We start from the raw sequence: 57671 nt of genomic DNA on the forward strand, positions 1-57671 counted from the left end.
AAGCGGGCCGCATCGTGTTCGTGACCGGCGAAGTGCAGGTGGCCAGCCGCGCCGCCGTGCTCGACAGCGCCGTGCAGGAGGGCGACGAGCTCAGTACCGGCGCCCAGGGCTACGTCTATATGAAGACCGTGGACGGCGGCTTCCTGATCCTGCGTCCGAACAGCAAGGCGCGCATCATCGCCTACAAGGTCGACGCCGCCAATCCGGCCAACACGCGCGTCAAGCTCGAGCTGCTCAGCGGCGTGGCGCGCAGCATTTCCGGCCAGGGCGTCAAGCTGTCGCGCCAGAACTACCGCTTCAATACGCCGGTGGCCGCCATCGGCGTGCGCGGCACCGATTTCATCGTCTCCACCGACCAGCAGACCTCGCGCATCGCCGTGGTCTCGGGCGGGGTGGTGGTGAGCGGCTTTGCCGGCGCCTGCCGCCCGGAAGGCGGGGGACCATGCGAAGGCACGGCCAGCCGCGAACTGTTTGCCGGCCAGCGCGGCATGCTGCTGCAGGTCGAGCGCGGGCAGAATATTCCCAAGCTGCTCAACAGCCCGGCCAGCAATCCGGACAAGGTCGTCCCGCCACGCCCGGACGAGCCGGCGGGCCAGGCCGCCGCCACCGTGCCGGCCACGCCGGGCTCCGGGGTCAGCCTCGATGCGCAGAAAGACAACAGCAAGCAGATCGCCAAGGCGGCGGTGGCCAACAGCGCCAACAATAACAACAATAACGGTGGCGCCGGCGTGTTGCCGAAGCCGACCGTGGTAGTGCCGGTACCGGTGCCGGACGTGCCGAAAGGTCCCGAAGTCATCTGGGGCCGCTGGGAACGCATCGCCAATACGCCACCCGACCCGGCCGTCATCGAACGCTTGAGCAATCCCGACTATAACCAGGGCTATGTGCTGGGCGCGTATGCGGTGCGCAGGCAGCTGACCAGCAACGTGGTACTGCCGACCGAAGGCACGGCGTCGTTCGCCCTGCAGAGCGGTGAAGCCACCCTGCAGCGCACCGGCGGCGATGCGCTGGGCGCCACCATCGGCGACGCCAGCCTCAAGGTCGATTTCGGCAAGAAAACCTTCGTCACCAGCATGACGGTCTACAGCCCGGAAACGCAGATGAAAGTGACCGGCGTGGGCGATGTGTTTTCCAAGGGCGACCTGTACAACCAGGCCGTCTCGAATTCGCTGATCCGCGGTTACCTCAGTGGCGACAAGGGCACCGCGGCGACTTTCATCTTCAAGTCGCGCAACGACCCGAACCTGACCGCCGAGGGCATCACCCAGTGGGCGCGCTGACGTCCCCGGGGGCCGCGGTCATTCCCGCCCCCGTATTATCCGGATCGCCCGTTTATTAACTGCGCGATTATCTGTTCCAAGGCCGCCGATAAGGCGGCCTTTTCTTTTGCTGTTTATTTCGCAGAAGCTCTTATAGAAACATGGGACCAAACATAATCGTTTCCAAAGGACAAGGGTAGTAATTGAACACGCCTTGGGGCGGGATCGCCGAATGCAAGGGCGCGCGCACGGCGCGGGCAGGCGTGCGGGGCGTGGCGCCTGTTTTGACGGCCCAAAAAGCGCATAGGGATATTCGCCTTATTAAGCCGGTCTTAAAACGGCGGGACTTAAGCCGGCGCGCCCCGCGTATTATCCCGCGCAAGCGGGCGGGCAATGAAACGCATAAAAATGCGGCAGCGCAGCGTTGGTTGCTCAATAAAGCAGCAAAATTTGTTCAAGAGCAAAATATAAAGCCAAAAAATCGGGAAAAAAGTGCGATTAGTCCGGGATTTGTGATGGCGGTCACAACCTGTGCCCCACGATGTGGCAATATACTCCCTGTTCTGCAAAAAAGGCGTCTGGCGGGGTACTTCTACCCCTCCCGAGCCGCAGAAATTTGGTTATATCTATTCATTTAAAGGATCAATCATGGCCGCAGCAACTGAGTACACAAAAGTAGCACAAGAACTTTACATTTCCTATTTCGGTCGTCCGGCTGACCCTGCTGGTCTGGCAGCCATGACTGCTGCGCTCGCGGCTGCGAATGCTCCTACGTCGACCGCTGGCCTGGAAAGCGCCTACAAAGCTGGCAATGTCGCTGTTAAAGATCTGATCGACAGCTTCGGCACCAGCGCCGAGTCCCAGGCTCTGTACGCTGGCGCGTCGACCAGCCAGTTCGTCACCGCGATTTTCCAGAACCTGTTCAACCGCGCTCCTCTGGAAGCCGGCCTGACCTTCTGGAAACAGCAGATCGACAGCGGCGCAATCACCAAGGCAGGTGCCGCTCACGCCATCCTGACCGGCGCAACCGACATCGTTGGCGGTGCCGACGCTGCGATCATCGCTCGTAAAGTTGCTGTTGCAGAAGGCTTCACCACCGCTGTCGACACCGACAACGAAGTGACCGCATACAAAGGCGCTGCCGCTGCTGCAGAAGCACGCAAGCTGCTGACCAACGTCAACGCAACCACCGACGTCGCCGTGTACCAGTCGACCGTCAACACGACCATCGCCAACCTGGTGCTGGGCACCGTTCCTGGTTCGAGCCTCGACCTGACCATCAACAAAGATGCGCTGGTTGGTACCGCTCTGAACGACAGCTTCATCGCTACGTTCACCAACAATGACAACACCCTGCAAGCTGGCGACCGTATCAACGGTGGCGGCGGCAACGACACCCTGCGTGCCGACCTGGGCGATTCGAACAACTTCGCAATGCTCGTCGAAACGGCCAGCGTTGAGACCGTTGTTCTGCGCGCACAAGCTATCTCGCGTGACAGCACCGACAACAACACCGAGCGCACCAGCAAGACGCAAATCGATGCCCAGGACATGGTAGGCGTTCTGCGTTGGGAAGACCGCGACAGCCGCGCTGATCTGCAAATCGAAGATGTCCGCATCCTCCCTTCGCAAATCACCCGCGACATCACGATCGCCATGGTCGGCACCGATCCAGGTAACGTCGATTTCGGCCTGTATTTCGACCAGCACTCCCTGCGCGCAGCTCCTGTTGCCCAGAGCGGCTCCACGATGCGCCTGCAACTGATGGACACCCGTGCGGCCGATGCTAACCTCGACCCACTGAAAAGCAATCCATACAACGGCTTCACGTTCAAACTGGACGGCAAGGCAGTTATCGTTCGCTCGCAAGAGATCGACCAGGCACAAACCTACGACCAGCTGTTCGCCGCAGTGAAAGCCGCTGTTGCCAACACCCCGGGCCTGCAAGGCTTTGAAGTGACCAAAGGTATTAACTTTACCGCTGTCGATACCCAGTCGGGCCGTCCACAGACCGGTGTTGAAATCAACATCAAGAACCCAGGCGCCGGCGTTATCGCCATCGACAGCGAATCGGGCTGGTTGGCTGAAGCCGCAGTGCCAGCAAACTCCGGTCTGCACACCGCGATCCTGACCGATACGCCTGCAACCCAGGCATTCAAAGTCACCAGCACCATCATCCTGGACGACGTGGGCCGTGGCTCGAACGGTGGCGATCTGGTCATCGGTGGTCTGTCGGTTGGCGACACCTCGAACTCGAAAGGCGTTGAGCGTTTCGAAATCACCGTTGAGCGTAACAGCAAGCTGCAAACGATCAACTCGACCAACAATGCCCTGGAAGAAGTTGTCCTGGTCAATGGCGTTACCAAAGGTAACCTGTCGGTCATCGGCAACCAGAACCTGATCAACTCGGCTCTGAACCCGAACGCACTGTTCCCACTGACCCCGCTGGTCGATGCAGTTCTGGGCACCATCGGTGGCCTGCCAACCGGCGGCACCCCAGTCGGCACCCGTAGCGACTTCCCAATGCCTGGTACCGTTTCCCAGCGCGGCGGCAGCCAGCACGGCGACATCTATGGTTTCCATGACGTGCGTCTGATCGATGGTTCGACCCTGAGCGGCGACCTGAGCTTCACCGCTGTCGTGACCGACCGTTCGATCGCCAAGTACGTCAACAAAGTCGACACCCAGACCGATGCTGCAGTTGACAACATCGCGTTCACCTACACCGGCGGTACGGGCAGCGACACCATGATCGTTGATCTGGACGCAGCCGTTGCTGGCAGCCGTGCACGTATCGAAAGCGGTCTGGAAGACTTCACGTTCGGCCTGAACGGCGGCGCTGGTAACGATGCACTGACTCTGCGCGTGGCTCCTGCTGTTGCTGGTGGCGGCGTTACCGCAACCACCAACTGGGCTAACAACCAGGATCTGAACAACAACATCAGCATCAGCGGCGGCGACGGCAACGACACCATCCGCAAACTGGGCGACGGCGACACCCGTATCGCCGGCGGCGCAGGCGACGACACCATCTACAGCGAAAACACCGGCCGTCAGCCTGTGAATGTCCTGGTGTACGGTTCGACCACGCCTGTTGCAACCTCGACCAACGCAGCATGGGTATTCAACACCGTTGACCAGGTTGCACTGACGCTGGATGCTGACCGTTTCGTCAGCGACACCCGTTCGGACTTCAACAACACCTACTTCCTGTACAACACGAAAGTGAACGTGACGTACAAAGGTATCGTGTCGACGATCACCCTGGCGAACAGCACCACGTACAAAGCAACCGACCTCGACATCAATCAGGCGATCAAAAAAGCGATCAACCTGGATCCAGTGCTGAGCAAGCTGCTGGTCGCGACCGATGCTGAATCGAACGCTCTGCACGTCACGGCGCTGACCGATGGCCTGCACGCTGTCACCGATCTGTCGATCGCTCTGGTTGCTCCAACCACCGGTCTGTCGACTGCCGACATCACCGCTGCCGCCAAGGCATACGGTATCGTTGCTGACGCTAACGGCGCCAATGTGTACGCTGCTATGCAGAACTCGATCAATGCACTGGGCATCAAAGGCGATTACAACTCGGCCTTCGCTACCGCGCTCGATCCAGTCCTGCCAGCAACCTTCGTTGCAATGACCGGCGCTGAAAGCGCTTCGATCAGCGACAACATCATCACCGGCGGCACGGGTAATGACGTTATCGTTCTGGGCAACAAAGAAGTTGTTGCAGTTGCTCCAGCAACGCCAACCTCGACCGAATTCGCTGTGTCGAACAACGAAACCGTTGTCTACGCTCCTGCATTCGGCAACGACACGATCGTCAACTTCGACGTGACCGGCGCTGGCATCGATCACCTGGACTTCACGGCACTGGGCGGCACCACGCTGACCAACACCCTGACGACCGACAAGTCGATCACCATCGGTACCGCGATCAATGTTGCACTGACCGAGACCGCAATCACGGCTCTGTACGCTGCTAACAACATCGCTGCCCAGACCCACGTGTACGTGGCTGTTGATTCGGTCACCTCGATCGGTACCGTGTACCAGATCGCCGATGCAATCGGTGCAAACACCGCGACCATCACCAAGGCTGGCACCATCGATCTGGCTCAAACGATCACCGCAGGCACCTCGCTGTGGAACTCGCTGACCCAGGCTAACTTCGTCAACTCCGAAGCAGCTAACTACTACCTGCTCGAAGGCGCAGCTGGTGGCGTACCTGCAGCGATCGTTCCACCGACCGCTGTTGCTTACACCATGACTGGTGCTACCGGCTATAACGCTGGTAACAACAACGATGTCACGATCACTGTCGCTAACAACGGTTCGTACTCGTCGACTGTCAGTAACTACGCTACGGGCGACAAGTTCATCTTCGCTGCAGGCACCACCGTGACCGTTACTGACGGCACCGCAAACGACAACGAAGTGACCCTGACCGCTGTCAACGGTGGCAACACCCAGACTATCGTGGTGCAAACCCCGATCGCTGACCTGATCACCTCGCCAGTCAACGACGTTGCCGCGTTCAACACGTTCTTCGGCGCTGGCTCGCTGGTTGTTTCGGGTGCTGCTACGACCCCAATCAACTCGGCAGTCGCTTCGATCGACGCGGGTGCTGGTAACGTGACGTTCAGCGTTGCTACCGGTACCTACACGACCAACGTGACCAACTACGCCGATTTCGACGTGTTCCAGTTCGTGACCGGCAGCGTCCTGTCGATCGTCAACACCAACCTGGCCGACGGCATCATCGATGTAGTCGCAACCAACGGTGGCACCACCACCACCCTGCACCTGACCGGTCTGGTTAATGCAGATGACACCGCTGTTGGTACCAGCGTTGCCAACTTCAACACCACCTACGGTGCTGGTTCGCTGGTTGTTATGTAATAATTAGTCCCTGTAGCAAGGAATCGCAGGCCTTCGGGTCTGCGTTTTCAAGCCACGCAAAAGGCCAGGCTTACCGCCTGGCCTTTTTTTATCCGCCTGCCGTTCGCGCACGGCGTCATTGCAGATTTGATACTGCACACAGTAAATCTTCTCTGGTGTTAAAACCTTGCTTGTGCTAAGCTTTTGAACTTGTGATCCACATCACATTTCCAAGCGGATTTTTTTGACATCCTGTCGCCCGGTTCCCTGTTGTTCGCCTCACCGGCCCCGTGCAGCCCGCATCAGGATCGGGAAGCAGCCGCTGTCCGCTCTGTCCCTCGTGAATTACTAATGAATTGTGCTGGTCTCAAATGAAAAAACTTCTCGATAAAAAGAACGAAATTGGGCAAGCGCTGCTCACGTTCAAGAGCACCTTCTATACCGTTGGCGTCTTCAGCGCCATCACCAACCTGCTGATGCTGGTGCCGTCCCTGTACATGCTGCAGGTGTACGACCGCGTGCTGGCCAGCCAGAACGAAATTACCCTGCTCATGCTGACCCTGCTGATGCTGGGCGCCTACGTGCTCATGAGCGCGCTGGAACTGATGCGCAGCCTGATCCTGGTGCGGGTCGGCGCCGCCTTCGACATGCAGATGAACAAGCGCGTGTACACGGCCGCGTTTGAAAAGAATCTGAAAAAAGCCGGCGGCAATGCCGGCCAGGCCTTGAGCGACCTGACCAATATCCGCCAGTTCCTGACCGGTAACGCCCTGTTCGCCTTCTTCGACGCGCCATGGTTCCCGATCTACCTGATCGTGATCTTCTTCTTCCAGCCGATACTCGGCTGGTTCGCGCTGGGCGGCACCGCCATCCTGGTGATCCTGGCCGTGGTCAACGAACGCGTGTCGCACAAGCCGCTGGCCGAAGCGAGCACCACCTCCATCATGGCCGGCAACATGGCCACGAATAATCTGCGCAATGCCGAAGTCATCGAAGCGATGGGCATGCTGCCGAACCTGCAGGCACGCTGGTACAAGCTGCACAGCAAGTTCCTGGAATTGCAGGCCGAAGCGAGCCAGAAGGCCGGTACCGTCGGCGCCATCACCAAGTTTGTCCAGGTGTCGCTGCAATCGCTGATCCTCGGCCTGGGCGCCTTGCTGGTTATCGAAGGCAAGCTGACCCCGGGCATGATGATCGCCGCCTCGATCCTGGTCGGCCGCGCCATGCAGCCGGTACAGCAAGTGATCGGCGTGTGGAAATCGTTTGCCGGCGTGCGCAGTTCGTATGAACGCCTGGAAACGCTGCTGGAAGAGAACGAAGAGCGTAAAGAAAACATGAGCCTGCCTAAGCCAACCGGCCACCTGCAGATCGATAACATTACCGCCGGCCCGCCGGGCGCCGCCACGCCAGTGCTGAAAAGCGTCAGTTTCGGCGTCGAGCCAGGCGATGTGCTGGCCGTGATCGGCCCCAGCGGATCGGGCAAGTCGACCCTGGCGCGCCTCCTGGTCGGCGTCTGGCCGGCCGTGATCGGCAAGGTACGCCTGGACGGTGCGGATATCTATCAGTGGAACAAGGATGAGCTGGGCCCGCACATGGGTTACCTGCCGCAGGATATCGAACTGTTCGGCGGTACCGTGAGCGAAAACATTGCCCGTTTCGGCAACATCGAACCGGAGCAGGTCGTGCTGGCCGCCCAGCGTGCCGGCGTGCATGAAATGATCCTCAAGATGTCGTCCGGCTACGACACCGTGCTCGGCGACGGCGGTGCCGGCCTGTCCGGCGGCCAGAAGCAGCGCCTTGGCCTGGCGCGCGCCATGTACGGCGACCCGTCGCTGCTGGTGCTCGACGAGCCGAACTCGAACCTGGACGAAGTGGGCGAGCAAGCCCTGATGATGGCCGTGCAGGAACTGCGCCAGCGCGGCAAGACCATCGTGCTGATCACGCACCGTCCGGCCGCCATCAACGCCTCGACCAAGATGCTGGTCTTGCGCGACGGCGCCGTGCAAATGTTCGGCCCGACCAACCAGGTCATGCAGGCGATCCACGAAGCCAACAAGAAAATTATTGAAGCGCAGCAAGCAGCGGCCCGCCAGCAGCAGGCACAACAAGGCGGCGCGCCGGGCCAGCCACCGCAGCCAGGCCAGCCGGCCCAGCCTCAGCTCAACGCTGGCAGCCCTGCGGTATCTACGGAAAAGGAATAAGCCATGACTATGAAAATCCTGAGCAGGACCAGAAACGCCACCGACGTGGTGGCACACGACGTGGTGCCGTTTAATGCCGACAGCGTCGACTCGCGCAAGTATGCCCGTTTCGGCTGGATCATCGTGGTGGTGGGAGTGGTCGGCTTCATCCTGTGGGCCTCGCTGGCCCCGCTCGACCGCGGCGTTCCGCTGTCGGGCACGGTAGCGACCGAAACCAGCCGCAAGGCGGTGCAGCATCCGGCCGGCGGCCTGGTCCAGGATATCCTGGTCAAGGATGGCGATGTGGTCAAGGCGGGCCAGGTACTGGTGCGCATGAACCCGACCGTGGCCCGTTCGTCGGCCGAGATCACCCGTTCCCAGTATTTCGGCTCCCTGGCGGCGGAAGCGCGCCTGCAGGCCGAGCGCGACGGCAAGGGCCAGCCGGTCTTTCCCAAGGAATTGACGGAGGCCAAGAGCGACTCGCGCGCCATCGAAGCCATGGAATCGCAGAAGCAGCTGCTGGCCTCGCGCCAGTCGGCCCTGAAAAACGAACTCGCCGCAATGGACGAGAACGCCGCCGGCCTGAAATCCCAGGTCAAGGGCTTGCAGGAAGGATTGGCCAGCAAGAAAAGCCAGGCCGTCATCATCAAGGAACAGCTCGACGGCATGCGCGAGCTGGCCAAGGATGGCTATGTGCCGCGCTCGCGCCTGCTGGAAATGGAACGCACCTACATGTCGCTGCAAGGCACGATTTCCGAGGATATCGGCAATATCGGCCGCGCCCAGACCCAGGTGATGGAAATTTCGCTGCGCCGCATCCAGCGCACCCAGGAATACCAGAAGGAAGTGACCGCCCAGCTGGCCGACGTGCAAAAGGAAAGCAGTTCCCTGGCCAGCCGCATCGTGGCCCAGGACTTTGAACTGGCCAGCACCGAAGTGACGGCGCCGGTCGACGGCACCGTGGTCGGCCTGCAAATCTTCACCAACGGCGGCGTGGTCGGTCCCGGCGCGCACATGATGAATATCGTGCCGAGCTCGGACGCCATGGTGGTCGAGGGCCAGCTGGCGGTCAACCTGATCGACAAGGTCCGTGTCGGCCTGCCGGTCGAGTTCATTTTCTCGGCCTTTAACACCAACAAGACTCCGCACATTCCCGGCATCGTGACGCAAGTCTCGGCCGACCGCACGGTGGAAGAACGCACCGGCATGCCTTACTACAAGATCAAGGCCCGGGTGACCCCGGAAGGCGCCAAGCTGATTGCCCAGAACAAACTCGACATCCAGTCGGGCATGCCTGCGGAAATGTTCATCAAGACCGGTGAACGCACCATGATGAATTACCTGTTCAAGCCGATCTTCGATCGCGCCGAGACAGCGTTGTCGGAGGATTAAATGACGTTTCACCTGATTGCCTTACGCCAGAGCCGGCGCCTGAAAACGGTGGCCGCCGCCGCCGCCATGCTGCTTGCCAGCAGCGGCGCCAGCGCCATCAATCTGCAGCAAGCCTACCAGCAGGCGCTGCAGAACGATCCGACTTACCGCGCCGCTTTCTATGAAAACCAGAGCGGCAAGGAAAATGCGATCCTGGGCCGTGCCGGCCTGCTGCCGAACGTGCAAGCCAATTACAACGCGAGCAAGAACCGCGCCGATATCCAGACGCCGACCTCGGTGACCGAGCCGGAATACATCAGCCGGGTGTCCACCATCCAGCTGCGCCAGGCCCTGTTCAACGTGGACGCCTATGCGCGCTTCAAGCAGGGCAAGGCCCAGGCAATGCTGAGCGACCAGATGTTCAGCGTGCGCGGCCAGGAATTGCTGCTGCGCGTGATCGGCGCCTATTTCGACGCCTTGTTCACCGATGAGCAGGTCGCCCTGATCCAGGCCCAGCGCGACGCCTACATGGAGCAGAGCGCCGTCAACGAGCGCCTGCTCAAGCACGGCGAAGGCACCCGCACCGACGTGCTCGAAGTGCAGGCGCGCCTGGAACTGGCCGAAGCCCAGCTGATCGAAGCGAAGGATAACCAGGCCACCGCCAGGAATGCCTTGAGCGGCATGGTCGGCGGCGACATCGGCACCCTGGTCGGCCTGAACGACACCTTCCGCATGCTGCCGCTGGCGCCGACCGGCGTGGAAGAGTGGAAGGCGCTGGCGCTCAAGCAAAATCCCGAGCTGGCAGCCCAGACCCTCGCGCTCGAAGTGGCCAAGCAGGAAATCCTCAAGGCCCGCGCCGGCCATGCGCCGCGCCTCGATTTTGTGGCTTCCTACAGCAAGAACACGTCCGAAACGATCAATACCTACAACCAGGAATCGACCGTGCGCGCGATCGGCATCCAGCTCAACGTGCCGCTGTATGCGGGCGGTGCGGTCAACGCCACGTCGCGCCAGGCCGTCGCCGGCCTGGAACGCGCCCGCGCCGACCTGCAGGCCAAGACCGACAAGGCCCTGATCGAAGTGAGCAAGCAGTTCAGCGCGGTGCAAAGCGGCACCGCCAAGGTCAACGCGCTCAACCGCGCGGTGGAGTCGAGCAATCTGCTGATCAAGGCGACCGAACAAAGCATCAAGGGCGGCGTGCGCATCAACCTCGATCTGCTCAACGCCCAGCAGCAATTGTTTACCGCCAAGCGCGACCTGGCCCAGGCCCGCTACGGCTACCTGCTGGCCTCGCTGCGCCTGCGCGCCGCGGCCGGCACCCTGGGCAGTGACGACGTCAACCGCCTGGCATCGTACTTCCGCTGACCTAACCCGCAACCCCCTGCCGGCGGCCACGTGGCGCCGGCTTTTTTATCATAAGAGGAATCATGAGCAATAACGAACTTGAAATCAGCACCGGCGGCGTCAGCTATAAAGTGTCCGAACTGTCCCAGGAAGCGCAACAGCAAGTTGCCAACCTGCGCTTCGTGGAATCCGAAATGGCGCGCCTGAACGCCCAGCTGGCCATCTACGAAACCGCACGCGGCACCTACAAGAGTGTGCTGAAAGATTTGTTGCCGAAAACCGCGCAATAAGACCAACCGGACCGTGCCGATGGCGCCGCCCTGGCGCCGCCGGCACGGTGCTGCGATTCCTCCGGTGCATCCAATGATGTAGAATGCGCAACGTTATTTGCGTTGACACATCAATCGCCGGATGATCCGGCATGCATGCACTAAAGGAACCGCAGTTGAAACTCATCCCTACCATTTTATGCGGCGGTGCCGGCTCGCGCCTGTGGCCCGTTTCGCGCGAACTCCATCCCAAGCCCTTCATCCGTCTCGCTGACGGCCACAGCCTGCTGCAAAAAGCCTGGCTGCGCGGCGCCGCCCTGCCCGAGGTGGCCGAGGTGCTGACCGTCACCAACCGCGAACTGTTTTTCAAGACCGAAGACGATTACCGCGCCGTCGCCGGCGGCCACCAGGGCCTGGCCAACAGCTACATCCTGGAACCGTTCGGCCGCAACACCGCCCCGGCGATCGCCGCCGCCGCCCTGCACGTGGCCGCCACGCATGGCCCCGACGCCCTGTTGCTGGTGCTGGCCGCCGACCATTTGATTTCCGACCAGGCCGCCTTTGCCGCCGCCGTGGCGCAAGCCATTCCGCTGGCCCAGTCCGGCCGCCTGGTGACCTTCGGCATCGAACCCCATGCGCCCGAGACCGGTTTCGGCTACATCGAGGCGCAGGGCAACACAGTGTTGCGCTTCGTCGAAAAGCCGAGCCTGGAAAAAGCCCGCGAGTATCTTGCCACCGGCCGTTACCTGTGGAATTCGGGCATGTTCTGCTTCAGCGCCGGCAGCATGATCGCCGAGATGGAATTGCACTGCCCGCAGATCCTGGCCGCCACCCGCGCCTGCCTGGCCGCCTCGCGCAGCGCGACCGGCAAGAACTTTACCCAGTGCGAACTGGACGCGGCCGCCTTCGAGCAGGTCGCCGACGATTCGATCGATTACGCGGTGATGGAAAAATCGGCCAGGGTGTCGGTGGTGCCGTGCAATATCGGCTGGAGCGACATCGGTTCCTGGAATGCGCTGGGCGAGCTGATCGCCCCGGACGCGGACGGCAACCGCATCGATGGCGACGTACGCCTGCACGATGTGAATGACTGCTTTATCCAGAGCAATGAGCGCCTGGTGGGCGCGGTCGGCGTGTCCAACCTGATCATCGTCGACACGCCGGACGCGCTGCTGGTGGCCGACCGCAGCCGCGTGCAGGACGTCAAGCATCTGTACGTGAGCCTCAAATCCGAAGGGCACGACGTGCACAAGCTGCACCGCACCGTGCACCGTCCGTGGGGTACCTACACCGTGCTGGAAGACAGCACCCGCTTCAAGATCAAGCGCATCGAAGTCAAGCCGGGCGCGAGCCTGAGCCTGCAGATGCACCACCACCGCAGCGAGCACTGGATCGTGGTCAGCGGCATGGCCAAGGTCGTTAACGGGGATCGCGAACTGTTCGTGTCCACCAACGAGTCGACCTATATTCCGGCCGGCCACAAGCACCGCCTGGAAAATCCGGGCGTGCTCGACCTGGTGATGATTGAAGTGCAGAGCGGCGATTACCTGGGCGAGGACGATATCGTCCGCTTCCAGGATAACTACGGCCGCGTTTGACGGGGAGGGTGGGCGGCCAGCCCACCCTGATTTACGCTGCGCCGGCGTTGCTGTCGGGGCAGCTGTCCGCAGCGGCCGGCGTGCGGTCGCGCTCGGGATGGCACCGCGGGCACGATTTTTCGTACACGTACAGCGGCGAGAGCTGGTCGCGCGGCGTCACCACCGCGCGGCAGGCGAAGCACTGCACGGTCGTCACGGTCGCTTCCAGCTGCGGATTGAGCGCGGTGCGGTAGTCGAACACGAAGCAGTCGCCCTTGTAGTGGGCGCCGCCGACTTCCTCGAAATACTTCAGAATGCCGCCATCGAGCTGGTACACGCTTTCGTAGCCGATATTTTTCATGTGGATCGCCGCCTTTTCGCAGCGGATGCCGCCGGTGCAGAAGGTCACCACGGTCTTGCCTTCGAGCTCTTCGCGGTGCTGCGCCACGACCTCGGGAAACTCGCTGAACTTGTCGATCCGGTAGTCCAGGGTATTCTCGAAGGTACCCACATCGACCTCGAAGGCATTGCGCGTTTCCATCATCACCACCGGACGGCCATCGTCGTCCACGCCCTCGTCGAGCCAGCGCTTGAGCGTGGCGGGACGAACGAAGGGTGCGCGGCCTTTTTCCGGCTGGATCAGCGGCATGCGCATGGTGATGATCTCTTTCTTGATCTTCACCAACATGCGCTTGTGCGACTGTTCCTCGGAATAGCTTTCCTTGACCTCGATATCGGCAAAGCGCGCATCCTGGCGTACCCAGGCCAGATACTCGTCGATGTGCAAGCGCGGACCGGACAGGAACATATTGATGCCTTCCGGCGTCAGCAGGATCGTGCCCTTCAGTGCCAGGCGCTGGCAGATGTCCTGGTACAGGGGACGCATTTCCTCAATGTTGTCGAAAGTGACAAATTTGTAGGCGGCGATATTGACGTGAGCGGCAGCTGCGGCGATGGCGGCATGCGCTTCAGCTTGTAAAGCAGTATTAGCTTGCATGGGGGCGAAGGATCGGTGAAGGATCGGAAAACGGGAAAGCCGATATTATAGAACAATGTCCACGTTGGCATCAGGGACATCCGGCCGGGCCGGGGTTGAGGCGGCGGGACCACCTGCCGGCGGCACGAGGTTTTGTCCGGCACGGCGCCAGCGCGGTAAAATAGCACTCTTTGCACAGCAGGCGAAACACACATGAGTACCGATGTCATCGAAGCCGGGAGCACCACGCTCGCCGCGCCAGCCAAGCCGGCCGCACCGGCTTTCGTTCACCTGCGTGTGCACTCCGAATACTCCATCGTCGACGGCCTGGTGCGCATCGACGACGTCGTCGCCGCCGCCGCCAGGGACAAGCAGCCGGCGCTGGCCATCACCGACCTGGCCAACCTGTTCGGCATGGTCAAGTTCTACAAATCGGCGCGCGGCAAGGGCATCAAGCCGGTCATCGGCGTGGACGCCTGGATCAGCAACGACGACAACCGCGACAAGCCTTCGCGCCTGCTGCTGCTGGCCAAAAACCGCATGGGCTACCTGCAGCTGTGCGAACTGCTGTCCAAGGCCTGGCTGACCAACCAGCACAAGGGGCGTGCCGAAATCCATCCCGACTGGCTCGATGCGCTGGCAACGAGCGAATCGTCCCTGTCCCCGGGCGAAAACCAGGCCAATGGCCTCATCGTGCTCTCGGGCGCCCATTTCGGCGACGTCGGCACCGCCATCGAAAACGGCAACCTGGCGCTGGCCGAACGCTGCGCCCAGCGCTGGGCCTCGGTCTTCCCCGGCCACTTCTACATCGAAGTGCAGCGCGCCGGCCAGCCCAACCAGGAAGCCCAGGTGCGCCACGCCGTCGCGCTGGCGGCCAAACTGGGCTTGCCGGTGGTCGCCACCCATCCGATCCAGTTCCTCTCGGCCGGAGAATTCATCGCCCACGAAGCGCGCACCTGCATCGCCGAAGGCGAAATGCTGGCCAACGCCAAGCGCGTCAAGCGCTTCAACGAAGAGATGCGCTTCAAGTCGCAGGCCGAGATGGCTGAGCTGTTCGCCGACATGCCGGCCGCGCTGGCCAACTCGGTCGAAATCGCCAAGCGCTGCAACGTCGTGCTCACCCTGGGCAAGCCGCAGCTGCCGAATTTCCCGACCCCGCCGGGCATGAGCATCGATGAATTCCTGGTCGCCGAATCCCAGGCCGGCCTGGAACAGCGCCTGCTGCACCTGTATCCGGACCCGGTCAAGCGCGAGGCCGCGCGCCCGCGCTACGACGCGCGCTTGAAATTCGAGACCGATACCATCTGCAACATGAAGTTCCCCGGCTACTTCCTGATCGTGGCCGAATTCATCAAGTGGGCCAAGGAAAACGGCGTGCCGGTCGGTCCGGGCCGCGGTTCGGGCGCCGGTTCCCTGGTCGCGTATTCGCTCTTGATCACCGACCTCGATCCCTTGCAATACAACCTGCTGTTCGAACGCTTCCTGAATCCCGAACGCGTCTCGATGCCCGACTTCGACATCGACTTTTGCCAGGAAGGGCGCGACCGCGTCATCCAGCACGTGAAGGATTTGTACGGCAAGGAAGCGGTCTCGCAGATCGCCACCTTCGGTACCATGGCGGCCAAGGGCGCGATCCGCGACGTCGGCCGCGTGCTCGATTTCGGCTACAACTTCTGCGACGGCATCTCCAAGCTGATCCCGTTCAAGCCGGGCAAACCGGTGACGATTGCCGACGCCATCGAAGAAGAACCGATGCTCAAGGAGCGCCTGGAGAACGAGGACGAGGTCAAGCAGCTGCTGGCGCTGGCGCAGCAGGTCGAAGGCATCGCCCGTAACATCGGCATGCACGCCGGCGGGGTGCTGATCGCCCCCGGAAAACTGACTGATTTCTGCCCGCTCTACACCCAGGGCGGCGACTCGGGCGTGGTCTCGCAGTACGACAAGGATGACGTGGAGGCCGTGGGCCTGGTCAAGTTCGACTTCTTGGGTCTGACCACGCTCACCATTCTCGACCGCGCGGTGCGCTACATCAAGCAGCTCGACCCGGCCAACGCCGACTTCGCGTTAGAGAAGCTGCCGCTCAACGACAAGGCTTCCTATGAGCTGCTGACCAAGGCCAAGACGGTCGCGGTATTCCAGCTCGAGTCGCGCGGCATGCAGGGCATGCTCAAAGACGCGCGGCCCGACCGCTTCGAGGACATCATCGCGCTCGTCGCGCTGTACCGTCCGGGCCCGATGGACCTGATTCCCGACTTCTGCAAGCGCAAGCACGGCGAACGTTTCGATTATCCCGACCCGCGCACCGAATCCATTTTGTCCGAAACCTACGGCATCATGGTGTATCAGGAGCAGGTCATGCAGATGGCGCAGATCGTCGGCGGCTATTCGCTCGGCGGCGCCGACATGCTGCGCCGCGCGATGGGTAAAAAGAAGGCCGAAGAAATGGCCGAGCACCGCGAGATCTTCCGCGCCGGCGCCGCCAAGGATGGCCTGACGGCCGAAAAGGCCGACGAAATTTTCGATTTGATGGAAAAGTTCGCGGGCTACGGCTTTAACAAGTCGCATGCCGCCGCCTACGCGCTGCTGTCCTACCACACAGCTTACCTCAAGGCGCACCACACCGCCGCCTTCATGGCGGCCAACTTGTCGCTGGCGATGGACGACACCGACAAGATCAAGATCCTGGTCGAGGATTCGCTCGACGTGTGCGGCCTGACCCTCCTGCCGCCCGATATCAACCATTCCGACTACCGCTTCATGCCGGAAGGCCCGCCGCCGTCGGTCACGGGCAAGCGCGTCACCAATATCCGCTACGGCCTGGGCGCGGTCAAGGGTTCGGGCCAGTCGGCGATCGAAGCGATCATCGCCGCGCGCACCAGCGGTGGACCGTTCACCGACCTGTTCGACTTTTGCAAACGCGTCGACCGCAAGCAGATTAACCGCCGCACCATCGAGTCCCTGATCCGCAGCGGCGCCTTTGACTGCTTCAAGGTCGACCGCGCGATTCTGCTGGCGTCGGTCCCCTTTGCGGTCGAAGTGGCCGACCAGGCCTCGGCCTCGGTCAACCAGGTCAGCCTGTTCGGCGGCGACGACAGCGACCTGGTGGCGCCGCCCGAGTACGTGAAGGCGACGCCGTGGACCGACCGCCAGAAGCTGTCCGAAGAAAAAATCGCGCTCGGCTTCTATTTGTCGGGCCACATGTTCGATTCGTTCGCGACCGAGGCGCGCCGCTTTGCGCGCACCAAGCTGACCGACCTGGAACCGTCGCGCGAGCCGCGCATGATGTGCGGCGTGATCACCGGCGTGCGCACCCAGATGACCCAGCGCGGCAAGATCCTGATCGTCTCGCTCGACGACAAGAGCGGCACGGTCGAAGTGACGGTCTACAGCGAAGTGGTCGAGTCGAACAAGAACATCTTCAAGGAAGATGAATTCCTGGCGGTGGTGGGCAAGGTATCGGAAGACCGCTTCAACGGCGGCCTGCGCATCACGGCCGAGAAGGTGTTCGATCTGACGTCCGCGCGCGTGCATTACGGGCGCCAGCTCGGGCTGTATTTGCCGACCCGGGTGGCGTCGTCGAAGATCGCCGAAGTGCTGCAGCCGCACCGCGCCATGACGGGCTTGCCGGTGGCAATGCGGGTCAAGCCGCAGGGGGTCGACTGCACCCTGCAGTTCGGGGACGACTGGCGCGTGGCGCCATCGGACGCCTTGACCCTGGCGCTGGAGCAGGTCCTCGGCGCGCGCGAAGTCGCGGTCGAATACTAGCGCACCGTCGTTCCCGCGCAGGCGGGAACCCAAGTTCGTCGAGTCGCCGCAAAGCTATGGTACGAACTTGGATTCCCGCCTGCGCGGGAAGTCGTTTCTGCCGATGGCAAGAACGACGGTGTCTGAGCTGACGCGATCAGAACCCGGCCGCCAGCTTCCGGTTCCTGCGCAAGCGCTTCCACACCTTGATCTTGCGGCTGGCCGTCTGCCGGAAGCGAAACACAAAACTGCCGGCCAGCGCGCGTTCCACCTGCCGGATCGTGCGCGCATCGTGACTGCGGTCGTACGACACCGTCTCAACTCCGCGCGCCGCTTCCAGCATGCTGGCGCAATCGCCATACAAACTCTCGACAAAGATCGGCTTGATGCGCGCGCGCACGCGGCGTCCGTCGGCGCGCGGCAGTTCATACGAATCCTTGACCACGCCGATATAAAAATACGCGGCCGCGATATCGAAGTGCGTCTTCACCGACTCGTCCACACCGCGCTGGTCCAGATGCTTGCGCGCCACCGACAGCGCGGCCGCCAGGTCCATGCACCACTTCTCCGAAATGAGCTTGGTGATGCTGGCCGCATGCTGGCGGTAGTCGATGATCGCATGCGGCACATACACCATGCTGGCGCACTGGCTGAGCAAGCGCGGCAGGGTCGACATGTCCTCGAACACGCGGCCGGGCGGAAAAACCGGTGCGTCCAGCTGCTGGTAAATGGCGCGCCTGAAGATATTGGCCCACACGTACATCTGGCGGTCGGCAAAGAAGGTATTCAAGATGGTGGCCTGGTCGCTCAGCAGGCCAGGCGGATAGCGCATGCCGACCCGGTGCGACTTCGCTTCCTGGTCCGGATACCACATCCGGAAATCGCAGGCGATGACGTCCGGATGATGTTCTGCGATGGCCTGTTCGAGTGCCGCCAGCGAGCCTGCCAGCAGGCGGTCGTCGCTGTCGACAAAGACAATGTATTCCCCGCGCGCGGCGGCAAGGCCGTGATTGCGCGCCACCGCGATGCCCTGGTTGTCCTGCGCCAGCACCTGCGCGGCGATGTCGGGACGCGTGGCCAGCAGCGCGCGGATGCGCGCCAGCGTGGCGTCGCTGGAGCCGTCATCGATGACGATCAGTTCATGGGCGCTGCCCATCTGGTCCAGCACCGAATCGAGGCACGGCCCGATGTAGTGCTGCACATTGTAGGCGGGGACGATGATGCTCAGCAGCGGCTGCGGCGCCGGGGCGTGCGTGGCCATAAGCGTTCGTGCTAGCGCGCCAGCCCGACCGGCGCGCGAATGATCTTGTTGACCTGGCTCTCGTGTACCAGCCGGTCGTGATGGTCCGACTGGTCGCGTTCGCGCTCCTTGTGCCACAGGTGGAACACTTCGGTCGCGAAAGCGCCATCCTTGCGCCGCACGCCCGCATTAAACAGGCGCACCACGAAATCGGCATCCTCGTGGCCCCAGCCGCAGAACGATTCGTCGAAGCCGTTCACGCGCTCGATATCGCTGCGCCAGGCGCTCAGGTTGCAGCCTTTGATGCGGCGCATCGTAAAGCCGCTGCGTACGCGTCCGAGGTCGGGCAGGCGGATCGCCAGCTGCAGGATCTTCTGGATGTTCCCGGCGCGCCAGGCACGCCACCATACGTCCAGGCCCATTTCGTGCAGGTCGCGCTGCTCGGCCAGGGTGGCGCGGGTGAAGTCGGGACACAGCAGCACGCGGCTGCCGGTGATCATGCAGCCCGGCTGCGCCAGGCGCCGGTGGCTCGCCACGAAATCCTTGCGCGGCACGCAGTCGCCATCGAGGAACACCACATAATCGCCCCGTGCGGCGAGCACGCCCTGGTTGCGCGCGCGCGCCAGGCGAAAACCGTCGTCCGGCTGCCACACGTGGACCAGGCGCCTGTGCGTGCCGGCCGCGATCCGCTCGATGCAGTGGCGCGTGGCCTCGGTCGAACCGTCGTCGGTGACGATAATTTCATAATCGTCATCTTGCTGCGCCAGGCAGGCGCGCAGCACCGCTTCCAGCGCATCCGGCCGGTTGTAGGTGCTGACGATCAGTGAAATGGTGGTAGGGCGTGGCACGATGATTTCCCGGTGAAGCGATGTTCACTGCCAGCGGCAGCAAGTGGTACATACGTATTATACGTGCCCGTCACGGCTAGTCCAGCGTATTGCGCGCCGCGCCGGCGATCCGTGGTCAGGCCAGCCCGCGCGTGGCGCGCACGGTGCGTTCGTCGGCGCGCCGGCGCACCAGCGCGCGGTTGCTCGACGCTTCGTCGCGCGCGTTTTCGCGGTGCCAGAGATGAAACACTTCCGTGGCAAAAGCGCCATCCTTGCGCTTGATCCCGGCGTTAAACAGGCGCACCACGAAGTCGGCATCCTCGTGTCCCCAGCCCTCGAAGCTCTCGTCGAAGCCGTTGACCGCCTCGATATCGGCGCGCCAGGCAGCCATGTTGCAGCCCTTGATGCGGCGCCAGGTAAAGCGCTTCTGCACCCGGCCCAGGTCCGGCAGTTTGAACAGCAGCTGCAGCACCTTGTTGATATGGCCACGCGCGCGCAGCGCCAGCTTCTCGCCCAGCCCGAGCGCGTGCAGGTCGCGCCGGTCGGCCAGCACGCGCTGCGTGAACGCCTCGTCGAGCAGGATGCGGCTGCCGGTGACCATGAAGCCCGGCTGCGCCAGCATGCGGTGGCGCGCAATGAAATCGTGCTGCGGAATGCAGTCGCCATCGAGCAGCAGGATGTACTCGCCGCGCGAGGCCAGGATGCCCTGGTTGCGCGCCATCGCCAGGCGAAAACCCTGGTCCGGCTGCCACGCGTGGCGCAGCGGTACGGGGGCGCGCTGTTGCAGGCGCGCGACGCAGTCCCGGGTCGGATCGCCCGAGCCATCGTCGGCGATGATGATCTCGAAGTGGCGGTCGCTCTGCGCGAAGCAGGCCTCGACCACCGCTTCGAGCGCGTCCGGCCGGTTGTAGGTGGCGATGATGACGGAAATGAGCGCGTCCTGCTGCATGGTCAGGTTCCTGTGGCCGGGGCCTGGACCGGCTGGCGGGAAAAGCGCGCGCTCGCATACAGGGAGCCGGCCAGCAGCAGGAACCAGTACGCTTCCGTCACATCCCATAACAGGCTGTTGAACGAGGAGCTGACCACGTAGATCGCCCACAGCAGCACCAGCGCATCGGCGTGGAAGGAGCGCACGGCCAGGGCCGGGCGCAGGAGGCTGCCCAGCATGGCGAAATACAGCAGCAGGCCGGGCAGGCCAAGCTGCGCCGCGATCAGCAAAAATTCGCTGTGCGGCTGGTGGCGCGTTTCGGCCAGTTTGTCCTCCGGCCAGTCCTGGCGCGCGGTCGGCGCATACACTTCGGCGAACGAGCCGGTTCCCAGCCCCGCCAGCGGATGGGCCACGATGATGCCGGTGCCGGCCCTCAGGTAACTCATGCGCAGGCCGTTGGGCGAGCGTTTCTGGTCGGTGCGTACTTCGGTGATCAGGTCATCGGTGCGCGCCTTGAAGTTGTTCGAGCTGGCGTAGAAGCCGACGAACAGCAACACGATGGCGCCCACCCCGAAAATCGTGCGCAGCACCGTGAAGCGCACGCGCAGCAGGAACAGCACCACCATGCCCACGAACAGGGTAACGTAACCGGTGCGGCCCTGGTTCAGGAAGATGATCGGCACGCTGAACAGCACTCCGGCCACCAGGCACGCCACGCGCGCCCGCGCGCCCTGCACGTAGGTCGCGCCCAGCATGCTGACCACGGTGGCAAAACTGAGCAGGATGCCGATCGTGATGTGATTTTTGAACGAGAACGCATCCTTGGCGTCGCCGATGCGCCACCAGCCAAGCCTGGAGGTCGGCATCAGGTCGTGCCAGACCAGGTAATTCGAGGTGGCCAGCACGGTGGCGCCGCCGAGGAACGCGGCCAGCGCGCGGGCCGGCATGGCGCGGTCGCGCACGCTGGTGGCCACGGCGATGGGCAGCACCAGCAGGCGCGCATATTTTTTCAGCGCCGAGACGATGTCGGCCTGCGGCCCGATCGACCAGCTCGCGCCGAGTACCAGCAGCGCCAGCAAACCGAGGGCCAGCAGCGCCGGCGGCGTGCGCACGGCGGCCCGCAGCGGGGCGCTGGTGGCCAGCGCGCCGGCGAAGCACAGCACGCACAAACCGGCAAAGACATTGGTCAGCCAGGTGGAGAACGGCACACAAAACAGCGCGAGCAGGAGCAGGTACTGAACCGCGCGCTCGAGCCGGGAAATCGGAAAAGCGGGAGAATCTTGCATTGTAGCAATAGCCTTGTTAAGCGACCTGGGTCGCGCATGCCGCGCCTGGGGCGTGGCCATACCGGGGGCAAGCCCTTGCGGCGCCGGCCCCCTGAAATTTGTTCGCCATTTTACAGTACCGCCTCTGGCGGGCGGCCCGCGCGCCGGTGCGAAGGTGGCGAATCTGCGCCTTGCTTGTATTTACAGTGTCTCCGCGATGTTGTTATGGCCGCACGCGGACCGCCTGTGCGAGAATGTCGGGCCTCCGGTACCGGCCGCGTCTTATGATGGCGGCATGCCGCAACCGCACATGGCTTGTAGCCTGAACGCGAAAGAAAACGATGGAAAATAGTGTCATAGTCCGGCGCCTGCTGGCTATCGTCAAACCTTACCGCGCGCGCGCGCTGATGTCGCTGCTGGCCATGGCCGGCACCGCCGTCACCGAGCCGGCGCTCGGCTATGCGCTGCAACTGCTGATCGACAAAGGCTTCGGCCCGAACCGGGTCGAATTCAGCCTGTGGCTGGTGCCGCTGGTGCTGCTGTCGATTTTCATCGGGCGCGGCATCTTCACCTTCTCCACCGCCTACCTGAACAACTGGGTGATCAGCCGCGTGCTCAACGACCTGCGGCGCATGGTGTTCGACCGCTTGCTGCGCCTGCCCGTGGCGCGCTTTCACGAAGAATCGACCGGCAAGATCATCAACGTCGTCATCGGCGACGTGCGCCAGGTGGTCGACATGATCAACTCCGTGTTCGTCGCCTACGTGCGCGACTCGCTCGTCATCGTCGGCCTGCTGCTGATGCTGATGTGGACCAACTGGAAGCTGACCCTGATCGCCCTGGTGGTCATGCCCGTCACCGCCGGCATCGTGCGCACCACGGCCAAGCGCATGCGCCGCCTTAGCCGCGACAACCAGCGCGTGACCGCCGAGATGACCCAGGTGGTCGAGGAGGCGGCGCGCGGGCACCAGGTGATCCGCGTGTTCGCCGGCGAGCGTTACGAGCGCGAACGCTTCGAACAGCGCAGCAGCGCGCTGCTCGGCTTCTCGCAGCGCATCACGGTCGCCAGTGCCGCCACCGTGCCGATCACCCAGAGCGCCACCGCGCTGGCGGTGTCGGTGGTGATCGTCATCGCCATGTCATCCGGGATGACGCAGGGAGAATTCATCAGCTTCATTACCATGATGCTGATGCTGCTCGCGCCCCTGAAGTCCCTGGTGGGCGTGAACGGCCCGCTGCAGCGCGGCATGGCCGCCGCCGAAACGGTATTCGCCATGATCGACACCCCGGTCGAAGCCGATCCGGGCAAGGTCGTCATCGAGCGCGCGCGCGGGCACCTGCAGCTTCACAACGTGCAGTTCCGCTACACCGACAACAACCCGCTGGCGCTTAACGGTGTCACGCTCGACGTGCTGCCGGGGCAGACCGTGGCCCTGGTGGGCATGTCGGGTGGCGGCAAATCGACGTTCGTGAACCTGGTCACGCGCTTTTATTCGCCGCAAGGCGGGCGCATTCTGCTCGACGGCGTGCCGTATGAAGACATCACCCTGCAAAGCCTGCGCGCGCAGCTGGCCATGGTCAGCCAGAACGTGGTGCTGTTCGACGACACCCTGGGCGCCAACATTGCCTACGGCGCCGAACGGGTCGACCCGGCGCGACTGGCCGCGGCCATCAAGGCGGCCCACCTGGACGACGTCGTCGCGGCCCTGCCGGAAGGCGTCAATACCCCGATCGGTGAAAACGGCATGCGCCTGTCGGGCGGCCAGCGCCAGCGCGTGGCCATTGCGCGCGCCATCTACAAGGACGCGCCGATCCTGATCCTGGACGAAGCCACTTCCGCCCTCGACAACGAATCGGAACGCGCGGTACAGGGCGCGCTCGACACCCTGATGGCCGGGCGCACCACGCTGGTCATCGCGCACCGCCTCTCGACCATCGAACGCGCCGACCGCATCGTGGTGCTCGACCAGGGACGGATTGTCGAAGCGGGCCGCCACGACGAGCTGCTGGCGCTGGACGGCATGTACGCCAACCTGTACCGCCTGCAGTTCGCCAACAAGGTGGAAGCATGAGCATTGGCCGCACCCTGATCATTTCGCCGAACTGGATCGGCGACGCGGTCATGGCCCAGCCGCTGCTGCAGCTGCTCAAGCAGCAGCATCCGGCGCGCCCGATCGACGTGCTGGCGCCGCCCTCGGTCGCGCCGGCCTGGCGCGCCATGGTGGAAGTCGACAGCGTGCTTGAAACTCCGTTCCGCCATGGCGCGCTGCAGCTGGGCGAGCGCTGGCGCTACGCCAAGGTGCTGCGCGCGCGCGGCTACGTCGACGCCTACGTGCTGCCCAATACGATCAAGTACGCGCTGATCCCGTGGCTGGCCGGGATTGCGCGCCGGGTCGGCTACAAGGGCGAAATGCGTTACGGGCTGCTCAACGTCGTGCATCACGACGACAAGCCGAAACGTCCGATGGTGCCGTTTTACGCCGCCCTGGCCGGCGCGCCGGGCGCCGCGCTGCGGGCCGACGTGCCGCGGCCGGCGATGCGTGTCAGCCAGGAGCAGATTCTTGAAGTGCGCGCGCGCCACGGCATGGGCGGAGCGGGGCGGCTGGTGGTGTTTGCCCCTGGCGCCGAATTCGGCGCCGCCAAGCGCTGGCCGGCGCGCCACTTCGCCGCGCTGGCGCAATCGGTGCGCGAACAGGATCCGTCCGCGCACATCGCTTTGCTCGGCTCCCCCAAGGACCGCGAGGCCTGCGCCGAAATCACGGCCCTGACCGGAACCGACGGCGTCCACAACGTGGCCGGCGCCACTTCGCTGGCTGAAGCCATTGCGCTCATTGCCGGCGCGGCCGCGGTGGTGGCCAACGATTCCGGGCTGCTGCACATTGCCTCGGCGCTGAACCGGCCGGTGATTGCGCTGTACGGCCCGACCGATCCGGACCACGCGCCGCCGTTTTCCGACATCGCGCGCTCGATCTCGCTGCGGCTGGCCTGTTCGCCCTGCCGCCAGCGCGAATGCCCACTGGGCCACCACGACTGCATGGAAAAGCTCGAACCCGCCATGGTCTGGCATGAGCTGCGCCAAATGTGAATCCGTGACCGCGCCGTGGGAGTAAAATCATGGCGCGATGCTGTTTTTGACAAGGTTAATTGATGAACCATCCCGTCATTCCGATCATGGCCCAGGGCAGCACCCGCCAGCGCAAGCGCCAGGCGCCCAAGGGCCGCCGCGTCGATCCGCAGGCGCTGCTGGAAGTGCAGGCATTGCTGGGCGCGCAATCGCGCCAGCGCGACCTGCTCATCGAGCATCTGCATAAAATCCAGGATGCCTTCGGCTGCCTGTCGCACGCCCATCTGGCGGCGCTGGCGCAGGAAATGAAGCTGGCCCAGACCGAGGTCTACGAGGTCGCCACCTTCTACCACCACTTCGATGTCGTGCGCGAAGGCGTCATGCGCGAAGGCGATAGCGCGCCGCCGGCGTTGACGGTGCGCGTGTGCGACGGCCTGTCGTGCGAGATGGCCGGCGCGCGCGACCTGATCGAGCGCCTGCCCGCCATCCTGGGCGCTGACGTGCGCGTGCTCGCCGCGCCCTGCGTCGGCCGCTGCGAACAAGCCCCGGCAGCCGTGGTCGGCCAGCACCCGCTGGCCCACGCCAGCTGCCATACGGTGGCGGCCGCCGTGGCGCACGGCCACACCAGGCACGCGCCCACCGGCTACATCGACTACGACAGCTACCGCGCCGCCGGCGGCTACGTCCTGGCGCGCGCATGCCACGACGGCCGGCGCGATGCCGAAGCGCTCATCACGACCATGGAAACATCGAGCCTGCGCGGCCTTGGCGGCGCCGGCTTCCCGACCGGGCGCAAATGGCGCATCGTGCGTAACGAGCCCGGTCCGCGCCTGATGGCGATCAATATCGACGAGGGCGAGCCGGGCACCTTCAAGGACCGCTACTACCTCGAACGCGACCCTCACCGCTTCCTCGAAGGCGCGCTGGTGGCAGCCTGGGTGGCCGGCGTCAATACCATCTATATCTACCTGCGCGACGAATACCATGGCTGCCGCGCCATGCTGGAAACCGAACTGGCGCGCCTGCGCGCCGATCCGCCGTTCCAGTCCATGCCCGAGTTGATCCTGCGCCGCGGTGCCGGCGCCTACATCTGCGGCGAAGAATCGGCGATGATCGAATCGATCGAGGGCAAACGCGGCATGCCGCGCCTGCGCCCCCCGTACGTGGCCCAGGTCGGCCTGTTCGGGCTGCCCACCCTGCAGCACAACTTCGAGACCCTGCACTGGGTGCGCGCCATCGTCGAGCAGGGCGCCGACTGGTTCAGCGCCCAGGGACGCCACGGCCGCAAGGGATTGCGTTCGTTTTCGGTCTCGGGCAGGGTACGCGAACCGGGTGTCAAGCTGGCCCCGGCCGGCATCACCGTGCAGGAACTGATTGATGAATACTGCGGCGGCATGGCGCCGGGCCACCAGTTTTACGGCTACTTGCCGGGCGGCGCATCGGGCGGCATCCTGCCCGCCGCGCTCAATGCGATCCCGCTCGACTTCGATACCTTGCAGCCGTACGGCTGCTTCATCGGTTCGGCCGCCGTGGTGGTGCTGTCGGACCAGGATTCGGCGGTGGCGGCCGCGCGCAACACGCTGCGCTTCTTCAAGGACGAATCGTGCGGGCAGTGCACGCCGTGCCGCGTGGGCACCGCCAAGGCGCTGGCGCTGATCGAACAACCGCAATGGGACACGCCGCTGCTGGCCGAGTTGTCGCAAGTGATGCGCGACGCCTCGATTTGCGGCCTTGGGCAGGCCGCGCCGAATCCGTTCGACTGCGTCGTCAAATACTTTTCACATGAACTGGTGAAGCCATGAATGCGATCAGCAGGACCAGGCAGGCCGCCTTGCAGGGCGCGCCCGTGGAGCTGGAAATCAACGGCCGACCGGTACGCGCCTTTGCCCACGAAACCCTGATCGAGGTGGCCGCGCGCGAAGGCATCGAGATCCCGCGCCTGTGCTACAAACCGGGCATGGACACGGCCGGGAACTGCCGCGCGTGCATGGTGGAGATCGACGGCGAACGGGTACTGGCGCCGTCCTGCTGCCGCCATCCGGCCGCCGGCATGAAGGTCAGCACGGACAGTGCGCGCGCCGTGGCCGCGCAAAAGATGGTGCTCGAACTGCTGCAGTCCGATATGCCCGAACAGGCCTACACGCGCCACAATGAAGTCGATTTCTGGGCGCGCAAGCTCGCCCTCGGCCAGCCGCGCTTTGCCGCGCGCAGCCAGCCGGCACGCGACGCCTCGCACGCCGCCATTACCGTCAATCTCGACGCCTGCATCCAGTGCACGCGCTGCGTGCGCGCCTGCCGCGACGAGCAGGTCAACGACGTGATCGGCCTGGCCTTACGCGGCGACCACGTCAAGATTGTGTTCGACATGGACGACCCGATGGGCGACTCCACCTGCGTCGGCTGCGGCGAATGCGTGCAGGCCTGCCCGACCGGCGCCCTGATGCCGGCGCGCGACGCCGCCCTGGCCGTACCGGACAAACAGGTCGATTCGGTCTGCCCGTACTGCGGCGTGGGCTGCCAGCTGACTTACAACATCAAGGACAACAAGATCCTGTTCGTGGAGGGGCGCGATGGCCCGGCCAACCGCGAACGCCTGTGCGTCAAGGGCCGTTATGGCTTCGATTATGCGCACCATCCGCACCGCCTGACGGTGCCGCTGATCCGCCGCGCCGACGCGCCCAAAAGCGGCGAATTCACCATGGATCCGGCGCGCGTGCTCGACGTGTTCCGCGAGGCCACCTGGGAAGAAGCGCTCGATGCGGCCGGCGGGGCGCTGGCGCGCATCCGCGACACCCATGGCAAGCGCGCGCTGGCCGGCTTCGGTTCGGCCAAGGGCAGCAACGAAGAAGCCTACCTGTTCCAGAAGCTGGTACGTACCGGATTCGGCAGCAACAACGTCGACCACTGTACGCGTCTCTGCCACGCATCGTCGGTGGCGGCCCTGCTGGAGGGCATCGGCTCGGGCGCGGTATCGAACCCGGTGATGGACGTGACCCTGGCCGAGGTGGTGATCGTCATCGGCGCCAACCCGACCGTCAACCATCCGGTGGCGGCGACCTGGATCAAGAACGCCATCAAGAACGGCACCAAACTGGTGGTGTGCGATCCGCGCCGCTCCGACCTGGCGCGCAGCGCGCACCGCTACCTGCAATTCAAGCCCGATACCGACGTGGCCTTGCTCAACGCGATGATGAACGTGATCGTCGCCGAAGGCCTGGTCGACCAGGACTTCATCGCCAGCCGCACCATCGGCTACGCGGAGCTGGAACAGAACGTGGCCGGTTACAGCCCCGAGCTAATGGCGCCGATCTGCGGCGTCGACGCCGACACCATCCGCTACGTGGCGCGCCTGTACGCCACCTCGAAGGCGTCGATGATCTTGTGGGGCATGGGCATTTCGCAGCATATCCACGGCACCGACAATGCGCGTTGCCTGATTGCGCTGGCGCTGATGACCGGCCAGATCGGCCGCCCGGGTACCGGCCTGCATCCGCTACGCGGCCAGAACAATGTGCAGGGCGCGTCCGACGCGGGGCTGATCCCGATGATGTTCCCCGACTACCAGCGGGTCGACAACCCGCTGGCGCTGGCGAAGTTCGAGCGGGCCTGGGGCATGCCGCTCGACTCCACGCCCGGCCTGACGGTGGTCGAGATCATGCACGCCATCCCGCGCGGCGAAATCCGCGGCATGTACATCATGGGCGAAAACCCCGCCATGTCCGATCCCGACGCCAACCACGCCCGCGCTTCGCTGGCCGCGCTCGATCACCTGGTGGTGCAGGATATTTTCCTCACCGAGACCGCCTACCTGGCCGACGTGATCCTGCCGGCCAGCGCCTTTCCCGAAAAGACGGGCAGCTTCACCAACACCGACCGCCTGGTGCAGATCGGGCGCCAGGCCATCGATCCGCCGGGCCAGGCGCGGCAGGATCTGTGGATTATCCAGCAGATGGCCGCGCGCCTGGGCCTGGACTGGCAGTACGGCCATGTGTCGGAGGTGTTCGACGAAATGCGCCGCATCATGCCGAGCATCGGCGGCATTACCTGGGACAGGCTGGAACGCGAGCACGCGGTCACCTATCCGTGCACGAAGGAGGGCGACCCGGGCCAGCCGGTGGTCTTCACCGAGCAGTTCCCGCGCGAGTCCGGCCGCGCGCGTTTCGTGCCGGCCGATATCATTCCCGCCGACGAGCGCCCCGACGCCGAGTATCCGATGGTGCTCATCACCGGCCGCCAGCTCGAACACTGGCATACCGGCAGCATGACGCGCCGCACGGCGGTGCTGGACGCGATCGAACCCGATCCGGTGGCGCTGGTCCACCCGCTCGACCTGGCGGCGCTGGGCGGCAAACCGGGCGACGTGGTGACCATCGCTTCGCGCCGCGGCGAAGTGGCCCTGTATGCGCGCGCCGACGACAGTTCGCCGCGCGGTGCGATTTTTGTGCCGTTCTGCTATTACGAAGCGGCCATCAACCGCCTGACCAACGCCGCGCTCGACCCGTTCGGCAAGATCCCCGAGTTCAAATACTGCGCCATCCGCGTGGCGCTCGGCGGCGTGGTGGAGCAGCAGGGCAGCTTTGGCGGCGGCCAGGTGCTGGCGGGGATGAGCATCACATGACAATGCCGCAGCTGAGCGACGCCCGCGCTGCCCTGACCCACGAGGTCGAGGTGCTCGATGAACGCGGCCGCCGTTCGACCATTTTCATCCCGGCCGAACGGCCGCTGACGGTGTATGTGGACAAGCGCGAGCTGGTCACGCTGATGACCCTGGGCGGCGCGCCGGAAGCGCTCACACTGGGCTACCTGCGCAACCAGCGCCTGGTGAAGTCGATCGCCGACATCGTCTCTGTGCAGGTCGACTGGTCGGTCGATGCGGTGGCGGTGGTCACGCGCGGAGGCATCGCCGATGTCGAAGCGCGCACCTCGAAGAAGGTGGTCACCACCGGTTGCGGCCAGGGCTCGGTATTCGGCGGCCTGATGGACGATATCGACCAGATCGTGCTGCCACCGGATGCGCGCATCGCGCAGTCCACCGTGTACCGCATCGTCGACACCATCCGCACGCAGCAATCGATCTACAAGCAGGCCGGTTCGGTGCACGGCTGCGCGCTGTTTTCGAACGCGGGCGAGCTGCTCTATTTCGTGGAGGACGTGGGCCGCCACAACGCGGTCGACGCCATCGCCGGGCGCATGTGGCTCGACGGCGTGGCCGGTAGCGACAAGGTGTTCTACACGACCGGCCGGCTGACGTCGGAGATGGTCATCAAGGGCGCGCAGATGGGCATTCCTTTCCTGCTGTCGCGCTCCGGCACCACCCAGATGGGCCATATGGTCGCCGGCAGGATCGGCATGGCCCTGCTGGCGCGCTGCACCGGCAAGCACTTCCTGCTGCTGACCGGCCACGCTCGTCTCGACTTCGAGCCGCTGCCGCCCTGATGTTGCTGCCCGAGGCCACGCACGCCGCATTCGCGCTGCTGCTGTCGGGCGACGCCGCGCTGTGGGGCATCGTCTGGATATCGCTCAAGACCAGCGTGCTTGGCCTGCTGCTGGCGGCGCCGCCGGCGGTACTGCTCGGCTATGCGATTGCCAGCTACCGCTTCCCGGGCCGCCGCATCGCCATCTGGCTGGTGCAGGCCACCTTGTCGCTGCCCACGGTCCTGATTGGCCTGCTGCTGTATTTGCTGCTGTCGCGCCACGGCCCGTGGGGTTCGCTGCACTGGCTGTTTTCGCAGCCGGGCATTGTGCTCGGCCAGTGCATCATCGCCACGCCGGTGCTGGTGGCTTTCACACTGGCGGCGGTGCAGGCGCTCGACCCGCGCTACGCCGACACCGCGATTGCCCTGGGCGCGTCGCGCTGGCGCACCATGCTCACGGTGCTGCACGAGGTGCGCTTCGGCGTCATGGCGGCGGTGATCAGCGGCTTCGGGCGCGTGATTTCGGAAGTCGGCTGCGCGCTCATGGTCGGCGGGAATATCGCCGGCGAAACGCGCACCATCACCACCGCCATCGCGCTCGAAACGAGCAAGGGCGAGTTCGCACAGGGTATCGCGCTGGGCATCGTGCTGGTGGTGCTGGCGCTTGCCATGAACGGCGCACTGATGCTGCTGCAGGGCGACACGCGCAGCGCGGGAGCCGGCGCATGAGTGCCTTGCTGCGTATCGCCCGGCTGCGCAAGGCGCACGGCACGCGCGTGCTGTTCGAGCTTGACGATGTGGTGCTCGACGCGGCGCGCGCCTATGTGCTCACCGGGATCAACGGCGCCGGCAAGAGCAGCCTGCTGCGCGTGCTGGCCGGACTGGAACCCGGCGAGGCGTCCGGCGTAACGTGGCAAGGGCAGCCGCTGGCCTTGTCGCCGTATCCGCCGCTGCTGCGCGAGGCAATCGTGTATGTGCACCAGCATCCGGTGATGTTCTCGACCAGCGTGGCGGCCAACATCGGCTACGGCCTGCGGGCGCGCGGCGTTGGAAAAGTGCAGGCGGCGCAGGCGGTTGCGCAGGCCATGGCATGGGCCGGCGTCGAACATCTGCAGGGCAGCGATCCGGCCCGCCTGTCGGGCGGCGAGGTGCAGCGCGTGGCGCTGGCGCGCGCCTGGGTGCTGCGGCCCGCGCTGCTGCTGCTCGACGAACCGACCGCCAACCTCGATGGCGCCGCGCGCGAGCAGGTGATCGCGCTCATCCCGGCGCTGGTGTCTCTTGGTGCCACGGTGGTGATGGCCTGCCACGACCGTGACCTGATCGGCATGCCCGGCGTGCAGCGCCTTAAACTACGTGATGGAAAGCTCGAATACAAATGATCAGATACACCGCATTGGCCCTCTGGCTCTGCATCGCCTCCCCGCTGGCCCTGGCCGCCGACCAGGTCCTGCGCTTGTCCACGACCACCAGTACAGATAATTCCGGCCTGCTGGCCTGGCTGCTGCCGCCGTTCGAGGCCAAGACAGGCCTGAAGGTGCACGTGATTGCCGTCGGCAGCGGCAAGGCGCTGGAGCTGGCGAAGAATGGCGATGTCGACGTCACCCTGGTGCACGCACGCGCAGCCGAGGATCGCTTCGTGGCCGACGGCCATGGCGTCGGCCGGCGCGACGTGATGTATAACGATTTTCTGCTGGCTTGCCCGCCGTCGGACCGGGCGGGGATCAAAGGCGGGTCAGATATCATCGCCGCCCTGCGCAAGCTGGCGGCCAGCGACGTGCGCTTCGTCTCGCGCGGCGACAATTCCGGCACCGACCAGATGGAAAAGAGTTACTGGAAGGTTGCCGGCGTGCTGCCGCCGCCGGCGCGCTACCTGTCAGCCGGCCTGGGCATGGGCGAAGTGCTGACCATGGCGGCCGAGCTGCAAGCCTGCACCCTGACCGACCGCGCCACCTTCGCCACCTACAAGGACAAAACCGGGCTGGCGATCCTGGTGCAGGGCGACCCCAGGATGTTCAATCCTTACGGGATCATCGCCGTCAATCCGGCGCGCCATCCTGGCGTCAACGAGCGCGGCGCGCGCCTGCTGATCGATTGGATCACGTCCGCCGAAGGGCAGGCCAGGATTGCCGGTTTCAGGCCGGGCGGCCAGCAGCTGTTTTTTCCGTCGGCGCAACGGTAGCGCAAGGATGTACCGGAAGGGCGTAAGATAGCGGCCTTGCGCGCGGCCAAGGGGCGGCAAGCAAGCCAGCGGCAAGGAGAAAGACGACGTGAGAGTTCTGTTATTTGGCGCCACCGGCATGGTCGGGCAAGGCGCGTTGCGTGAATGCCTGCAGGCCGCCGACGTGGAGCAGGTCGTGGCCATCGGACGCACGCCAACCGGGCAGCGCCACCCCAAGCTGCGCGATGTGGTGCATGCCGATCTGTTCGACTTCGCCAGCGTCGCGGCGCAGCTGGAAGACGTCGACGCCTGCTTCTTTTGCGTGGGCGTGACGTCCTCGCGCATGCGTGAGCCTGACTACACGCGCTTGACGTACGACATGACCCTGGCCGCTGCCAACGCGCTGGTCGCGCTCAATCCGCGCATGGTATTCGTGTACGTGTCGGGAGCGGGGGCCGACAGCAGCGAAACCAGCGCCACCATGTGGGAGCGCGTGCGCGGCCGCACCGAAAACGCGCTATTGGCGCTGCCGTTTCGCGGTGTGTACATCTTCCGCCCCGGGATGATCCAGCCGCTCGACGGCATCAAGTCCAAGACCACCGCTTACCGCATTTTCTATTCGCTGATGAAGCCCGTGCTGCCGCTGCTGCGCGCGGCCATGCCCAGGCACGTGCTGACCACGCGCCAGGTTGGGCAGGCCATGCTGGCCGTGGTGCGCAACGGCGCGCGCAAGCGGGTGCTCGAGAGTGCCGACATCGCAGCGCTGGGCCGCAACGCCATGGCGCCGTAAGCCGTCGATGGGCCGGCGCCACCACCACAGCGTGTACGTGATCGAGCTGTCGAAGGATGTGCTGTACGAACCGCGTTTCAAGAAGTCGAACCCGGATTACGTGACCGGAAAACCGTGCGTGTACGTGGGGATGACGGGATTGAGTCCCGACCTGCGCTTCGACAAGCACAAGGCGGGCATCCAGGCCAACAAATTCGTGCGGAAGTACGGCCTGCGCCTGCTGCCCGAGCTGTATGCGATCTACAACCCGATGCCCTACGCGGGCGCGGCCGACATGGAAGTCGAACTGGGCATCGGGTTGCGCGAGGCCGGCTACGGCGTGTGGCAGGCCTGAAGCGTCAGCGCACGCTCTGGATCAGGAAGCTGGCCTGGCCGCAGCTGCTCTTCGAGCGCTTGACCTGGCCCGGGCTGCAACTGCGCGAGCTGCCGTTCTTGTCGTAGCAGGCATGCACCTCGCGCAAAAAGCGCCCGCGGCTGGCGCGGAACGGGCAGCACGCCATCCTTGGCCAGGGCCGGATTGGCGGCGCTTTCCGGCCGGCTGATAAAATAGCCCGTTCTGGTCAACCTGAAGATTCAAAATGGAAAAAACCATCCCCTATTTCGGCGCCATCGATCTGGCCTTGCCGAATGAATATAACGAAGCGATCTATTCTGTGGACGGGCGGGAGATTGACCTGTCGCTCGCTTTTTTCAACGCATTCGAGGGCGAGGATGGGATCACCGAATTTTCCGCGGTGAAAGATCTCGATCCGGCCGTGCTCGACCGGGTCGCCCGCTTCATGGAAGAGCTCGACAGCAAGATCGCACTGGCCCAGGCGGCCTGCATCGCCGATTTCCATGCCAATGGCGAAGTGCGGGACACGTACATCGATCATCATCTGTCCGAGTTCTCGCCCGAAGAACTGGCGGCACTGATTGACGGTACCGATGCATCGCTGCCGGTTGAAGAGCGCATGCTGGCGAAGCTTCACCTGTGTCACATCGGTCTGCATCCCATGCCGGACGAATCGGACGGCTCGTTCGCCATGTTCGATTTCACCTTCGGCGAAGACCTGACCAACTATGTGGTCGCGGTCAAGTTCGCGGAAGACGGAACGATTCAGTCGGTCGACGTCGAAAGCTGACACGGCCCGGGACCGGGCCGCGCGTCAGGCAGCGCGGCGCCGCCGGCGCATGCGCGCCACGCCGATGGCGGCCGCGCCGAGCGCCATCAGCGCGAGCGAGACCGGTTCCGGCACCGCATTGACCTGGCTGATCGCGAAAGCGGTCTGGCCGGTCCAGATCAAGCCGCGCGTTTGCACGCCGCCCGCGCTGCGGTAGAGGTAGACGTATTCTTCGCCGGTGATGGTCGAACTGTTGATCTGGTACCCGACGTCCGAGATGGACCAGGTGGTGGAGAATTTCAGCGGGCCGCCGATCCGGTAGCCGAACCGTTCAATCGTGCATTTCCAGTAGTACTGGTCCCCCACGCCGCAACCGATGTAATCGTTGGAGCCGTTGTGCTTGAACGAAATCAGTTCGTTGGCCCCGAACAGCCCGTCCCGATTGACGTCGTCCGCGATAAAACTGCCGGCGATGACCGCTGCCGGATCGAAGCGGTCGGCTTCCTTGTCGAAAAAACCCGTATAGCTGAACTTGAACTCGATGGGCCCCGCCTGGGCTGCGGCGGTGCAGAATGCAAGTGCCGCCGCACTGATGAATCTACCGAACATGGCTACCTCCGCTGAGGAATGCTACGAATCGCCGGGGCGGACGATGCACCCGGCCGGCCACGTGAAGGCCACGTGGTCAGCGGATCGTAGCAGGCGTGCTCGTGCGCCCGGTAGCATATGCGCAACACATAATGGATTTACTGTAGAAAAAATTTATCATCGAAAATTTTAACTATGGGAATATTTTATTGGCCGTTTTCTTGGGCTGTGGCAAAAATTCTCTTGCGCAGCGCCATCACATCAGAATGACGTCGTACTGCTCCTGGTGATACGCCGTCTCCACCTGCAGCGAAATCTGCTTGCCGATGAAGTCGCCCAGCATCGCCAGGTGCTGCGATTCCTCTTCCAGGAACAGGTCGACCACCTCTTGCGAGGCGAGGATGCGGAACTCGCGCGGATTGAACTGCTTCGCTTCGCGCATCAGCTCGCGCAGGATTTCGTAGCAGATGGTGCGGCTGGTTTTCACCTGGCCCTTGCCGGCGCAGGCCGGGCAGGGTTCGCACAGGATATGCGCGAGCGACTCGCGCGTGCGCTTTCTCGTCATCTCCACCAGCCCCAGCGCCGAAAAGCCCGACACCGACACCTTGGTGCGGTCGCGCGAAAGCGTCTTTTTCAACTCCTGCAGCACCGCGTGGCGATGCTCGTTGTTGTCCATGTCGATGAAGTCGAGGATGATGATGCCGCCCAGGTTGCGCAGCCGCAGCTGGCGCGCGATCGCGTGCGCCGCTTCCAGGTTGGTCTTGAAGATGGTATCGGCAAAATTGCGCCCGCCCACGAAGCCGCCGGTGTTTACGTCGATCGTCGTCATCGCCTCGGTCTGGTCGACGATCAGGTAGCCGCCCGATTTCAGGTCCACGCGCCGTCCGAGCGCGCGCAGGATCTCTTCCTCCACGCCGTACAGGTCGAACAGCGGGCGCTCGCCCGTGTAGTGCTGCAAGCGCGTGAGCACCGTCGGCGTGTAGGCTTTCGCAAATTCGACCAGCATGGCGTGGTTCTCGCGCGAGTCGACCTGGATGGTCGCCGTCTCGTCGTGCACGAAGTCGCGCAGCACGCGCTGGGCCAGGCTCAGGTCCTGGTACAGCAGGCTGGTGGCGGGACGCGTGCGCGCGCCGTGGCAGATCGCGCCCCAGGTCTTGCGCAGGTAGTCCACGTCGGCCGCCAGGTCGCTGTCGGAGGCTTCCTCGGCCATGGTGCGCACGATGTAGCCGCCTTTTTCCTCGGGCGGCAGCAGGCTGTGAAGGCGTGTGCGCAGCAGTTCGCGCTCCGATTCCTTTTCGATTTTCTGCGAGATGCCGATATGGCTGTCCTGCGGCAGGTACACCAGCATGCGCCCGGCGATCGAAATCTGGGTCGACAGGCGCGCGCCCTTGGTGCCGATCGGATCCTTGATCACCTGTACCGTCAGCACCTGGCCGTCGAACAGGATCTTTTCGATCGGGGTCGGCGCCACGCTCGGGCCTTCATGGGTGCGCGCTTCCCAGATGTCGGCCACGTGCAGAAAAGCCGCGCGTTCCAGGCCGATGTCGATAAAGGCCGACTGCATCCCCGGCAGCACGCGCACCACCTTGCCCGAGTAGACGTTACCGGCCAGCCCGCGCGTGAGCGTGCGCTCGATGTGCAGCTCCTGCACGGCGCCTTGCAGGATCAGCGCCACGCGCGTCTCCTGCGGAGTGATGTTAATGAGGATGTCTTCGTTCATTGTTCAGGGCCGCCGTGCAGATGATGGTGTTAGGGACGAGGCCTGGGAGGCAGGGCCGCTGCGCGTGCGCAATCGCATCAGGCCAGCGGAATGCCCGCTTCGCGCAGCAGTTGCGCGGTCTCGAACAGCGGCAATCCGACGATGCCGGAGTGGCTGCCTTCGATATGTTCGACGAACAGCGCGGCCAGGCCCTGCAGACCGTAGCCGCCCGCCTTGTCGTACGGTTCGGGAGTGGAGCAGTAAGCCTTGATCGACGCTGGCGAGAGCTTGGCGAAGCGCACCTGGGACACCTGGGTGACCTGGCGCTGCATGTCGGTGTGATGGACCGCGATCGCGGTCAGTACCTGGTGCGTGCGTCCGGACAGGCGTTCGAGCATTTCCTTCGCCTCGATGGGCGAGCCGGGTTTGCCGAGGATCTGGCCATCGATGGTGACGGTGGTGTCGGCGGCCAGCACCGGACGCAGGGTCAGGCGGCGGTGCTGCACCATCTTCCAGCCGAAGGCCGCTTTTTCGTTGGCCACGCGCGCCACATAGTCGATGGCCGCTTCGCCCGGGTTCACCAGTTCGGTCACGTCCGGACCGCGCGGCGTATCGTTGCGCAGCGTGAGCAGCTCGAACTCCACGCCGATCTGGCGCAGCAATTCACGCCGGCGCGGGCTTTTGGAAGCAAGGTAGATTTTTCTGTCGATCGGTTTCATCGGATTCCCGTTTTCTCAGACGCGATGATAAGGGTGATTCTGCGTGATCGACCACGCCCTATACAACTGCTCGGCAAGCATAACACGCACGATGCCGTGCGGGAGCGTCATACTGGAAATACGAATCAGCCCCTCGGCGCGCGCCTTGAGTTCGGGATCGAGGCCGTCGGCCCCGCCGATCAGGAAGACGGTGTCGCGCCCGTCCTGCTGCCACTGCATCAGCTGCTGGGACAGGCCCACGCTGGTCAGGTCCTTGCCGCGTTCATCGAGCGCGATCAGGCGTGCGCTCTTGGGCAGGACTGCTTCGATACGCTCGCGTTCGAGCGCCATGGCGGTAGCCGCCGTTTTGCTGCCGGAGCGTTCGACCGGCTTGATTTCCTTGAGCACGATGCGCAATTCAGGCGGCATGCGCTTCGTGTACTCGGAAAAGCCGGTCTCGATCCAACCGGGCATCTTGTGGCCGACCGCAGCGATAATGAGCTGCATCGACGCTTACTCTGCGTCTTTTTTGGCGACGCGCTTGATGACTTTTTTGACCGGCACGGCGTCCGCTGGTGCTTTTGGCGCCTTGACGGCGGCTGCGCGTTTCGGCGGCAGTGCCTTGAGGGCCTTGACGGCTGCTTCTTCGGTCTTGGTCGCGGCGACCTTGACCACTTTGCCGACAGCTTTCGACGCTGCTTTTTTGGCAGGCGCCTTTTTGGCGGCGGCCGGGGTCTTGGCGGCAGCGGCTTTTTTGGCTGCTGGTTTGCGTTCGTTGACCGGCTTGACTTCAGGCGCTTCCTGGGTCGAGGCGAGGTGCTTCGACTTCGGCTTCGCTTCGGCCGCTTCGGCTGCTTCCACGGTGCCTTTGCGCTTGGCCGCGCCGAGCTTCACAGGCTTGTCGCCCCAGATTTCTTCGAGACGGTAGTACTGGCGGATCGCCGGCTGCATGATGTGGACGATCATGTCGCCCAGATCGACCAGGACCCATTCGCCGGTGTCTTCGCCTTCGATGCCGATCACGTCGCCGCCGGCTGCCTTGACCTTGTCGCGCACGGAGGCGGCAAGCGCCTTGGTCTGACGGTTGGAGGTGCCGGAAACGACGGCGATGCGGTCAAAAAGGCTGGTCAGGTGAACGGTATCGAACACGGTAATGTCCTGGCCCTTCACATCTTCGAGGGCGTCGACGACGAGGGTCTGCAGTTTTTTAATATCCATTAGATTTCGTATAAATTATGTTGTTGAATATAGTCTAGCACTACCGGGGAGATAAGCGAGTTTGCCTTCTCGCCCCGTTGTAATGCCGCACGAATCTGGGTGGCGGAGATGTCCACGTCCAGCGTCTCGGCCAGGTAAGCCCTGCCGGACGGGGTGTTACGCAATTGCGCCAGGCTGCCCCGGCGCATGGTGAGTTCTTCGGCGACGGCCGCCGGCAATGCCGCATCGGCCATCGAAAATCCCGGGCGCGCAGCCACGCCGATATGGGCCAGCTCGAACAGCGCGCGCCATTCGCGCCAGCTGTCGAGCTGCTGCAGCTGGTCCGATCCCATCAGGAATACGATCGATGCCTGCGGCCCGAGTTCGGCGCGCACGCTGCGCAATGTGTCGATGGTGTAGGTCGGCGTGCCGCGTTCGATTTCCTGCAGGTCCAGCGCGACCGGGCGAGCAGCGCCGGCAAAGGCCAGGCGCAGCATGGCGACGCGGTCGGCGTCGCCGGCCTGCAAGCGGCTCTTCTGCCACGGACTGCCGGCCGGCAGGATGCGCAGCTGGTCCGGTTCGAGCAGGGTGGCAAACAAGGTGGCCAGCGCCACATGACCATTATGAACCGGATCGAAACTGCCTCCCAGCAGTGCGACGCACAAGGTCACGTAAGGAGCCAGTCGCGATGGACCAGAAAGTCGCTGTACAGCGCCGCTTCGGCGCTGCCGGCTTCCGGATGCCAGTCGTAGCGCCACTTGACGATCGGCGGCATCGACATCAGGATCGCTTCCGTGCGTCCGCCCGACTGCAGGCCGAACAGGGTGCCGCGGTCCCACACCAGATTGAATTCCACATAGCGGCCGCGCCGGTAGGCCTGGAAATCGCGTTCGCGTTCGCCGTACGGCGTGTCCTTGCGGGCCATCAGGATCGGCAGGTAGGCCTTGACGAAGGAATCGCCCACGCTTTGCGTCATCGCGTACGACAGGTCGAAACCGGCTTCGTTGAAGTCGTCGAAGAAGATCCCGCCCACGCCGCGCGGCTCCTTGCGGTGTTTCAGGTAAAAGTAATCGTCGCACCAGCGCTTGAAGCGCGCGTGCAGCGTGCTGCCGAAGGGCGCGAGCGCATCGTGGCAGCTCTGGTGGAAGTGGCGCGTATCGCCTTCGTCGCCGTAATAGGGCGTCAGGTCCATGCCGCCGCCGAACCACCATACCGGCTCTTCGCCGGGTGCGGTGGCGGTGAAGAAGCGCACGTTCATGTGGACCGTCGGCGCGTACGGATTGCGCGGATGGACCACCAGCGACACGCCCATCGCTTCCCAGGCGCGGCCGGCCAGTTCGGGACGTGACGCCGCGGCCGATGGCGGCAGGTTGGCGCCCATCACGTGCGAGAAATTGACGCCGCCGCGTTCCAGGACATTGCCTTCCTCGATCAGGCGCGAAATGCCGCCGCCGCCTTCGGGACGTTCCCATTCTTCACGCAGGAACGGCTTGCCGTCGGCGTCTTCGAGCGCTTGCACGATGCGCGCTTGCAGGTCGAGTAGCCAGGCCTTGACGGCCGCAGGGGAAGGGGATGACATCGGGGAGCGGGATCGGGGAATAAAAATTGAGGACGAATTGTACACCGTACAGGTGTTTTATGATATGTGCTGGATCGTTAAACTAAAAACCGTCGTTCCCGCGCAGGCGGGAACCCAAGTTTATTTGCTTAGCCTGTGGCTTCGGCGCGAACTTGGGTTCCCGCCTGCGCGGGAACGACGGGGGGGGGGCGACATTAACGACGGCGGGATGCCTAGTGCTTCAACCCACGCCACCCGATATCACGGCGGAACTGCGCGCCGTTGAAGTGGATCTTGTCGACCGTCTCGTAAGCCTGCTTCTGCGCCATCTTCACGCTGTCGCCCAGGCCGACCACGCACAGCACGCGTCCACCGCTGGTCACCAGCTTGCCGCCGGCCTGCTGCGTACCCGCATGGAAGGTCACGCATTCCGGCGTTTCGGCGGGAATCCCGTCGATCACATCGCTCTTGCGCGGGTCGTCCGGATAGCCGGCGGCGGCCATCACCACGCCCACCGCCGTGCGGCGGTCCCATTCCAGTTCGACCGTGTCGAGCGTGCCGTTCACCGCATGCTCCATCACCGTCACCAGGTCGCTCTTGAGGCGCGCCATGATCGGCTGCGTCTCGGGGTCGCCCATGCGGCAGTTGAATTCCAGCGTCTTCGGGTTGCCTTTGTCGTCGATCATCAAGCCCGCATACAGGAAGCCGGTGAACGGAATGCCGTCCTTGGCCATGCCGTTGATGGTCGGGTTGATAATCTCGCGCATCACGCGCGCATGCATGGCCGGCGTGACGATCGGCGCCGGCGAATATGCGCCCATGCCGCCCGTGTTCGGACCTTCATCGGCATCCTTGAGGCGCTTGTGATCCTGGCTGGTGGCCAGCGCCAGGATGTTCTTCCCGTCGCACATGACGATGAAGCTCGCTTCCTCGCCCGCCAAAAACTCTTCGATCACGATGCGCGCGCCGGCGTCGCCGAAACGATTGTCGGCCAGCATATGGTCGACCGCCTGGTGCGCTTCTTCCAGTGTCATCGCGACAACCACGCCTTTGCCGGCCGCCAGGCCGTCGGCCTTGATGACGATCGGCGCGCCGTTGGCGTCGATGTAGGCGTGCGCCTGCGCCACGTCCGAAAACGTCTGGTAAGTCGCCGTCGGAATGCCGTGGCGCTGCATGAAGGCCTTGGCGAAGTCCTTCGAGCTTTCCAGCTGCGCCGCTTCTTTGGTGGGCCCGAAAATCTTCAGGCCGCGGCCGCGGAACAGGTTGACGATGCCGGCCGCCAGCGGCGTCTCGGGACCGACCACGGTCAGGGCGATGCCTTCGCGCTGGACGAATTCGGCCAGCTGCTCCGGATCGGTCAGGTCGACGTTGACGAGACGGATGTCGCGCGCCGTGCCGCCATTGCCCGGGGCAACGTACACCATCTGGATACGTTCGGATTGGGCCAGTTTCCAGGCCAGTGCATGTTCACGGCCGCCAGAGCCGACTACCAGGATTTTCATAGGAGCTTAATCTTCGATCAGGACGTTGGTATAGACTTCCTGCACATCGTCGAGGTTCTCGAGCGCGTCGAGAATTTTTTGCATCTTGATGCCGTCTTCGCCGCCGATCACGGTCTCGGTCGACGGTTTCATGATGATCTCGGCCACTTCGGCCTTGAAGCCGGCAGCTTCCAGTGCTTCCTTCACGGTGGCGAAGGAGAACGGATCGCACAGCACTTCGAAGCCGCCTTCCTCGTCGGCCACCACATCTTCGGCGCCCGCTTCAAGGGCCGCTTCCATCAACTTGTCTTCGTCCACGCCGGGCGCGAACAGGAACTGGCCGCAGTGCTTGAACATGAAGGCGACCGAACCTTCGGTGCCCATGTTGCCGCCGTGTTTATTGAAGGCGTGACGCACTTCGGCCACCGTGCGTACACGGTTGTCGGTCATGCAGTCGACGATGATGGCCGCGCCGCCGATGCCGTAGCCTTCGTAGCGCACTTCTTCGTAGTTCACGCCTTCGAGCCCGCCCGAGCCGCGCTGGATGGCGCGCGCGACGTTCTCTTTCGGCATATTGGCGTCAGCCGCCTTGTCCACCGCCAGGCGCAGGCGCGGATTGGTGGCGATGTCGGGGCCGCCCATGCGCGCGCCAACGGTGATTTCCTTGATCAATCGGGTCCAGATCTTGCCGCGCTTGGCGTCGGTAGCGGCCTTCTTGTGCTTGATATTGGCCCATTTGCTGTGTCCAGCCATGTCGAAATTTCCTTAGACGGTATGCATCAGTGGCCGATATTTTACCATAGCGGCCCTGCCAAAATCCGCCGGTCCCCAGCCAGTTTGCGCGATTCGTTCTACAATCGGTGCATGAACAAAAGCGCAACGGCTGTCGCCGCCCACTCGACCCCGCGCCCCGCCCTGCTGGCCGGCCTGACCCTCGCCATCTCGGGCGCGGTGCTGTTTTCGGCCAAGGCCGTCCTGGCCAAGCTGATGTACCGCTACCAGGTCGACGCCGTCACCGTGCTCGCTTTCCGCATGTTGTTCTCGCTGCCGGTGTTCGCCGCTGTCGCGTTCTGGAAGATGCGCACCGAAGCGCCGCTGTCGCCGGCCGACCGCTGGCGCCTGGTGTTCCTGGGCGTGATCGGCTACTACCTCTCCAGTTACCTCGATTTTCTCGGCCTGCAATTCATTTCGGTCGGGCTGGAACGCCTGATCCTGTTCCTCACGCCGACCTTCGTGCTGCTCATCACCTCAGTGTTCCTCAAGCGGCACATTAGCCGCATCGAGTGGCTGGCCCTCCTTGTATCCTACTGCGGCATCGTGCTGGTGTTCGTGCACGACTTGCACGGCGGCGCCGGCAGCACCGCCATCGGCGCGCTGCTGGTGCTCGGCTCGGCCCTGTCGTACGCGGTCTACCTGTTGATGTCGGGCGAGATGGTGCGCCGCATCGGCTCCCTGCGCCTGGTGGCCTATGCGATGTGCGTATCGAGCGTGGTCTGCATCGGCCAGTTCTTCGTGCTGCGGCCCGTGTCCATGCTGGTCCAGCCGGCGGCGGTGTACTGGTACTCGCTGGCCAACGGGATTTTCTGCACCGTGCTGCCGGTCTTCATGACCATGATCGCGGTGCAGCGCATCGGCGCCTCCACCGCGTCGCAGGCCGGCATGATCGGCCCCGTCTCGACTCTGTTCCTCGGCGCGCTGGTACTGGGCGAGCCGATCACCGCCGTGCAGGTCGGCGGCACGGCGATGGTCCTGGCGGGTATTTACATGCTGTCGAAGAAAAAATAGTCACCACACACCCGACCCACGAAAGCAGACCGAATGAGCCACCCCACCAAGCCCCGCATCGCCCTGATCGCCCACGACAAGAAGAAGGACGACATGATCGTGCTCGCCGCCGAGTACATCGATTTCCTGCGCGGCTGCCAGCTGATGGCGACCGGCACCACCGGCGCGCGCCTGATCAAGGAGCTCGGGCTGGCGGTCGAACGCAAGGAGTCCGGCCCGTTCGGCGGCGACCTGCAGATCGGCGCGGCCCTGGTCGAGGGCCAGATCGACGCGGTGGTGTTCCTGCGCGACCCGATGACGCCGCAGCCGCACGAGCCGGACATCAACGCGCTGGTGCGCGCCTGCGACGTGCACAATGTGGCCTGCGCCACCAATCTGTCGACCGCCCATTTGCTGCTCTCGCAGCTCAGGCTCGCGGCCGCATAACCAACCTTGGAATTAACTGGGAGTTCAGCATGATGGCAAAAGCAATCCGTATCAACCGCACCGGCGGCCCCGAAGTGATGGAATACGTCGATGTGGACGTGGGCGAACCCGGACCGGGCGAAGCGCGCGTGCGCCACGCCGCCTGCGGCGTCAATTTCATCGACGTGTACTTCCGCACCGGTTTGTATCCGCAGCCGCTGCCGGCGGGGCTGGGCATGGAAGGCGCCGGGGTGGTCGAGGCGGTGGGCGAGGGCGTGACCGAGGTGGCCGTGGGCGACCGCGTGGCCTACGCGGGCCGTCCGAACGGGGCCTATTCCGAAGTACGCAACCTGCCGTCCGCGCTGCTGCTGCGTCTTCCCGACGCGATCTCGTTCGAGACGGGCGCCGCCATGATGCTGCAGGGGCTGACCGTGCAGTACCTGTTCCGCCGCACCGTGCCGCTCAAGCGCGGCGACACCATCCTGTTCCACGCGGCGGCCGGTGGCGTGGGCCTGATCGCGTCGCAATGGGCGCGCGCGCTCGGCGTGAACATGATCGGCACCGTCGGTTCCGACGAAAAGGCGGCGCTGGCCAAGGCCAGCGGCTGCAGCCATGTCATCAACTACAACACCGAGGATTTCGTGGCGCGCGTGATGGAAATCACCGACGGCGAAAAAGTCTCGGTGGTGTACGACTCGATCGGCAAGGATACCTTCACCAAGTCGCTCGACTGCCTGCGCCCGCTCGGCATGATGGTCAGCTTCGGCAATGCATCCGGGCCGGTGCCCGATTTTTCGCTGGCCGAACTGTCCGCGCGCGGCTCGCTGTTCATCACCCGTCCGACCCTGTTCAGCTACGCCGCCAGGCGCGCCGACCTGGAAGCCATGGCCGCCGATCTGTTCGCGGTGGTTGCCAGCGGCGATGTGAAGATCGATATCAACCAGACCTACAAACTGGCCGATGCCGCGCAGGCGCACATTGACCTGGAAGCGCGCAAGACGACCGGCTCGTCGATCCTGGTGCCATGAGCGCGCCCGACGACGATGGCTCGCCCAAGTTCGGTCGCCTGTTGCTCGGGCTTGTGCTGGCGGTGCTGCTGATCGTGGGCATCACGTTCGGCTCGGAGGCGTGGCTCGGCCACCCATAGAAAGCCGGCCGCATAAAGAAAAACGCGCTCCGTGGAGCGCGTTTTTTCGTGGCGGGCAGGCCAATCAGCGTTCGCGTTTGAGTTCGACCCGCCTGGCCACACCGCTCACGCCCGGGAATTCGGCAAAGGCGCTTTGCACCAGTGCGGGCATGAGCGCCGGCGTGGACATTTCGCGGCTCATGTTATGCACGGTGACGTCGAACAGGCGCTTGCCGCCGGGGATAGCCTTGATCGCCACCTGCAGCTCGCGCCGGTATTGGTGATCGATGCGCTCGCGGTACATCGGCGCGCCGCTCCAGAACGGATCGTAGAAGGGGCTGTGCCAGCCGCCCCAGTAGCGCCGTGCGCCCCAGTAGCGGCCGCGGTAGCCGTAGCCATAGCCGCCGAATGCGAAGCGCGGGTGCGGGATGAAGAAGGGATCGACCACGTCGACCACGCGCACCGGCACGTCGGTGGTGGTGAATTTCATCGAGATTCTCAGGGTCGGCTTGCCGCTTTCGCCGGCGTCCTGAAAACCGAGGCGCGCCAGCTGGCCGCGCACCAGGTTCTGGTAGCTGCGCAGTTCGAGCGTGTCGTCCTGCACCGGCGGCGCCTCGAACACATAGGTTTTATCCTGCAGCTCGGCCGGCCACTGATGAAAGGTGGTCACATTGCTGCGAATCGTCGTCGCGCAGCCTCCCAGCAGCAAGGTCAATGCCGCCCCGGCAGCCATCAATAATCGTCTCATCGCACTACTCCCATACTCAAAACGGATTTCACCGAAGCTAACTTTATGGCTCACAGTCTATTTTCGCAGAATTTTTACAAGTTGTTACCCGGTGCACACTGCGATACAGGCAATGAGGAACGGCACAACGTTGCGGTATTGGTAAAATAGGCACCCGACTCACCGTCCTTCCCGAGATCCCATGCGCACAGACACTCCGCAAACCATCTATCGCAAAGATTACACCCCGCCCGGCTTTATGGTGGAAACGGTCGAACTTGGCTTTGATCTCGACCCGGAACGCACCATCGTCGCCAGCCGCCTGACCATGCGCCGCAACCCCGACAGCAAGGTACGCGAGATTGAGTTGCATGGGGAAAATATTGTTCTGGTCGCGCTGCGGATGAACGGCAAGACCCTGTCTAAGCGCGATTACCGCCTGGACGACAAGATGCTGGTCATTTCCAATGCGCCCGACGAGGTCACCTTGGAAATCGAAACCCTGACCGCACCCGTCAAGAACACGACCTTGAACGGGTTGTACGTGTCTAACGGCAACTTTTTTACGCAATGCGAGGCCGAAGGCTTCCGCAACATCACGTATTTCCCCGACCGTCCCGACGTGATGGCGAAATACACGGTGATGCTGCGCGCGGACAAGGCGACCTATCCGGTGCTGCTGTCGAACGGTAACCTGATCGAAGAGGGTGATCTGGGCGATGGCCGCCATTTCGCCAAGTGGGAAGACCCGTTCAAGAAGCCGTCTTACCTGTTCGCCCTGGTGGCGGCGCGCCTGGTGTGCCAGGAAGAAACCTTCAAGCTGGCCGACGGCCGCTCGGCGCTGCTGCAGGTGTGGGTGGAAGAGGGCAATCTCGACAAGACCGATTACGCCATGCAGTCGCTCAAGAACAGCATTCGCTGGGATGAAGAGCGCTTCGGGCTCGAACTCGACCTGGACCGTTTCATGATCGTGGCGGTGGGCGACTTCAATATGGGCGCGATGGAAAACAAGGGCCTGAACATCTTCAATACCAAGTTCGTGCTGGCTAATCCGCGCGTGGCCACCGACATCGACTACGCCGGCATCGAGGCCGTGGTCGGACACGAGTATTTTCACAACTGGACCGGCAACCGCATCACGTGCCGCGACTGGTTCCAGCTGTCGCTGAAAGAAGGGCTGACGGTATTTCGCGACCAGGAATTTTCGGCCGATATGATCGGCACCGAGAGCGGGCGCGCGGTCACCCGCATCGACCAGGTGCGCACCTTGCGCCAGGCCCAGTTCCCGGAAGACGCGGGGCCGATGGCGCATCCGGTGCGTCCCGACTCCTTCGTCGAAATTAATAACTTCTACACCGTCACCGTGTACGAAAAAGGCGCGGAAGTGGTGCGCATGTACCAGACCCTGCTCGGGCGCGAGCGCTTCCGCAAGGGCATGGACCTGTATTTCGAGCGGCACGACGGCCAGGCCGTGACCTGCGACGACTTCCGCGCCGCCATGGCCGACGCCGGCGATCGCGATCTGACCCAGTTCGAGCGCTGGTACAGCCAGGCCGGCACGCCGGTGGTGCGCGCCGAAGGCCGCTACGACGCCGACGCGCTCACCTACGAGCTGACCCTGACCCAACGCTGTCCGGCCACGCCCGGGCAGGAAAACAAGCTGCCGTTTCATATTCCGGTAGCCGTGGGCCTGCTGGGCGCCGACGGGCGCGACCTGCACCTGAACGTCGATGGCCTCGATGCCGTCACCGCGGTGCTGGAACTGACCGAAGAAACGCGCACCTTCCGCTTTTCCGGCGTGAAGGAAGCGCCGACGCCATCGATCCTGCGCGATTTTTCCGCGCCAGTGGTACTCGAATACGACTACACCGACGCCGAACTGCTGCACCTGTTCAGCCATGACAGCGACCCGGTCAACCGCTGGGAAGCCGGCCAGCGCCTGGCGATGTCGCGCCTGCTCAAGCTGACCGATGCCGTGGCCAAAGGCGACACCTTGACCCTCGACACCACCTTCATCGAGGCGCTGCGCAAGATCCTGGCCGACGAATCGCTCGATGCCGCCTTCCGCGAACAAGCCTTGCTGCTGCCGTCCGAAACCATGATGGCCGAGCAGATGCACGTGGTCAATCCGCAAGCCATCCACCAGGCGCGCCAGTTCGTGCGGCGCACCATCGGCCACGCGCTGCGGGTCGACTTGCGCGCCCAGTACGACGCCAACCAGACGCCGGGCGCGTACAGCCCCGACGCCCTGTCGGCGGGACGGCGCGGCCTGAAAAACCTGGCCCTGGCTTACCTCGCGTCCACCTCCAGCGAAGAGGGCACCGCCCTGGCGCAGGCGCAGTTCGACAACGCCGGCAATATGACCGACCGCGTAGCCGCGCTGGCGGCCCTGATCCATGCGGGCGCCGCCTCGGCGCAGGCCGCGCTGCAGTCGTTCTACGCCGATTTCGACAACGAGGCGCTGGTGATCGACAAGTGGTTCGCGATGCAGGCGTCGGCCCCGGCCACCGACGTCGCCGCAGTGCGCGAATTGATGCGCCATGCGGCCTTCAACATCAAGAACCCGAACCGTGCGCGCAGCCTGGTATTTACTTTCTGCGTCGGCAATCCGTCGCAGTTCCATGCGCCGGACGGCAGCGGCTACGCCTTTTGGGCCGAGCAGGTCATCGCGCTCGACGCATTGAATCCGCAGGTGGCCAGCCGCCTGGCGCGCTCCATGGACCGCTGGCGCAGGTACGCGCCGGCGCTGCAGGCGCAGATGAAGAAGGCCTTGCAGAAGGTCGCGGGCGTGAAAAAATTATCGAACGACGTGCGCGAGGTGGTGAGCAAGGCGCTTGCCAACTGATGCTGTCATCGGCAAAGAATGTAAACAAACCAAAGGGAAGTGAATGAAACGCGTCAGTCTCACGCAACACCTGGTCGAAGAACAACGGCTGCATAACTCCATCCCGGCCGAACTGCGCCTGCTGATCGAAGTGGTCGCACGCGCCTGCAAGACCATCAGCCATGCGGTCGGCAAGGGAGCGCTCGGCGATATCCTCGGCAGCGCCGACACCGAGAACATCCAGGGCGAAGTGCAGAAAAAGCTCGACGTGATCTCCAACGAGATCCTGCTCGAGGCCAACGAGTGGGGCGGCCACCTGGCGGCCATGGCGTCGGAAGAGATGGAATCGATCCATCCAATCCCGAACCGCTATCCCATGGGCGAGTACATGCTCTTGTTCGACCCGCTCGACGGCTCGTCGAACATCGACGTGAACGTCTCGATCGGCACCATCTTCTCGGTACTGAAGGCGCCGGAAGGCATGGGCACGCCGACCGAAGCGGACTTCATGCAGACTGGCAGCATGCAGGTGGCCGCCGGCTACGCCGTGTACGGCCCGCAGACCATGCTGGTGCTCACCACCGGCAATGGCGTGAACTGCTTCACCCTGGACCGCGAAATGGGCTCGTGGGTGCTGACCCAGCGCCACATGATGATTCCCGAGGCGACCAAGGAATTCGCGATCAATATGTCGAACTCGCGCCACTGGCATGCGCCGGTGCAGCGCTATGTCGACGAGCTGCTGGCCGGGTCGACCGGCGTGCGCGGCAAGGACTTCAACATGCGCTGGGTCGCCTCGATGGTGGCTGACGTGCACCGCATCCTGAACCGCGGCGGGATCTTCATGTACCCGGCCGATACGCGCGACACCTCGATGCCGGGCAAGCTGCGCCTGATGTACGAAGCGAACCCGATGGCGATGATCGTCGAGCAGGCCGGCGGCGCCGCGACCGACGGGCGCACCCGTATCCTCGATATCGCCCCGCACAAGCTGCACCAGCGGGTGCCGGTGTTCCTGGGATCGAAGAGCGAAGTCGAGCGCGTGAGCAGCTATCACGCCGAGTAAAAGTGGTCTTTTTCACAAAAAAGTAAAAGAACGCGCATTCGCACTAGCAATTTTGCAGCGTTCTTTGCTAGAATACGCGTCTTCGCCGATTTAGCTCAGTTGGTAGAGCAGCACATTCGTAATGTGAAGGTCGCCAGTTCGATTCCGGCAATCGGCACCAAGTACATGCATCAAAGTCAGAACCCGCACGCCTCACGGCGTAGCGGGTTTTTTCTTGTTCGTTTGCAGCGGCGGGCGATTCGCTGCCGTGTTTCAGCGGGTCGCGATGGCGTCAAGTGCCGGCGTAAGCGTGATCGCGCTACCGAAGGGAATCCGGAATAGCGTTTTCCCGCCTTGGGGGCGGGTGGCATTTTTCCCGGATTCAAAGCTGGTAATCATGCCCGACAGTAAGGTTGCATTAAAGGCGGCGACCCCGAAGACAGTGGCCAGGGTCGCGGTGATGGCGGTGATGATGACCGTCTTCTTGAGGTCTTTCATGTCGGCCTTGATCTCGGCCCCGGTTTGCTCGATGTTGGCGAACCGCATATCGAGGCGTTTTTCGAATTCCTCGCGTCGCTCCGCCTCAAGACGGTCGCGTTCAACTTGCTGTTGGTGGCGCTCAGCCTCCAGGCGCGCGCGCTCGGCGCGTCGCTCTTTATCCGCATTCGCGCGCTCGGCGTCAAGGCGTTCGCGCTCGGCACGTCGCTCTTGTTCCGCACGCTCGCGCTCCGCTCGTCGCTCTTGTTCCGCACTTGCGCGTTCGGCATCCTGGCGCGCGCGCTCCGCTCGTTGTTCAGCTCGCCATTCAGCTTCGAGTCGGTCGCGCTCCGCCCGCCGCTCCGCATCGAGACGGTCGCGTTCATCCATACGCATGACCAGCGTTTTTACGTCCATGGCGATTGCCGAGACGTGCGTTTGCGTCCAGCTTTTCTGGGCTGCCAGACGTGCTTCGATCTCTTCGCGTGATGGGCCATTCATCGGTCCATCATAGCTCTGCGCCGTTGTGCGTCAAGGTCGCGCGTTTGAGGTAACGCAAGAGCCCCGGGAGCGTCTGCCTCGTCCAGCCGAATGGCGCTACCCGGCGTGCGCGCCCTCGATCGGGCAGCCCAACCCTGTTGCCGCCCGTTGCGTCAACTGTTCGCCGAAGTTTGTGCCGGTGCACATTGCCGGCTTCATGCTCCAGTGTTTGGGTGACCTTCACTCAGCGCGTTCCTCGTTGCATTGTGGTGAGAAAAATATTGGTCGGCCTAATTATCGGCTTAAATAGTCAAACTGATATTTTCCGCCGCAATGTTGTTTCTCCAAGCGCAAAACAGAAACCCGCACGCGGCGGGCTATGGTCTTCTGGATGAGGCGGAGCGTTCCTGCCGGGCTTGTTTTGCCTCAGACGCGGTTCATCAGCTTGCGTGCTTCCTGACGCACGACACGGCCGACAATGATGCATTCGCCACCGCGACAGGCACGCCGGTGATAGGCCGGGTCCGGGTTCATGGATGTCAGATACCATTCGCGGCCTTCGCGCACCAAGCGCTTGACCACGGCTTCGCCATCGAAATTGACGGCGTAGAGCTCGTTGTTGATGGGTTTGGTGTCGGCGATATTGATGACCACCACATCGCCTTCAATCATCAGCGGCCACATGCTGTCGCCCTTGACGCTGATGGCCAGCAGGCATTGCGGCACCAGGTCGTTTTCCTCGATGAAGCGGCGCGGCAGGTCGATCGTGGTCTCGGACTGATCTTCCTGCGAAGCCTCGAATCCCATTACCCCGGCGCGCAGCGTCAGGCTGACCTTCTTGATGGGGATGTGCTCGTCCTGCTGGGCATCGATCGTGATGCGCCGGCCGACGATGCGCAAATCGTTGTCGCGCGCCCGCGCCATCGCCATCGCGTCCTTGGCGGCCGCATATTCGTCCGCCTGCGATGCCAGGGCGGCGCTGAACGCCGAGATGGGCACGCCCAGCAGTCTGGAAAATTTGATGGCGACGTCGATATTCAAGGGAATTTTCCCGTTGAGATACTGGTTCAACGCGCTTTGTCCGAACTCCATCTGGTTGGCGGCGGTTTCCTGGGACGCCGGCAACCCTTGGCTGCGGCGCGCGTGTTGCCACTCAATGAAGAGTTGCTTGAGCTTCGCCGCATCGGCGAGCTCGTGTTGATTCAAGGGGAGGGCTGGCATATACCGAACAATATAAGGAAAACTAATAAAATGCAATCAGTCTGACTGTTGACAAAATTGATTAGTAGGACTAATATAGTGGTTATGAGCACAACGACACCCTTCAAGCAATTCGCCAGTGTTAGCGATGTGGCGCTGGGGCCGGGGGCGACGCCCTCCGGCGCCCGGCGATGTCTGCCAGGGCCACCTGGTGCGGCGGTCCGGCTGGTCCGTTTTACAGCGCTGGCCACTTGTGCGGCCAGTTCCGGCGAGGCGCTGACGCAGCCCGGAGCCGGGCGGAGGAAAGCCCACCTGGGCTGACCCGGCAGTTTTATCGAGTGACACCATAAGCCCAGCACCATCGCCAGTAGCGATGGTGACTGCCCCGCCACGTCCGCGCCTGCGGCGCGGCATTCCATCAAGGAGAACAGATGACCATCCAACCAGAACTCAATCACGAGGCGCGCCAATTGCTCGCCATCGCATGTGCCTGGCGCGAGAGCCGCAACGCCGTCGTCGCCGCGCGCGGCATGATCGGGGAATTGACCGAGCTGCGCCATCGCCTCGACGGCGATGCCCTGGCTCAAGCCATCGACACCTACTGGAGGGCAGCATGAAACGCGTTTTGGTTGATCAGTTGCGCGCCCATATCCTGGCCGCTCTCACGCATGGCCCCACGCAAGTCGCTCCGCTGGCGCAACGCCTCGGGGTCGACGCCGAACAGGTGCGCCAGCAATGCCTGGAGTTGTTCCGCGAGGGGGCCGTCGAGCGCGATCCGCGTACCCGGCGCGCGCGCATGGTGTACCGGGCCGCCAACCTGCCGGACTCGTCTGAACCCGAGCGCGATCCGCACCCGATCCAGCGCCTTCTGGCGGCGGAATGGAAGGGGCATCCTTACCGCGATCCGCTGGTCGCCGCCCTGTTCGGGCCAACGGGACGGGGACACGGCGCTGGCCATGGCTTCTTGCAGCATGGCCAATAGGATGCCGCCTCCTCGTCACCCATAGGCAGCCGCTTGCACCAGGGCGCCCGCAAACGTTTGCGGGCGCCGCTATCCGATGAAAGTCGACCAGGGCAAGTCCATGCCATTCATTAGAATGTGTTCGATGGCATGTCAGACGGGCTGGCTGTCGGCTGCCCTCCCGGGAGAGCAGCCAGCGCTCGCGGCGCTGGTATCGATCCTGTGGATCGGGTCCCGGCTCGATCGCCCGGCACCGGTGCATGCGCGCCGCGCTGGTCGGGGCGCGCGCCTAATCCCCCTCGTCCATCGTACACGGCCTTCCGTTTCAGCCCGGGTCGAGGGACGCGTGCCGCACGCTTTCCTCGGCCCGCCACGACGATCCCTATTGGCATGCATGGCGACTCTGTTAGTCACCGCACAGTGAACAAAGAGTAATCGTTATATTTTTTGTATTCGGCGTCCCCAAGGCGTCACCACCGCGCTGGTATAAAACTTTTAGAGGAATGGATCATGGACAATCAGAAATCGAATGGCGGCAACGGCAGCAATATTGGTAACGAAGGTTCGGGCAGCAGCATGGGCAAGGATCTCGGTGCCGGCCGCAGCGATGGCAACAAGAGTAACGACAACAATAAAGGCAGCGATCTGAGCAAGAGCGCGACCGATATGCACAAAACCATCGACAAGGCAGCCGACGCTGCCCAGCCAGTGGTCGACCGCCTGGCCTCCAGCGCGCACGCCGGCGTCGATAAAGTCAGCGGTGCCCTGAACGGCGTCACCGGTCGGGTGGACGAAAAAGCCCGCCAGCTGACCGATGCCTATAAGAACTTCGCAGAAACCGGCCGCGACTACGTTCGCACCAGCCCGGCGACCTCGGTGCTGGTCGCCCTGGGCATCGGCTACACGCTGTCGAAACTGCTGGGCCGTCGTCACTGATCAGCGCGCTCATGCGCTGGCATGGCCCGGCCGGCTCAGGCCGTCCGGGTCAAGTCCGTACGTCTCCACACTCCCGTTTTGATCGTTTCGCTACCGTGCCCAGGCAGGTGGTGTCGCATTCCCGCGCCGGTCTCTCGTCAAACACATTCTAGTTGAGGTATTTAATGGTCACACGCAAGAAAACTGGCGCCACGGAAGATGGTGCCGGCTCCATCCTGAGCACCGTCTCCGGCCCCTCGAACGCCCAGCCTCCCGCCAGCCTGGGCAGCAGCGATCCGATCGCCGAGCAACTTCTGATCAAAACCGTTGCCGGTCAACAGCTCGCAGCCGCGATGCCGTTCAATCCGAACAAGCCAGCCGAGTACGGCGACGCGTCGCGCACGCCGCAGCCTGGCGCGACGGCCGAGCCATCGACGCCGGCCGCTACCGGCAGCACCAGTACCGAAACCATCGCGTCCAGCAAGCTCGGCGCCGGCGTGCCGCCGGTCGGCGAGAACCCGACCGTGGGCCCGCTCGACCGCGTGCGCGTCGACGGCGGCGGCCAGCGCCTGACCACCAACCAGGGCGTGCCGATCGCCGACAACCAGCATTCGCTCAAGATCGGCCTGCGCGGCCCGACCGCGATGGAAGACTTCATCCTGCGCGAAAAAATCACCCATTTCGACCACGAGCGCATTCCCGAGCGCGTGGTGCACGCGCGCGGCTCCGCTGCGCACGGCTATTTTGAAAGCTACCAGGACCTGAGCGCAGTGACCCGCGCCTCGCTGTTTGCCCAGCCCGGCAAGCGCACTCCCGTGTTCACCAGGTTTTCGACCGTCGCCGGCGAAAGAGGTTCCTCCGATACCGTGCGCGATGTGCGCGGCTTCGCCGTCAAGTTCTACACCGACGAAGGCAACTGGGATCTGGTGGGCAATAACATGCCCGTCTTCTTCATCCAGGATGCGATGAAGTTTCCCGACCTGGTGCACTCGGTCAAGCCGGAGCCGCACCACGCCATGCCGCAAGCCTCGAGCGCCCACGATACTTTCTGGGACTTCGTGTCCCTGATGCCCGAATCGACCCACATGCTGCTGTGGCAAATGTCGGACCGCGCGATTCCGCGCAGCTACCGCACCATGCAGGGTTTCGGCGTGCACACCTTCCGCCTGGTCAATGCGGCCGGCGCATCGGTGTTCTGCAAATTCCACTGGACCCCGCTGCAGGGCACGCACTCGCTGGTCTGGGACGAAGCCGCCAAGCTGGTCGGCGCCGATCCCGATTACCACCGCCGCGACCTGTGGGAAGCCATCGACAGCGGCAATTTCCCTGAATACGAGCTGGCGCTGCAGATCTTCACCGAAGAACAGGCCGAATCGTTTGCCTTCGACGTGCTCGATCCGACCAAGATCGTGCCCGAGGAATTGGTTCCGCTGACGCCGGTCGGCAAGATGGTGCTCAACCGTAACCCGGACAACTTCTTCGCCGAAACGGAACAAGTGGCCTTCTGTACCGCCCACATCGTGCCGGGCATCGATTTCAGTAACGATCCGCTGCTGCAAGGCCGTATCCATTCCTATCTCGATACCCAGATCAGCCGCCTCGGTGGCCCGAACTTCCACGAAATCCCGGTCAATTCGCCGGTGGCGCAGGTGCACAACAACCAGCGTGACGGCATGCACCGCCAGGCCATCCACCGCGGCCGCGTCAATTACGAGCCGAACTCGCTCGCCGGCGGCTGCCCGTTCCAGGCCGGCATGAAGTCAGGCTTCACCAGCTTCCCGCAGACGATTTCGGAAGACAAGGTGCGCGGCAATCCGGAACTGTTTGCCGATCACTATTCCCAGGCGCGTCTGTTCTTTAACAGCCAGAGCCCGGTCGAACAGGCCCACATCGCGGCCGCCTTCCGCTTCGAGCTCACGCGCGTGCAGACCCCGGCCGTGCGCGAGCGCGTGCTCGCTACCCTGGCCAATGTCAACCCGGTCCTGGCCGGCTCCGTTGCGGGCGGCCTGGGCATGGACGTGCCGGCGCCGCTGCCGCTGGCGACCGACCGTCCGCTGCACGAGTACGAGCCATCGCCGGCCCTGTCGCTGCTCAGCCGTCCGGGCGAAACCGGCATCCGCACCCGCAAGGTGGCGGTGCTGGTCGCCAACGGCGTCGACGGCGCCATGGTGCGTGCCATCTACAGCTCGCTGCTGGAAGACGGCGCCGTGCCGCGCGTGGTCAGCAGCCAGCTGGGCAAGGTCAAGACCAGTGACGGCGCTACCCTCGACGTGGAAATCACGCTCGAAGCCGGTCCGTCGGTGCTGTATGACGCGGTGGTCGTGCCCGATGGCGAGGCTGCCATCACCATTCTCAGCCGCGATGCGCATGCGCAAGACTTCGTGCGCGAGCAGTACCGTCACTGCAAGCCGATCCTGGTGGTCGGCGCCGGTGCCGCGCTGCTCAAGCACGCTGGCGTGCCGCCTGCGCTGCCGGACGGCTCGGCCGACCCGGCCCTGATCGGTACCGAAGGTGGCGCGCTGGCGCCGGCGCTGGCCGCGTTCAAGACGGCATTGGCCGGTCACCGCTCGTTCGCGCGCGAAACCGATCCGCCGAAAGTGTAAGCGGACGAGCCAAAAAAAACGCCAGCAATGCTGGCGTTTTTTTCGTCCGGAGAAGCGCGTCGCGGATCAGCGGAAGGTATCGTACTCGCCCTTGCGGCGACGCGACATGAAGCCGATCAGGCCCAGGCCGGCCAGCAGCATGGCATAGTTTTCCGGTTCCGGCACCGGCGTGGTCGGTACGTCGAAAGCCGTCTTGCTCAAGTCGCGCGCGAAGATGGTCAGGCTCGAGTAATCGGCCAGCTTGCCGCCCGGATTGAGCGCGTTCAGGGTCCAGCTGCCCGTGCTTTTCGCGCCGGCGCCAAGGATTTCATTGTCGAACAACCAGGCCGAGCTGCCGCCGCCGACGTGCATCGCGAACACCAGGTCCAGCTTGACATTGTTTTTCACGTCGTGGTTAGCGACGGTCCACGAACCATGGCGGCCGTCGGTCTTGTCGAACGTAAAGGTGAGGCTGGTGCCCAGCTTGCTGGTCGAGATCGCAACGCCATTGTCGGCGCTGCTGCCGAAGGCGGCGATCGAGCTCCAGCCCTGCTTCGAGCCGTACAGCGCGAAGTCTTTGGCGAAACCGCTGCTGCCGCCTTTGGTGGCGTTGCCGCTCTGGGGATTGACGCCGCCGGCATAGTCGACGGCATCGGCGCTCACGCCGTTCAGGCTGACGTCGCCCTTGGCGGTCTTGCCGGCGCTGCCGTTAGCGGCATGAACGCCGGTGGCGAACAGGACGGACGAGCAAAGAACTGCGCCCAAGCTAATCGTTTTAGCAATGTTTTTCATGTCGTTTCCGATGATTAGAAATTGATAGAGAAGCATTGCGGGGGTTAGGCAGCGCTTGATGCAAATGCAGTAGTACAGGGGTAATAGTACCTCACGTATTGATGGGATTCAAGTGAGAAAGTTATATTAACCCAATGAAACTGATAAAAATACAATTTTTGCCCAATATGCTATTTCCCAAAAATAACACATGGTCCCAAGCCACCTTGGTGAATCAGGCTCAACGGCGGGATGTATGGCTTTCGCGGGCCGCTCGGGAGGCGCCTGGCACCGCATCGTACCGCATCGTAAAGCGTTGTTTCGATCCAACAAAAACGCCAGCGCGAGGCTGGCGTTTTTAACTGGCTGACCGCGATGGATCAGTGGAACAGCGGCTGCGCGCTCTTGCGGCGACGCGACATGAAGCCGATCAGGCCCAGGCCGGCCAGCAGCATGGCATAGGTTTCCGGTTCCGGCACCGGCGTGGTCGGTACCTCGAAGGCGGTCTTGCTGACGTCGCGCGCGAAGATGGTCAGGTTCGCGTATTCGGCCTTGCTGCCGAACAGGTTCAGCGCGTTGAAGGTCCAGCTGCCGTTGCTGGTGGAACCGGCGGCCAGGGTTTCGTTGTCGAACAAAAAGGCCGAGCTGCCGACGCCGCCGTACATGGCGAACACGAGGTCGAGTTTGACATTGTTCTTCACATCGTTGTTGGCAACCGTCCACGAACCGTGGCGGCCATCGGTTTTGTCGAAAGTG

The 57671-nt window shown here is 63.7% G+C and carries 50 protein-coding genes and 1 tRNA gene (2 of these 51 only partly in view); 31 read left to right on the plus strand and 20 right to left on the minus strand.

The window, feature by feature from the left end; all coding sequences use genetic code 11:
• The 8 genes from CR152_RS13330 to CR152_RS13360 all read left to right on the plus strand — a co-directional run.
• Positions 1–1280, plus strand: partial view of a FecR family protein gene (locus tag CR152_RS13330; RefSeq protein WP_157778470.1) — the 3' portion only. Its footprint begins 55 nt before the window's first position; only the last 1280 of its 1335 coding nucleotides appear in the window; the start codon falls outside the window, past its left edge; it ends in the stop codon at positions 1278–1280.
• A gap of 182 nt (positions 1281–1462) precedes the next feature.
• Positions 1463–1897: a hypothetical protein gene (locus tag CR152_RS32900; protein ID WP_157778471.1), complete on the plus strand. Its 435-nt coding sequence runs from the start codon at positions 1463–1465 to the stop codon at positions 1895–1897.
• 10 nt (positions 1898–1907) lie between these two features.
• Positions 1908–6167, plus strand: coding sequence for a beta strand repeat-containing protein (locus CR152_RS13335; RefSeq protein WP_099875339.1), 4260 nt, complete (start codon positions 1908–1910; stop codon positions 6165–6167).
• Positions 6168–6517: 350 nt separating this feature from the next.
• Positions 6518–8347 carry a type I secretion system permease/ATPase gene (locus CR152_RS13340; RefSeq protein ID WP_099875340.1) on the plus strand — a complete coding sequence of 610 codons (1830 nt, stop codon included), beginning with the start codon at positions 6518–6520 and terminating at the stop codon, positions 8345–8347.
• A gap of 3 nt (positions 8348–8350) precedes the next feature.
• Positions 8351–9718, plus strand: coding sequence for an HlyD family type I secretion periplasmic adaptor subunit (locus tag CR152_RS13345; RefSeq protein WP_307718575.1), 1368 nt, complete (start codon positions 8351–8353; stop codon positions 9716–9718).
• Positions 9719–11062 carry a TolC family outer membrane protein gene (locus tag CR152_RS13350; protein WP_099875342.1) on the plus strand — a complete coding sequence of 448 codons (1344 nt, stop codon included), beginning with the start codon at positions 9719–9721 and terminating at the stop codon, positions 11060–11062. It begins immediately after the preceding gene.
• Between the two features lie 62 nt (positions 11063–11124).
• Positions 11125–11331 carry a DUF6447 family protein gene (locus CR152_RS13355; RefSeq protein ID WP_099875343.1) on the plus strand — a complete coding sequence of 69 codons (207 nt, stop codon included), beginning with the start codon at positions 11125–11127 and terminating at the stop codon, positions 11329–11331.
• Between the two features lie 155 nt (positions 11332–11486).
• Positions 11487–12908 carry a mannose-1-phosphate guanylyltransferase/mannose-6-phosphate isomerase gene (locus CR152_RS13360; protein ID WP_099875344.1) on the plus strand — a complete coding sequence of 474 codons (1422 nt, stop codon included), beginning with the start codon at positions 11487–11489 and terminating at the stop codon, positions 12906–12908.
• A 31-nt stretch (positions 12909–12939) separates the two neighbouring features.
• On the opposite strand, the gene CR152_RS13365 is transcribed toward CR152_RS13360, so the two are convergent.
• Positions 12940–13884, minus strand: coding sequence for a sulfurtransferase (locus tag CR152_RS13365; RefSeq protein ID WP_099875345.1), 945 nt, complete (start codon positions 13882–13884; stop codon positions 12940–12942).
• A 192-nt stretch (positions 13885–14076) separates the two neighbouring features.
• Here CR152_RS13365 and dnaE point away from each other — a divergent pair, with 192 nt between their 5' ends.
• Positions 14077–17628 (plus strand): DNA polymerase III subunit alpha, encoded by a 3552-nt coding sequence (gene dnaE, locus CR152_RS13370; RefSeq protein ID WP_099875346.1) that lies wholly within the window; start codon positions 14077–14079, stop codon positions 17626–17628.
• A 136-nt stretch (positions 17629–17764) separates the two neighbouring features.
• Here the strand turns inward: dnaE and CR152_RS13375 are convergent, their stop codons facing one another.
• From CR152_RS13375 to CR152_RS13390, 4 genes are all read right to left on the minus strand, one after another.
• A complete protein-coding gene (locus CR152_RS13375; RefSeq protein WP_099875347.1) occupies positions 17765–18868 on the minus strand; it encodes a glycosyltransferase family 2 protein in 1104 nt (367 codons plus the stop codon).
• Between the two features lie 11 nt (positions 18869–18879).
• Positions 18880–19695: a glycosyltransferase family 2 protein gene (locus CR152_RS13380; protein ID WP_099875348.1), complete on the minus strand. Its 816-nt coding sequence runs from the start codon at positions 19693–19695 to the stop codon at positions 18880–18882.
• A gap of 115 nt (positions 19696–19810) precedes the next feature.
• Positions 19811–20623 carry a glycosyltransferase family 2 protein gene (locus CR152_RS13385; RefSeq protein WP_099875349.1) on the minus strand — a complete coding sequence of 271 codons (813 nt, stop codon included), beginning with the start codon at positions 20621–20623 and terminating at the stop codon, positions 19811–19813.
• Between the two features lie 2 nt (positions 20624–20625).
• A complete protein-coding gene (locus tag CR152_RS13390; RefSeq protein ID WP_157778472.1) occupies positions 20626–21888 on the minus strand; it encodes an O-antigen ligase family protein in 1263 nt (420 codons plus the stop codon).
• 320 nt (positions 21889–22208) lie between these two features.
• On the opposite strand from CR152_RS13390, the gene msbA reads away from it, so the two are divergent.
• The 10 genes from msbA to CR152_RS13440 all read left to right on the plus strand — a co-directional run bounded on the left by msbA (position 22209) and on the right by CR152_RS13440 (position 33627).
• Positions 22209–23939, plus strand: a complete 1731-nt coding sequence (gene msbA / locus CR152_RS13395; protein WP_099875351.1) for a lipid A export permease/ATP-binding protein MsbA — start codon at positions 22209–22211, stop codon at positions 23937–23939.
• Positions 23936–24952 carry a lipopolysaccharide heptosyltransferase II gene (waaF, locus tag CR152_RS13400; protein ID WP_229413378.1) on the plus strand — a complete coding sequence of 339 codons (1017 nt, stop codon included), beginning with the start codon at positions 23936–23938 and terminating at the stop codon, positions 24950–24952. The genes msbA and waaF overlap by 4 nt, the downstream gene beginning before the upstream one ends.
• 62 nt (positions 24953–25014) lie before the next feature.
• Positions 25015–26733: an NAD(P)H-dependent oxidoreductase subunit E gene (locus tag CR152_RS13405; protein WP_099875352.1), complete on the plus strand. Its 1719-nt coding sequence runs from the start codon at positions 25015–25017 to the stop codon at positions 26731–26733.
• Entirely contained in the window at positions 26730–29549 is a 2820-nt protein-coding gene (fdhF, locus tag CR152_RS13410; RefSeq protein ID WP_099875353.1) for a formate dehydrogenase subunit alpha, read from the plus strand. The genes CR152_RS13405 and fdhF overlap by 4 nt, the downstream gene beginning before the upstream one ends.
• A complete protein-coding gene (locus tag CR152_RS13415; RefSeq protein WP_099875354.1) occupies positions 29546–30367 on the plus strand; it encodes a formate dehydrogenase accessory sulfurtransferase FdhD in 822 nt (273 codons plus the stop codon). Before fdhF ends, CR152_RS13415 begins: the two co-directional genes overlap by 4 nt.
• Positions 30367–31074 (plus strand): ABC transporter permease, encoded by a 708-nt coding sequence (locus tag CR152_RS13420; protein ID WP_099875355.1) that lies wholly within the window; start codon positions 30367–30369, stop codon positions 31072–31074. Before CR152_RS13415 ends, CR152_RS13420 begins: the two co-directional genes overlap by 1 nt.
• The gene (locus CR152_RS13425) at positions 31071–31724 is read left to right on the plus strand and encodes an ABC transporter ATP-binding protein (protein ID WP_099875356.1); all 654 of its coding nucleotides are present in this window, start codon (positions 31071–31073) and stop codon (positions 31722–31724) included. The genes CR152_RS13420 and CR152_RS13425 overlap by 4 nt, the downstream gene beginning before the upstream one ends.
• Entirely contained in the window at positions 31721–32524 is an 804-nt protein-coding gene (locus CR152_RS13430) for an ABC transporter substrate-binding protein (protein ID WP_099875357.1), read from the plus strand. Before CR152_RS13425 ends, CR152_RS13430 begins: the two co-directional genes overlap by 4 nt.
• A gap of 88 nt (positions 32525–32612) precedes the next feature.
• Positions 32613–33293, plus strand: a complete 681-nt coding sequence (locus CR152_RS13435; RefSeq protein WP_099875358.1) for an NAD(P)H-binding protein — start codon at positions 32613–32615, stop codon at positions 33291–33293.
• A gap of 7 nt (positions 33294–33300) precedes the next feature.
• Positions 33301–33627 (plus strand): hypothetical protein, encoded by a 327-nt coding sequence (locus CR152_RS13440; protein ID WP_099875359.1) that lies wholly within the window; start codon positions 33301–33303, stop codon positions 33625–33627.
• 4 nt (positions 33628–33631) lie between these two features.
• Here the strand turns inward: CR152_RS13440 and CR152_RS32905 are convergent, their stop codons facing one another.
• Complete coding sequence (locus CR152_RS32905; protein ID WP_157778474.1) at positions 33632–33793, minus strand: hypothetical protein; 162 nt, start codon at positions 33791–33793, stop codon at positions 33632–33634.
• A 78-nt stretch (positions 33794–33871) separates the two neighbouring features.
• Between CR152_RS32905 and CR152_RS13445 the strand changes: the two genes are divergently transcribed.
• Complete coding sequence (locus CR152_RS13445; RefSeq protein WP_099875360.1) at positions 33872–34417, plus strand: DUF2004 domain-containing protein; 546 nt, start codon at positions 33872–33874, stop codon at positions 34415–34417.
• A 24-nt stretch (positions 34418–34441) separates the two neighbouring features.
• On the opposite strand, the gene CR152_RS13450 is transcribed toward CR152_RS13445, so the two are convergent.
• The 9 genes from CR152_RS13450 to CR152_RS13490 all read right to left on the minus strand — a co-directional run bounded on the left by CR152_RS13450 (position 34442) and on the right by CR152_RS13490 (position 42370).
• Positions 34442–35005 (minus strand): PEP-CTERM sorting domain-containing protein, encoded by a 564-nt coding sequence (locus CR152_RS13450; protein ID WP_099875361.1) that lies wholly within the window; start codon positions 35003–35005, stop codon positions 34442–34444.
• Between the two features lie 235 nt (positions 35006–35240).
• Positions 35241–36704: a ribonuclease G gene (gene rng / locus CR152_RS13455; RefSeq protein WP_099875362.1), complete on the minus strand. Its 1464-nt coding sequence runs from the start codon at positions 36702–36704 to the stop codon at positions 35241–35243.
• A 77-nt stretch (positions 36705–36781) separates the two neighbouring features.
• Positions 36782–37402: a Maf family protein gene (locus tag CR152_RS13460; RefSeq protein ID WP_099875363.1), complete on the minus strand. Its 621-nt coding sequence runs from the start codon at positions 37400–37402 to the stop codon at positions 36782–36784.
• A 15-nt stretch (positions 37403–37417) separates the two neighbouring features.
• Positions 37418–37888, minus strand: a complete 471-nt coding sequence (gene rlmH, locus CR152_RS13465) for a 23S rRNA (pseudouridine(1915)-N(3))-methyltransferase RlmH (protein WP_054264401.1) — start codon at positions 37886–37888, stop codon at positions 37418–37420.
• Between the two features lie 6 nt (positions 37889–37894).
• Positions 37895–38599 (minus strand): ribosome silencing factor, encoded by a 705-nt coding sequence (rsfS, locus tag CR152_RS13470; RefSeq protein WP_099875364.1) that lies wholly within the window; start codon positions 38597–38599, stop codon positions 37895–37897.
• Complete coding sequence (locus CR152_RS13475) at positions 38599–39249, minus strand: nicotinate-nucleotide adenylyltransferase (RefSeq protein ID WP_099875365.1); 651 nt, start codon at positions 39247–39249, stop codon at positions 38599–38601. Before CR152_RS13475 ends, rsfS begins: the two co-directional genes overlap by 1 nt.
• On the minus strand, positions 39246–40157 hold the full coding sequence (gene hemF / locus CR152_RS13480; protein WP_099875366.1) for an oxygen-dependent coproporphyrinogen oxidase: 912 nt from the start codon (positions 40155–40157) through the stop codon (positions 39246–39248). The genes CR152_RS13475 and hemF overlap by 4 nt, the downstream gene beginning before the upstream one ends.
• A 212-nt stretch (positions 40158–40369) precedes the next feature.
• Positions 40370–41638, minus strand: a complete 1269-nt coding sequence (gene purD, locus CR152_RS13485; protein WP_099875367.1) for a phosphoribosylamine--glycine ligase — start codon at positions 41636–41638, stop codon at positions 40370–40372.
• 6 nt (positions 41639–41644) lie between these two features.
• Entirely contained in the window at positions 41645–42370 is a 726-nt protein-coding gene (locus tag CR152_RS13490; RefSeq protein WP_099875368.1) for a YebC/PmpR family DNA-binding transcriptional regulator, read from the minus strand.
• Between the two features lie 111 nt (positions 42371–42481).
• Between CR152_RS13490 and CR152_RS13495 the strand changes: the two genes are divergently transcribed.
• The 4 genes from CR152_RS13495 to CR152_RS34645 are packed head-to-tail and all read left to right on the plus strand — an operon-like array spanning position 42482 to position 44954.
• Positions 42482–43402 (plus strand): DMT family transporter, encoded by a 921-nt coding sequence (locus tag CR152_RS13495; RefSeq protein ID WP_099875369.1) that lies wholly within the window; start codon positions 42482–42484, stop codon positions 43400–43402.
• Positions 43403–43435: 33 nt separating this feature from the next.
• Positions 43436–43828, plus strand: coding sequence for a methylglyoxal synthase (locus CR152_RS13500; protein WP_099875370.1), 393 nt, complete (start codon positions 43436–43438; stop codon positions 43826–43828).
• A gap of 32 nt (positions 43829–43860) precedes the next feature.
• Positions 43861–44835, plus strand: coding sequence for a quinone oxidoreductase family protein (locus CR152_RS13505; RefSeq protein WP_099882307.1), 975 nt, complete (start codon positions 43861–43863; stop codon positions 44833–44835).
• Positions 44832–44954, plus strand: a complete 123-nt coding sequence (locus CR152_RS34645) for a hypothetical protein (protein WP_267876237.1) — start codon at positions 44832–44834, stop codon at positions 44952–44954. The genes CR152_RS13505 and CR152_RS34645 overlap by 4 nt, the downstream gene beginning before the upstream one ends.
• 64 nt (positions 44955–45018) lie before the next feature.
• Here the strand turns inward: CR152_RS34645 and CR152_RS13510 are convergent, their stop codons facing one another.
• On the minus strand, positions 45019–45681 hold the full coding sequence (locus CR152_RS13510) for a DUF4136 domain-containing protein (RefSeq protein ID WP_099875371.1): 663 nt from the start codon (positions 45679–45681) through the stop codon (positions 45019–45021).
• Between the two features lie 181 nt (positions 45682–45862).
• Here CR152_RS13510 and pepN point away from each other — a divergent pair, with 181 nt between their 5' ends.
• From pepN to CR152_RS13525, 3 genes are all read left to right on the plus strand, one after another.
• Positions 45863–48505 carry an aminopeptidase N gene (gene pepN, locus CR152_RS13515; protein WP_099875372.1) on the plus strand — a complete coding sequence of 881 codons (2643 nt, stop codon included), beginning with the start codon at positions 45863–45865 and terminating at the stop codon, positions 48503–48505.
• A 43-nt stretch (positions 48506–48548) separates the two neighbouring features.
• Entirely contained in the window at positions 48549–49550 is a 1002-nt protein-coding gene (locus tag CR152_RS13520) for a class 1 fructose-bisphosphatase (RefSeq protein ID WP_099875373.1), read from the plus strand.
• An 84-nt stretch (positions 49551–49634) separates the two neighbouring features.
• A tRNA-Thr gene (locus tag CR152_RS13525) sits at positions 49635–49710 on the plus strand.
• Positions 49711–49802: 92 nt separating this feature from the next.
• Here CR152_RS13525 and CR152_RS32910 read toward each other — a convergent pair.
• A complete protein-coding gene (locus CR152_RS32910) occupies positions 49803–50507 on the minus strand; it encodes a hypothetical protein (protein WP_157778476.1) in 705 nt (234 codons plus the stop codon).
• Positions 50508–50912: 405 nt separating this feature from the next.
• Positions 50913–51692, minus strand: coding sequence for a LexA family transcriptional regulator (locus CR152_RS13540; RefSeq protein ID WP_208640119.1), 780 nt, complete (start codon positions 51690–51692; stop codon positions 50913–50915).
• Between the two features lie 425 nt (positions 51693–52117).
• Here CR152_RS13540 and CR152_RS13545 point away from each other — a divergent pair, with 425 nt between their 5' ends.
• The 4 genes from CR152_RS13545 (at position 52118) to CR152_RS13560 (ending at position 56165) form a co-directional block, all read left to right on the plus strand.
• Positions 52118–52303 carry a hypothetical protein gene (locus CR152_RS13545; RefSeq protein ID WP_099875377.1) on the plus strand — a complete coding sequence of 62 codons (186 nt, stop codon included), beginning with the start codon at positions 52118–52120 and terminating at the stop codon, positions 52301–52303.
• On the plus strand, positions 52300–52668 hold the full coding sequence (locus tag CR152_RS13550; RefSeq protein WP_099875378.1) for a DprA-like winged helix domain-containing protein: 369 nt from the start codon (positions 52300–52302) through the stop codon (positions 52666–52668). The genes CR152_RS13545 and CR152_RS13550 overlap by 4 nt, the downstream gene beginning before the upstream one ends.
• Before the next feature lie 489 nt (positions 52669–53157).
• Positions 53158–53583 (plus strand): ElaB/YgaM/YqjD family protein, encoded by a 426-nt coding sequence (locus CR152_RS13555; RefSeq protein WP_099875379.1) that lies wholly within the window; start codon positions 53158–53160, stop codon positions 53581–53583.
• Positions 53584–53747: 164 nt separating this feature from the next.
• On the plus strand, positions 53748–56165 hold the full coding sequence (locus tag CR152_RS13560; RefSeq protein WP_099875380.1) for a catalase: 2418 nt from the start codon (positions 53748–53750) through the stop codon (positions 56163–56165).
• A gap of 66 nt (positions 56166–56231) precedes the next feature.
• On the opposite strand, the gene CR152_RS34175 is transcribed toward CR152_RS13560, so the two are convergent.
• Positions 56232–56936 carry a PEP-CTERM sorting domain-containing protein gene (locus CR152_RS34175; RefSeq protein ID WP_229413379.1) on the minus strand — a complete coding sequence of 235 codons (705 nt, stop codon included), beginning with the start codon at positions 56934–56936 and terminating at the stop codon, positions 56232–56234.
• A 359-nt stretch (positions 56937–57295) separates the two neighbouring features.
• Positions 57296–57671, minus strand: the 3' portion of a protein-coding gene (locus CR152_RS34180; protein WP_229413380.1) for a PEP-CTERM sorting domain-containing protein. The gene runs 323 nt beyond the window's last position; 376 of the gene's 699 nt are visible here — the last part of the coding sequence; its start codon lies off the right edge, out of view; the stop codon is at positions 57296–57298.

Source organism: Massilia violaceinigra, assembly GCF_002752675.1.
Lineage (GTDB): Bacteria > Pseudomonadota > Gammaproteobacteria > Burkholderiales > Burkholderiaceae_D > Telluria_A > Telluria_A violaceinigra.

Bases quoted from the DNA above. Each gene is read 5' to 3' on its own strand.
- CR152_RS13440 (WP_099875359.1), top strand. From the start codon at position 33,301: ATGGGCCGGCGCCACCACCACAGCGTGTACGTGATCGAGCTGTCGAAG.
- CR152_RS13495 (WP_099875369.1), top strand. From the start codon at position 42,482: ATGAACAAAAGCGCAACGGCTGTCGCCGCCCACTCGACCCCGCGCCCC.
- CR152_RS13460 (WP_099875363.1), bottom strand. From the start codon at position 37,402: ATGAAACCGATCGACAGAAAAATCTACCTTGCTTCCAAAAGCCCGCGC.
- CR152_RS13345 (WP_307718575.1), top strand. From the start codon at position 8,351: ATGACTATGAAAATCCTGAGCAGGACCAGAAACGCCACCGACGTGGTG.
- CR152_RS13555 (WP_099875379.1), top strand. From the start codon at position 53,158: ATGGACAATCAGAAATCGAATGGCGGCAACGGCAGCAATATTGGTAAC.
- CR152_RS13560 (WP_099875380.1), top strand. From the start codon at position 53,748: ATGGTCACACGCAAGAAAACTGGCGCCACGGAAGATGGTGCCGGCTCC.
- CR152_RS34175 (WP_229413379.1), bottom strand. From the start codon at position 56,936: ATGAAAAACATTGCTAAAACGATTAGCTTGGGCGCAGTTCTTTGCTCG.
- hemF (WP_099875366.1), bottom strand. From the start codon at position 40,157: ATGTCATCCCCTTCCCCTGCGGCCGTCAAGGCCTGGCTACTCGACCTG.
- CR152_RS13550 (WP_099875378.1), top strand. From the start codon at position 52,300: ATGAAACGCGTTTTGGTTGATCAGTTGCGCGCCCATATCCTGGCCGCT.
- dnaE (WP_099875346.1), top strand. From the start codon at position 14,077: ATGAGTACCGATGTCATCGAAGCCGGGAGCACCACGCTCGCCGCGCCA.
- CR152_RS13510 (WP_099875371.1), bottom strand. From the start codon at position 45,681: ATGAGACGATTATTGATGGCTGCCGGGGCGGCATTGACCTTGCTGCTG.
- CR152_RS13445 (WP_099875360.1), top strand. From the start codon at position 33,872: ATGGAAAAAACCATCCCCTATTTCGGCGCCATCGATCTGGCCTTGCCG.
- CR152_RS13335 (WP_099875339.1), top strand. From the start codon at position 1,908: ATGGCCGCAGCAACTGAGTACACAAAAGTAGCACAAGAACTTTACATT.
- CR152_RS13520 (WP_099875373.1), top strand. From the start codon at position 48,549: ATGAAACGCGTCAGTCTCACGCAACACCTGGTCGAAGAACAACGGCTG.
- pepN (WP_099875372.1), top strand. From the start codon at position 45,863: ATGCGCACAGACACTCCGCAAACCATCTATCGCAAAGATTACACCCCG.
- fdhF (WP_099875353.1), top strand. From the start codon at position 26,730: ATGAATGCGATCAGCAGGACCAGGCAGGCCGCCTTGCAGGGCGCGCCC.
- CR152_RS13390 (WP_157778472.1), bottom strand. From the start codon at position 21,888: ATGCAAGATTCTCCCGCTTTTCCGATTTCCCGGCTCGAGCGCGCGGTT.
- CR152_RS13340 (WP_099875340.1), top strand. From the start codon at position 6,518: ATGAAAAAACTTCTCGATAAAAAGAACGAAATTGGGCAAGCGCTGCTC.
- msbA (WP_099875351.1), top strand. From the start codon at position 22,209: ATGGAAAATAGTGTCATAGTCCGGCGCCTGCTGGCTATCGTCAAACCT.
- CR152_RS13355 (WP_099875343.1), top strand. From the start codon at position 11,125: ATGAGCAATAACGAACTTGAAATCAGCACCGGCGGCGTCAGCTATAAA.
- CR152_RS13415 (WP_099875354.1), top strand. From the start codon at position 29,546: ATGACAATGCCGCAGCTGAGCGACGCCCGCGCTGCCCTGACCCACGAG.
- CR152_RS13385 (WP_099875349.1), bottom strand. From the start codon at position 20,623: ATGCAGCAGGACGCGCTCATTTCCGTCATCATCGCCACCTACAACCGG.
- rsfS (WP_099875364.1), bottom strand. From the start codon at position 38,599: ATGGATATTAAAAAACTGCAGACCCTCGTCGTCGACGCCCTCGAAGAT.
- rlmH (WP_054264401.1), bottom strand. From the start codon at position 37,888: ATGCAGCTCATTATCGCTGCGGTCGGCCACAAGATGCCCGGTTGGATC.
- CR152_RS13450 (WP_099875361.1), bottom strand. From the start codon at position 35,005: ATGTTCGGTAGATTCATCAGTGCGGCGGCACTTGCATTCTGCACCGCC.
- CR152_RS13420 (WP_099875355.1), top strand. From the start codon at position 30,367: ATGTTGCTGCCCGAGGCCACGCACGCCGCATTCGCGCTGCTGCTGTCG.
- purD (WP_099875367.1), bottom strand. From the start codon at position 41,638: ATGAAAATCCTGGTAGTCGGCTCTGGCGGCCGTGAACATGCACTGGCC.
- CR152_RS13365 (WP_099875345.1), bottom strand. From the start codon at position 13,884: ATGCAAGCTAATACTGCTTTACAAGCTGAAGCGCATGCCGCCATCGCC.
- CR152_RS32905 (WP_157778474.1), bottom strand. From the start codon at position 33,793: ATGGCGTGCTGCCCGTTCCGCGCCAGCCGCGGGCGCTTTTTGCGCGAG.
- CR152_RS32910 (WP_157778476.1), bottom strand. From the start codon at position 50,507: ATGAATGGCCCATCACGCGAAGAGATCGAAGCACGTCTGGCAGCCCAG.
- CR152_RS13350 (WP_099875342.1), top strand. From the start codon at position 9,719: ATGACGTTTCACCTGATTGCCTTACGCCAGAGCCGGCGCCTGAAAACG.
- CR152_RS13500 (WP_099875370.1), top strand. From the start codon at position 43,436: ATGAGCCACCCCACCAAGCCCCGCATCGCCCTGATCGCCCACGACAAG.
- CR152_RS13430 (WP_099875357.1), top strand. From the start codon at position 31,721: ATGATCAGATACACCGCATTGGCCCTCTGGCTCTGCATCGCCTCCCCG.
- rng (WP_099875362.1), bottom strand. From the start codon at position 36,704: ATGAACGAAGACATCCTCATTAACATCACTCCGCAGGAGACGCGCGTG.
- CR152_RS13405 (WP_099875352.1), top strand. From the start codon at position 25,015: ATGAACCATCCCGTCATTCCGATCATGGCCCAGGGCAGCACCCGCCAG.
- CR152_RS13375 (WP_099875347.1), bottom strand. From the start codon at position 18,868: ATGGCCACGCACGCCCCGGCGCCGCAGCCGCTGCTGAGCATCATCGTC.
- CR152_RS34645 (WP_267876237.1), top strand. From the start codon at position 44,832: ATGAGCGCGCCCGACGACGATGGCTCGCCCAAGTTCGGTCGCCTGTTG.
- CR152_RS13545 (WP_099875377.1), top strand. From the start codon at position 52,118: ATGACCATCCAACCAGAACTCAATCACGAGGCGCGCCAATTGCTCGCC.
- CR152_RS13490 (WP_099875368.1), bottom strand. From the start codon at position 42,370: ATGGCTGGACACAGCAAATGGGCCAATATCAAGCACAAGAAGGCCGCT.
- waaF (WP_229413378.1), top strand. From the start codon at position 23,936: ATGAGCATTGGCCGCACCCTGATCATTTCGCCGAACTGGATCGGCGAC.
- CR152_RS13505 (WP_099882307.1), top strand. From the start codon at position 43,861: ATGGCAAAAGCAATCCGTATCAACCGCACCGGCGGCCCCGAAGTGATG.
- CR152_RS13425 (WP_099875356.1), top strand. From the start codon at position 31,071: ATGAGTGCCTTGCTGCGTATCGCCCGGCTGCGCAAGGCGCACGGCACG.